35 protein-coding genes are annotated in these 43,232 nt (G+C 73.8%); 17 read left to right on the top strand and 18 right to left on the bottom strand.

The window, feature by feature from the left end; translation table 11 throughout:
- Nucleotides 1-62: 62 nt before the first annotated feature.
- Nucleotides 63-614 carry a TIGR03086 family metal-binding protein gene (locus ACWGL3_RS10230; protein ID WP_452461172.1) on the bottom strand — a complete coding sequence of 184 codons (552 nt, stop codon included), beginning with the start codon at nt 612-614 and terminating at the stop codon, nt 63-65.
- Between the two features lie 196 nt (nt 615-810).
- Here ACWGL3_RS10230 and ACWGL3_RS10225 point away from each other — a divergent pair, with 196 nt between their 5' ends.
- Entirely contained in the window at nt 811-1,614 is an 804-nt protein-coding gene (locus tag ACWGL3_RS10225; protein ID WP_452461171.1) for a DUF6597 domain-containing transcriptional factor, read from the top strand.
- Here the strand turns inward: ACWGL3_RS10225 and ACWGL3_RS10220 are convergent.
- Together ACWGL3_RS10220 and ACWGL3_RS10215 are read right to left on the bottom strand one after the other, a co-directional pair.
- A complete protein-coding gene (locus ACWGL3_RS10220) occupies nt 1,583-2,107 on the bottom strand; it encodes a TetR/AcrR family transcriptional regulator (RefSeq protein WP_267950555.1) in 525 nt (174 codons plus the stop codon). The two genes, ACWGL3_RS10225 and ACWGL3_RS10220, sit on opposite strands and share 32 nt — an antisense overlap.
- A gap of 65 nt (nt 2,108-2,172) precedes the next feature.
- On the bottom strand, nt 2,173-2,496 hold the full coding sequence (locus tag ACWGL3_RS10215; protein ID WP_267947058.1) for a DMT family transporter: 324 nt from the start codon (nt 2,494-2,496) through the stop codon (nt 2,173-2,175).
- A 308-nt stretch (nt 2,497-2,804) separates the two neighbouring features.
- Here ACWGL3_RS10215 and ACWGL3_RS10210 point away from each other — a divergent pair, with 308 nt between their 5' ends.
- On the top strand, nt 2,805-4,103 hold the full coding sequence (locus ACWGL3_RS10210; protein ID WP_452461170.1) for an Ig-like domain-containing protein: 1,299 nt from the start codon (nt 2,805-2,807) through the stop codon (nt 4,101-4,103).
- A gap of 81 nt (nt 4,104-4,184) precedes the next feature.
- Here the strand turns inward: ACWGL3_RS10210 and ACWGL3_RS10205 are convergent, their stop codons facing one another.
- The 3 genes from ACWGL3_RS10205 to ACWGL3_RS10195 form a co-directional block, all read right to left on the bottom strand.
- Entirely contained in the window at nt 4,185-4,835 is a 651-nt protein-coding gene (locus ACWGL3_RS10205; protein WP_267947056.1) for a TetR/AcrR family transcriptional regulator, read from the bottom strand.
- A 276-nt stretch (nt 4,836-5,111) separates the two neighbouring features.
- Nucleotides 5,112-6,515 carry a hypothetical protein gene (locus tag ACWGL3_RS10200; protein WP_452461169.1) on the bottom strand — a complete coding sequence of 468 codons (1,404 nt, stop codon included), beginning with the start codon at nt 6,513-6,515 and terminating at the stop codon, nt 5,112-5,114.
- 118 nt (nt 6,516-6,633) lie between these two features.
- Complete coding sequence (locus ACWGL3_RS10195) at nt 6,634-6,876, bottom strand: hypothetical protein (protein ID WP_267947054.1); 243 nt, start codon at nt 6,874-6,876, stop codon at nt 6,634-6,636.
- A gap of 487 nt (nt 6,877-7,363) precedes the next feature.
- Between ACWGL3_RS10195 and ACWGL3_RS10190 the strand changes: the two genes are divergently transcribed.
- Nucleotides 7,364-9,511, top strand: a complete 2,148-nt coding sequence (locus ACWGL3_RS10190) for a protein kinase domain-containing protein (protein WP_452461168.1) — start codon at nt 7,364-7,366, stop codon at nt 9,509-9,511.
- A 144-nt stretch (nt 9,512-9,655) separates the two neighbouring features.
- On the opposite strand, the gene ACWGL3_RS10185 is transcribed toward ACWGL3_RS10190, so the two are convergent.
- Nucleotides 9,656-10,222, bottom strand: coding sequence for an NADAR family protein (locus ACWGL3_RS10185; RefSeq protein WP_267947052.1), 567 nt, complete (start codon nt 10,220-10,222; stop codon nt 9,656-9,658).
- Nucleotides 10,223-10,412: 190 nt separating this feature from the next.
- Nucleotides 10,413-11,201 (bottom strand): dioxygenase family protein, encoded by a 789-nt coding sequence (locus ACWGL3_RS10180; RefSeq protein WP_267947051.1) that lies wholly within the window; start codon nt 11,199-11,201, stop codon nt 10,413-10,415.
- Between the two features lie 80 nt (nt 11,202-11,281).
- Between ACWGL3_RS10180 and ACWGL3_RS10175 the strand changes: the two genes are divergently transcribed.
- The 6 genes from ACWGL3_RS10175 to fxsT all read left to right on the top strand — a co-directional run bounded on the left by ACWGL3_RS10175 (nt 11,282) and on the right by fxsT (nt 20,831).
- Nucleotides 11,282-11,788 (top strand): MarR family winged helix-turn-helix transcriptional regulator, encoded by a 507-nt coding sequence (locus tag ACWGL3_RS10175; RefSeq protein WP_267947050.1) that lies wholly within the window; start codon nt 11,282-11,284, stop codon nt 11,786-11,788.
- Nucleotides 11,789-11,974: 186 nt separating this feature from the next.
- Nucleotides 11,975-12,418: a DoxX family protein gene (locus ACWGL3_RS10170; RefSeq protein WP_267947049.1), complete on the top strand. Its 444-nt coding sequence runs from the start codon at nt 11,975-11,977 to the stop codon at nt 12,416-12,418.
- 213 nt (nt 12,419-12,631) lie between these two features.
- Nucleotides 12,632-13,567: a trypsin-like serine peptidase gene (locus tag ACWGL3_RS10165; RefSeq protein WP_452461167.1), complete on the top strand. Its 936-nt coding sequence runs from the start codon at nt 12,632-12,634 to the stop codon at nt 13,565-13,567.
- Nucleotides 13,564-15,126: a hypothetical protein gene (locus tag ACWGL3_RS10160; RefSeq protein ID WP_452461166.1), complete on the top strand. Its 1,563-nt coding sequence runs from the start codon at nt 13,564-13,566 to the stop codon at nt 15,124-15,126. Before ACWGL3_RS10165 ends, ACWGL3_RS10160 begins: the two co-directional genes overlap by 4 nt.
- A 21-nt stretch (nt 15,127-15,147) precedes the next feature.
- On the top strand, nt 15,148-16,350 hold the full coding sequence (locus ACWGL3_RS10155; protein ID WP_267947046.1) for an AAA family ATPase: 1,203 nt from the start codon (nt 15,148-15,150) through the stop codon (nt 16,348-16,350).
- Between the two features lie 35 nt (nt 16,351-16,385).
- The gene (gene fxsT / locus ACWGL3_RS10150; RefSeq protein WP_267947045.1) at nt 16,386-20,831 is read left to right on the top strand and encodes an FxSxx-COOH system tetratricopeptide repeat protein; all 4,446 of its coding nucleotides are present in this window, start codon (nt 16,386-16,388) and stop codon (nt 20,829-20,831) included.
- Nucleotides 20,832-20,868: 37 nt separating this feature from the next.
- On the opposite strand, the gene ACWGL3_RS10145 is transcribed toward fxsT, so the two are convergent.
- Nucleotides 20,869-21,066 carry a DUF397 domain-containing protein gene (locus ACWGL3_RS10145; protein ID WP_267947044.1) on the bottom strand — a complete coding sequence of 66 codons (198 nt, stop codon included), beginning with the start codon at nt 21,064-21,066 and terminating at the stop codon, nt 20,869-20,871.
- Between the two features lie 678 nt (nt 21,067-21,744).
- On the opposite strand from ACWGL3_RS10145, the gene ACWGL3_RS10140 reads away from it, so the two are divergent.
- From ACWGL3_RS10140 to ACWGL3_RS10130, 3 genes are read left to right on the top strand one after another with little or no spacing between them, the layout of a single operon-like run.
- Complete coding sequence (locus ACWGL3_RS10140) at nt 21,745-21,963, top strand: hypothetical protein (protein ID WP_452461165.1); 219 nt, start codon at nt 21,745-21,747, stop codon at nt 21,961-21,963.
- A gap of 41 nt (nt 21,964-22,004) precedes the next feature.
- Entirely contained in the window at nt 22,005-22,682 is a 678-nt protein-coding gene (locus ACWGL3_RS10135) for a response regulator transcription factor (protein ID WP_267947042.1), read from the top strand.
- Nucleotides 22,683-22,685: 3 nt separating this feature from the next.
- The gene (locus ACWGL3_RS10130) at nt 22,686-24,086 is read left to right on the top strand and encodes a HAMP domain-containing sensor histidine kinase (protein ID WP_452461164.1); all 1,401 of its coding nucleotides are present in this window, start codon (nt 22,686-22,688) and stop codon (nt 24,084-24,086) included.
- A gap of 27 nt (nt 24,087-24,113) precedes the next feature.
- Here ACWGL3_RS10130 and ACWGL3_RS10125 read toward each other — a convergent pair whose 3' ends face one another.
- Nucleotides 24,114-25,067 carry a TAXI family TRAP transporter solute-binding subunit gene (locus ACWGL3_RS10125; protein ID WP_267947040.1) on the bottom strand — a complete coding sequence of 318 codons (954 nt, stop codon included), beginning with the start codon at nt 25,065-25,067 and terminating at the stop codon, nt 24,114-24,116.
- A 278-nt stretch (nt 25,068-25,345) separates the two neighbouring features.
- Between ACWGL3_RS10125 and ACWGL3_RS10120 the strand changes: the two genes are divergently transcribed.
- The 3 genes from ACWGL3_RS10120 to atzF all read left to right on the top strand — a co-directional run bounded on the left by ACWGL3_RS10120 (nt 25,346) and on the right by atzF (nt 31,487).
- Nucleotides 25,346-26,116: a GntR family transcriptional regulator gene (locus ACWGL3_RS10120; protein WP_267947039.1), complete on the top strand. Its 771-nt coding sequence runs from the start codon at nt 25,346-25,348 to the stop codon at nt 26,114-26,116.
- A gap of 68 nt (nt 26,117-26,184) precedes the next feature.
- A complete protein-coding gene (gene uca, locus ACWGL3_RS10115; protein WP_452461163.1) occupies nt 26,185-29,790 on the top strand; it encodes an urea carboxylase in 3,606 nt (1,201 codons plus the stop codon).
- Nucleotides 29,790-31,487, top strand: coding sequence for an allophanate hydrolase (atzF, locus tag ACWGL3_RS10110; protein WP_452461162.1), 1,698 nt, complete (start codon nt 29,790-29,792; stop codon nt 31,485-31,487). The genes uca and atzF overlap by 1 nt, the downstream gene beginning before the upstream one ends.
- Before the next feature lie 243 nt (nt 31,488-31,730).
- Here the strand turns inward: atzF and ACWGL3_RS10105 are convergent, their stop codons facing one another.
- The 3 genes from ACWGL3_RS10105 to nhaA all read right to left on the bottom strand — a co-directional run bounded on the left by ACWGL3_RS10105 (nt 31,731) and on the right by nhaA (nt 35,199).
- On the bottom strand, nt 31,731-33,167 hold the full coding sequence (locus ACWGL3_RS10105; RefSeq protein WP_267947036.1) for a DEAD/DEAH box helicase: 1,437 nt from the start codon (nt 33,165-33,167) through the stop codon (nt 31,731-31,733).
- 253 nt (nt 33,168-33,420) lie between these two features.
- Nucleotides 33,421-33,624 (bottom strand): cold-shock protein, encoded by a 204-nt coding sequence (locus tag ACWGL3_RS10100; RefSeq protein WP_267947035.1) that lies wholly within the window; start codon nt 33,622-33,624, stop codon nt 33,421-33,423.
- A 303-nt stretch (nt 33,625-33,927) separates the two neighbouring features.
- Nucleotides 33,928-35,199 (bottom strand): Na+/H+ antiporter NhaA, encoded by a 1,272-nt coding sequence (gene nhaA / locus ACWGL3_RS10095; protein ID WP_267947034.1) that lies wholly within the window; start codon nt 35,197-35,199, stop codon nt 33,928-33,930.
- A 229-nt stretch (nt 35,200-35,428) separates the two neighbouring features.
- Between nhaA and ACWGL3_RS10090 the strand changes: the two genes are divergently transcribed.
- The gene (locus ACWGL3_RS10090) at nt 35,429-36,307 is read left to right on the top strand and encodes an alpha/beta fold hydrolase (RefSeq protein WP_452461161.1); all 879 of its coding nucleotides are present in this window, start codon (nt 35,429-35,431) and stop codon (nt 36,305-36,307) included.
- Nucleotides 36,308-36,395: 88 nt separating this feature from the next.
- Here the strand turns inward: ACWGL3_RS10090 and ACWGL3_RS10085 are convergent, their stop codons facing one another.
- From ACWGL3_RS10085 to ACWGL3_RS10075, 3 genes are all read right to left on the bottom strand, one after another.
- Nucleotides 36,396-37,706, bottom strand: a complete 1,311-nt coding sequence (locus tag ACWGL3_RS10085; protein ID WP_452461160.1) for an MFS transporter — start codon at nt 37,704-37,706, stop codon at nt 36,396-36,398.
- 232 nt (nt 37,707-37,938) lie between these two features.
- Nucleotides 37,939-39,159 carry a PucR family transcriptional regulator gene (locus tag ACWGL3_RS10080; protein ID WP_452461159.1) on the bottom strand — a complete coding sequence of 407 codons (1,221 nt, stop codon included), beginning with the start codon at nt 39,157-39,159 and terminating at the stop codon, nt 37,939-37,941.
- 347 nt (nt 39,160-39,506) lie between these two features.
- Nucleotides 39,507-40,406 carry an aminoglycoside phosphotransferase family protein gene (locus tag ACWGL3_RS10075; RefSeq protein WP_267947029.1) on the bottom strand — a complete coding sequence of 300 codons (900 nt, stop codon included), beginning with the start codon at nt 40,404-40,406 and terminating at the stop codon, nt 39,507-39,509.
- A gap of 292 nt (nt 40,407-40,698) precedes the next feature.
- On the opposite strand from ACWGL3_RS10075, the gene ACWGL3_RS10070 reads away from it, so the two are divergent.
- Nucleotides 40,699-41,649: a fatty acid desaturase family protein gene (locus ACWGL3_RS10070; RefSeq protein WP_267950554.1), complete on the top strand. Its 951-nt coding sequence runs from the start codon at nt 40,699-40,701 to the stop codon at nt 41,647-41,649.
- A 4-nt stretch (nt 41,650-41,653) separates the two neighbouring features.
- Here ACWGL3_RS10070 and ACWGL3_RS10065 read toward each other — a convergent pair whose 3' ends face one another.
- Nucleotides 41,654-41,905, bottom strand: coding sequence for a DUF2795 domain-containing protein (locus tag ACWGL3_RS10065; RefSeq protein ID WP_352982345.1), 252 nt, complete (start codon nt 41,903-41,905; stop codon nt 41,654-41,656).
- A 213-nt stretch (nt 41,906-42,118) separates the two neighbouring features.
- A complete protein-coding gene (locus ACWGL3_RS10060) occupies nt 42,119-43,189 on the bottom strand; it encodes an LLM class flavin-dependent oxidoreductase (protein ID WP_267947027.1) in 1,071 nt (356 codons plus the stop codon).
- Between the last annotated feature and the right edge of the window lie 43 nt (nt 43,190-43,232).

The following is a 43,232-nucleotide window of genomic DNA, read 5'->3' as shown; positions in this document are numbered from 1 at the left end:
GGGCCACGGGTTCGCCCCCGTGGCCCTCGGCCGTTCCCGGACTCCGGTCCGCTCCCGTGCGCCTACCAGGTCCGGCGCCCGACGAAGGCGAGGAACCGCGTCTGGGCGTCCGCGCCCTCCGGCGGGGTGAGCTCGGGGCCGCAGACGCCGTTGCCCCGCATGCTGTCGCCGAACGCGGCGGTGTTCCCGTGTGCCCACCGCACGTCCTCCGGGTCCAGCCGGTCGTCCAGCCCCGCCGCGCGGGCCAGGTCCCAGCGGTGCACGACCAGGTCGAAGGAGAGGAACTGGTCGACGGAGCGCGCGAACGTCGTCGGTCCGAAGTACCCGTCGTACCCGGCGTCCGCGAGCTCCGGGTCGTCCAGGTCGGCCCGGACCACCGCGCGGGCCGCGTCCCAGGCCGCGGCCGGGTCCGCGTCCACCGACGGAATGTCCCCCAGGTCCCGGCCGACCAGGCGGAGGAACATGCCCTGGGTGTCCACGACGTGGCGGACCACGTCCCGGGCGGTCCATCCCTCGCAGGGGGACGGGGCCGTCCACCGGTCGTCGGGCACCGCGGCCACCGTCGAGGCGAAGGCGTCGGAGAGGCGGGCGTAGCGCTCGGAGATGTCGCTCATGGGCAGGTGTCCCCCTGGATCGGTCGAGTTCCGGCCCCATCCTCGTCCCGCGGTCCCGCCGGGGTCTTGAAGAAACGCGACAGGGCCGGGCGGCCCGCACGGCCGGGCCCCTCCGGGGGAGCGGAGCGGCGCCGGACCACCGTCCGGATCGCGGGCGCTCCGGGAACCGTCCGAGCGGGGACCTACCCTGGTGCGTGTGAGACCAGAGCCCGTCGAGCGGGACGCGCGGGGCATCATCGACCCGGGGACGGGGCTGACCCGGTTCCGGCTCGACAGGTACGCGCCCTCCGCGCCGGTCGCCCGCTTCGTGGACCGCTACTGGGTGGCCTCGTGGAACCTGTCCGGGCACGAGCCGTACACCCAGCGGGTCCTCGCCCACCCCGTGGTCAACGTGGTGTTCACCGCGGGTGGGGCCGCGGTGCACGGCCCCGCCACGAAGGTCACCGGGCGCCGCCTGGAGGGGGAGGGGTGGGCGCTCGGGGTCATGTTCCGTCCGGCCGGGTTCCGGCCCCTCCTCGGCCGCCCGATGAGCGGGATCGTCGACGCCTCCCTGCCCGTGTCGGAGGTGTTCGCCGGGGACGTGCTCCCCGGGGCCCCGCACCCCCTCATGGCCGAGGTGGACCGGATCCTGGCCGGGAGGCTGCCCGCGGGCCGGCACCCGGCGGAGGACACCCGCGACCTCGTCGAGCGGGTGGCCGCGGACCCGGCGGTGGTCGGCGTCTCCGCCCTGGCCGAGCGCGAGGGGGTCGGTGTGCGGCTGCTCCAGCGCAGGTTCGCCGACCACGTCGGACTCGGGCCCAAGGCGGTGATCCGCAGGTACCGGCTCTACGAGGCGGCGGAGCGGGCGAGGCGGGGGGCCGCCCCCGACTGGGGCGTGCTGGCCGCCGAACTGGGGTTCAGCGACCAGTCGCACCTGACCAGGGAGTTCACCTCGGTCATCGGGGTCCCGCCCGCCCGCTACGCGGCTCTCACGAGGAGCGGAGGGAGAGGAGCCGGGTGAGGACCCGGTGGACGGCGTCCGCGGTCAGCTCCGGGTCGGTGCAGGAGCGCATGAACAGGCCGTCCACGGTCGCGGAGGCGGTTGCGCGGTCGTCCGGATCGGGGAGGTACGGCGCGAGGAAGGAGTCCACCGCGCGGTTCCAGCGGTCGATCTGCGGGCGCAGGGCGGGACGCCGGGACGCGAGCAGGAACAGCTCGTACTCCGCGACGACCGAGGCCCGGTCGCCCCCCGCCCCCGCGCAGGAGATCAGCTCGGCGAACCCCCGCAGCGCCGCGTCCGCCTCGCGGGGGAGGGTCCCCAGGGCCTCCACGTAGGTGTCGTTGACCCTGGTGAGGGCGTCCACGAGCAGGTCGTCGACGGCCGCGTAGTAGTAGGTGACGGTGCTGGGCGGCACCCCCGCCTCCGCGGCGACGCGGCGCTGGCTGACGGCGCCCACGCCCTCGCGCTCCACGACCCGCATCGTGGCGTCGAGGAGCAGCCGACGGCGCTGCATCCCCTTGAGCCTGCGGCCGTCGGTGGTCCCCTCGTCCGCCGTACCGCCCACGGTGCTGCTCCCCGTCAATGCGCGCCGCCCATCTCCAGTGCCATCACTCCTCCGATGACCAGGGCGATGCCTCCCACCTGGACCCAGGTGAGGGACTCCCCGAGGAAGAGCGCTCCGATCACCGCCACCAGCGCGATGCCCGCCGCCGCCCACACACCGTAGGCCACCCCCAGGTCCATTCCCCGCGCGAGGGCCTGGCTGAGCATGGCGAAGGCGGCGACGTAGCCGACCACGACGACCACCGAGGGGATCAGTCGGCTGAACCCCTCGGAGAGCTTGAGCGAGGTGGTGGCGGTCACCTCGGCGGCGATGGCGCCGACCAACCAGAACCACGGCATGTCATCCTCCAGGAGAAAGTTGTTCGCTCGACCAGGTTTCGACTGAAGAGAAACCTGAGCGTTCGGCCAAGATGTTATCCCCGGGGGCATCCCGGTGTACAGGGCGGTTCGGAGATGGCCGTAATCTCATACATGGAGGGCTTCTGGTACGTACCCCCTGGGTGTATGGTCGGCCGTTCCGGTGTCTCGCCCCGCGCCGGTGGTAACCGCTCTATACCGATGTGCGGGTTTTCAGAACCTTTTCCCCGCTGGTGCGTCTTAGTGGCAGTAGGCACACGGCGTTCGAGGTACGACATGGAGGTCCAGACGTGACGGGCAAGACCCCTGCGGCGGTGACGCGTCGGTTCGGCATCGGACTGGCGGCGCTCGCGCTCGTCGCCACGGCCTGTACGTCCGGCGAGGCGGAGACGCAGGGCAACAGCCCCGACGCCGACGGCGCGGACGCGGCCGAACTGGTGATCACGCCGGAGGACGGCGCCCAGGAGGTCGCGCCCAACTCCCCCGTCACGGTGACCTCCGAGAACGGCGTCATCACCGACGTCGCGGTGGAGCAGGTCGTCATGAACGAGGCCGCCGCGGACGAGGGCGAGGAGGACCCCGACCTCTACGCCATGACCGGAACCCTCAACGAGGAGGGGACCGAGTGGGTCAGCGACTGGAACCTGCGCCCCGGCTCGGAGATCGTGGTCACGGCCACCGCCGAGAACGACGCCGGTGAGACGACCGAGCTGGTCCAGGAGTTCACCACCCTGGACGCGGTGGCCGGTCAGCGCCTGGAACTGGAGTCCAACTTCCCCAGCTCCGGTGACACCGTCGGGGTCGGCATGCCGATCGTCATCAACTTCGACCTGCCGGTGACCAACAAGGCCCAGGTCGAGAACTCCATGGAGGTCGTCTCCGAGCAGGAGGTCGCGGGCGCCTGGAACTGGGTCAACGACAAGACCGCGCAGTTCCGCCCCGAGGAGTACTGGGACCCCTACCAGCAGGTCAGCGTCGACCTCCGCCTCGCGGGCGTCGAGGCGTCCGAGGGCGTCTACGGGGTGCGCAACCACCGGATCGACTTCGAGATCGGCCGCGAGCTGATCGCCACCATGCACGTGCCCGACCACGAGATGGTCATCACCGTGGACGGCGAGCAGGAGCGCGTCATCGAGGTGAGCAACGGCAAGGAGAGCCGGCACTTCGACACCACGAGCAGCGGCACCCACGTGCTGATGGAGCGCTACGAGAGCCTGACGATGGACTCCGCGACCGTGGGCATCCCGGCGGACTCCCCGGGCTCCTACAAGGTCGACGTGCAGTACGCGGTCCGCACCTCGCACAGCGGCGAGTTCGTGCACGAGGCGTCCTACAACGGCAACATCGGCTCGGCCAACACCTCCAACGGCTGCACCAACCTGCGCATGGACGACGCGCTCTGGTTCTTCGAGAACACCCTGATGGGCGACGTCCTCGACACCACGGGCACCGACCGTGAGAAGGAGTGGGACAACGGCTGGGGCGTCTGGCAGAAGTCCTGGGACGAGTGGCTGGAGAGCAGCGCCACCGGCGAGGCCCAGATCACCGACGGCTCCGGCACCCCGGGCTCCGTGCACGGCGAGCAGTAGCCGCCGCACGTCCGAGGGGGCGTCGGGAACCACCTGGTTCCCGGCGCCCCCTCGTCGCGTTCCGGGCCGTCCCGGTGCGGGTCAGTCCTCCTGGGACAGCCGGGCGACGAGGGCGTCTATCACCAGCGCGGTCACGGAGGCCATGTCCACGGCCTCCGGGTCCAGGAGCCACTGCACCTGGAGGCCGTCCATGACGGCGATGACCGCGGCGGCGGCGGCTCCGGCCGGGGTGCGCCCGTCGGGGCCGGGGGTGGACGCGGCCTCCCGGTGCTCGGGCCCGAGCCTGTCCAGGACGGCGTCGCCGATCTCGCCGCGCAGCACCGTGTAGCGGTCCCGGAACCACTCCTGGGCGGGATGCCGGTCGGTGGCGCTCTCCGCCGAGAGGACGGCGTACAGCTGCGTGGTCCCCGGGCGGGCCGCGTTGCGCTCCGCGGTGGTCACCAGGTGGTCGAGCATCCGGCTGCCCCCGGGCGCCGGGTCGGAGTCGTCCCTCAGCTCCAGGACGGCGGTGAGCAGGTCGGTCTTGGAGCCGAAGTGGTGCAGGACCCCGGCCGGGGTGATGTCGAGCATCGCGGCGATGTCGGCGAGCGAGGTGTTGTTGAACCCCCGGGCCGCGAAGACGTCGGCGGCGGTGCGCAGGATCTGCTCCCGCCGGTTCACCCGCTTCCGCGGAGTCGGGGCCTCGGGGCCGCCGGGGGACCGGGTGTCCGGTGCGGGGGTCGTCTCGCTCATTCCTGCTCTCCACTTCGTTGTACCCGGCGGGTACTCCGGGCCCGTGGCCGGGGGCGGGCCCGTCGCCCACGGTATCGAGATCTCGTTTCCTCCCTTTGCTTAATAAACATTAAGTAAGGTTCCCGGCCAAGAGACGTACACCACAGGGTAGGACGGCCCCCACCGGGTCCGGCGGTACGGGAGCGGTGGGGGCAGGGGCTCCCACGTCACACCGGCAACGGTTTCGGACAGCCCCTCAACGCGCATCCCCGCCCGGACCGGAGCGGCCCCGGGCCCTCAGACGTTCGCGCCGCAGTCGGTCCCGGCGCCGGAGGGATCGCAGGCCAGCATGACCAGGCGAAGGGTCTCCGGTCCGCTGACCTCGACGGTGACGGCCCCGGCGCGGTGCGCGGACCGGACCGCCGCCGGGTCCGGCCGCTCGGGCCCGGGCGCCTTGTCCGCCCGGTCCGCGGCGTCGGCCGCGCACGGTTCGGCGCAGCCGAACACCCGCGCGCTCCCGTCCCGGAGCACCTCGGCGCGTGAGCCGGCCGGCGTCCCCGGGGCGGCGGCCGGTGTGGCGGCCTCCGCGTCGTCGGGGCACGGGCTCCCGGTGTCGCACACCCGCAGGTAGAGCGTGGAGGGGCCGTGGTCGGGGTCCGTGCGCCAGTAGGCGGCCACGACCCGGCCGCCGACCCGTGCGTGCGACCCGTCCGCGTCGACGTGCGCCTCGCGGCCCGGCTCGGCGGGACCGACGGTGCACCCGGGACCGCAGCCGGCCTCGCGCAGCCCCCCGGGACCGACCTCGAACAGGTGGGCGGTGCCGTCCTCGTCCTCGATCTGCACCGTCGTCCGGTTCTCCGCCGACGCCGTGAGGGCGGCGGAGGGCGCCGCCCCGGGGGGCGCCGGCTCCGGGCGGAGCAGCCCCGGGGCGGCGAGCGGGAGGAGGGCCAGCACGCAGACGAGGGCGGGCACCGCGGCCGGGATGCCGTGGGCGTCGCCGGGGCGGGGACGGGGGAGGGCGGCGCGGACCGGCGCGGTCAGCCGGGCGGTGCTCCGGGCGCGGACGGTCCGCCAGGTCTCGGCCAGGGCCCGTCCCGGGGGCAGGTCGGCCAGCACGTGGAGGGGGAGCGCCGCCAGGAGGAGGGCCGTCACGGCGATCCCGGCCGCCGTCGCGGCGGCGGCCGGCGCGGACCACACGCCTTCCGACGCGAGTCGGCGCAGACCCCAGAACGGCCCGGCCCAGGACGCGGCCGACGGAAGGAGGAGGGCCAGGGTCCCCGGGACGCGGCGCAGGGCGCGGGACCAGGACGCGGGCGCACCGACGTCCTGCCCGAGCACGGCGCCGCCGCCGACGAGCAGCCCCGCGTGCACGGACACCGGGAGGCCGACCACGAGGGCGGCCAGGGCGAGACCGGCGAGGACCACGAGGCCCGCGGACGGCTCCGCCGGCAGGGAGAGCGGCGGCGCGGCCCCTCCGTCCGGGGCCGGCGAGAGGAGTCCGTGGGCCGGGAAGGCCACCGAGGCGACGGCGAGGAGGAGCACGGCCGGGAGGAGGGGGAGCAGGACGGCCGTCAGCAGGGAGCCGCCGGGCGACGGGCGCCGCTCGCGGGAGCGTGCGGGAGGGGAACCGTCCGGGGCACGGTGGGGGAGTGCGGAATCCGCGGTCCGACGGATTCCGCCGGAGCCGGTCTGACCGTCCATCGCCGTCTCCCTCGCTGTGCCCCAACCGAGACTACACAGGCCTTCCGGGGCGTACCGGGCACTCCGGGGGTCGGGGGCGGCCGTGGCGCGACCGGGACGGAGGCGCCGCGGAGCGGTCCTACCAGGACCGGACGCCGCCGACGGGCGCGGGCAGGCGCTCGTTCAGCCACGTCCACGTGCCGTCGTTCTCGGTGAAGCGGCGCTGGATGCGCTCCACGTCCGTGAGGGGGTTCGCGAACACCTCGGTCCACGCCCCCGCGGTGCGCTCCTCCAGGTAGAGGCTGCGCGCGTCGGTGCGCATGCGCACCGCCTGGAGGGTGTGGGAGGAGCCGTTGCTCAACTGGATGCGGTAGTAGGCCATGGGAAGTCCCTGGGGTCTGGTTCGTCCTGGGAGGAAGGACGGTGCGTCCCCGGAACGTGCGTGCCGCCTCGGACGGCAGGGGGATCGGTCTCCCGGTGCGTGCGGCGGGACGAGAGTGGTCGTCGACCGCGAGGGTGTGCCTGAAGGGTGGCGGCGAGAGTGCCGAGACCCGGAGTGCTCCGGGGAACGGGTGCGGGTGCCGGTGCACCGTGCCTTCCGTGTCCTCGGACTCTACTCCTCCGGGTGGGGGCGGGAGCCGAAAACGGGGTGACGGCCGGTGAAATCCGGGTGATCCGCGGGTGAGCGGCGGAGGTGATTCGGAAACCACCGTGTATATCGGTCTATATTGCTGTGATTCGTGTGATTGACGCGACCAGAGGGAAACAGTAGCGAGCCGAGGCGAACGGTTCACGCTCTGCGGTCGTCCAACGGACAGGACCCCTCTCCCCAGGGTGCCCCGTGCAACGCTTCCGACCCGAGGACCGCCATGGCCCACCCGCCCCCGCCGCCGAACCTCACGCCCCTCCAGAGCTCCGACCCCCGCGTGATCCCGCCGTTCGCCGTGCACGGCAGGCTCGGTGCGGGAGGCATGGGCGTGGTCTACGGCGCCGTGGGCCCGGACGGGCGGTGGGCGGCGGTCAAGGTCGTACGCCCCGAGTACGCCGGAGAGCCCGAGTTCCGCTCCAGGTTCGCCAGCGAGGTCGCCCTGATGCACCGGGTGCGGGCCCGCTGCATCGCCCCCGTGCTCGCCCACGACACCCGCGCCGAACTCCCCTGGTACGCCACCCCCTACCTCCCCGGACCCACCCTGGGCGCGCGGGTGCGGCAGGGCGGGGCGCTCGCGCCGCACCAGGCGAGGGTGGTCGCGGCCGGGATGGCCGAGGCGATCGCCGCCATCCACGCGGCCGGGGTCGTGCACCGGGACCTCAAGCCCGCCAACGTCATCCTCGCCCCCGACGGTCCCAAGGTGCTGGACTTCGGCATCGCCAGGGCGGCCGACGCCACCGCCCTCACGCGGACCGGCGGGCTCGTGGGCTCGCCAGCCTGGATGAGCCCGGAGCGCTACCGGGGCACCAGCGGCCCCGAGGCCGACGTGTTCGCGTGGGGCGCGATGGTCGCCTACACGGCCACCGGGCGGCCTCCCTTCGGGGACGGCGGCGCCGAGACCCTGATGTACCGCATCCTGCGCGAGGACCCGGACCTGGAAGGGCTCCCCCCGGAGCTGGAGGAGCCGGTCACCCGCGCGCTCGACAAGGACCCCGCGTCCAGGCCGTCGGCCGGGGAACTGCTGCACCGCGTCGCGGCGGCGGACCCGGAGGCCGCGGCGGGGGCGGACGACACCACCATCGTGGACGGGCTGATCCGCGCCCACTGGGCCGGCGGCGCGGTCCGGGGAGCCCCGGCGCCCCGGACCGCGCCGACCGCCTTCGCCCCGCCTCCCCCCGCCGTCGGCCCCGGGGGCGGACCGGCGGGCGGCGGGCCCGGGCGCGCCGGAGCGGGAGCCGCCCCGCCACCGCGGAGGCGGTTCCGCCGGGCCCCCGTGGTGATCGCCGCCGGGGCGCTCGCGGTGGCGGCCGTGGGCGGCATCGGGCTGGTCAACGCCCTGGAGGGCGGCGATCCGGAGCCGCCCGCCCCCGACCCCGCCCCGTCGGTGGAGACCGCGGAACCGGGCACCCTGGCGGGCACGGTGAACGGCGCCGGCTCCACGTTCCTCTCCTCGGCGGTCGAGGCGTGGTCGGCCTCGTACACGGCTGAGCGGCAGCCCGACACGCGGATCTCCTACGAGGCGACCGGCTCCGGGGCGGGCGCCGACGCGTTCGTGCGCGGCGAGGTGGACTTCGGGGCCTCCGAGAACGCGCTCACCGAGAGCCAGGTCGCGGAGGCGGCGGAGGCCAGGGGCTGCCCCGTCGTGCAGTTCCCGGTGCTGGCGGGGGGCATCGCCCTGGTGTACGACGCCGAGGGCCTCGACGGCCTCGCGCTGCACCGGACGGAACTGGCGGACATCTACTCGGGCGCCGTGACCGCCTACTCCGACCTGGACGGGGCCGCGGAACTCGGGCTCCCGGACCTGGAGATCGTCCCCGTCCGCCACGAGAGCGAGGCCTCCACGGCGCACGTCTTCAGCCGCTACCTGGCCGCCGACGGGGGGTCCTGGGGAGCGGAGAACGTCGGGGACGACACCCGGTGGGGCCCCGGAGTGGTCGCCGCGTCCGGGGACGAGGGAGTGCACGCCGAGGTGGCGGCCACCCCGGGCGCGCTCGGGTTCGTCAACGCGTCCTACGCCGAGGAGCACGGCCTGGACGTGATGCCGCTGCGCAGCGACCGGGGCGTCGAGGTCGACCTCACCCCGGAGACGACCAGGGCCGCCACCGAGCAGATCGACCTGGACGGGACGGACTTCTCCCTCGACGCGGTCCAAGGGGACAGCGCCTACCCGATCATGCGGGTGAACCACGTGTTCGCCTACGAGTGCGGCCACCCGGAGGGAACCGGTTCCGTCCTGCGCGACTTCTGGGCCTACGCCCTCGGGGACGAGGGCGCGCGGATCGCCGAGGGGGCGGGGTACACGCCGCTGGCGGACTCCGTCGGCGCGCGGGTGGTCGCCGACCACGTCTCCCGGATCACCGAGGGGTGACCCCGCCGGTCCCGCCCGGGGCCCGGGTCAGGCGTTGACGCCCCCGTCCACGCCGATCACCGTGCCGGTGACGAACCGCCCGCCCGGTCCGGCCGGGGCACGCGCGGTCCCCGGGACGCCGCGGTCCCCGCGGGCGGGCGGGGCTCAGGCGGCGGCGAGGCGGGCGCGCGCCTCCATGAGCGCGAAGCCCAGCAGGTTGAGGCCCCGCCAGTGCTCGGGCTGCTCGGCGTGGTCGTGCCGGGCGCCGAGCCCGATGCCCCACACGCGGTCGCGGGGGCTGGCCTCCACCAGCACGCGGGAGCCCGTGCCGAGCAGGTAGGCCCCCAGGTCCGGGTTCTGGCCGAACTTGGCGAGGTTGCCCTCGACCACGATGCCGAACCGGGCCGCCTCCCACGCCTCCTGGTCGAAGCCGCGGACCTCGCGGCCGATCGCCTTGGCGTCGCGCGGGTGCCCCGCGGCGACGATCCGCGCCTCCGCCTCGGCGTCGCCGAACAGGCGCGCCTTCCCGGCCATCATGTGGTGCTCGGCGGTCGGGTGGAGGACCCCGTCCACCGTGAAGTCGGCGGCCCACCACTGGGAGAGGCAGCTCGCGGAGACGCCACCGCCGGCCGGAGGCCGGTGGCCCCAGAAGCAGAGGTACCGGGCCCGCCCCGTGGCGTCGATGAGCTCCCGCACGGACCGGGCGTCCGCGGGGCCGTGTGCGTCGGTCATGGGGGAAGTCTGCCAGGAGCCGCCGACGTTCGGCCGCCCGTTTCCCGGTCGGCGCCCGGAGCGGTCCGCGGCCCCGCCGCCTCCGCCGCGATCTCGTGCTCACGGCCCGTCGGGGCGCCGGAGCCGTCCATGAGCACGGGGCCGTCCGGGCCGGATCCCCGCCGCACCGGGAACGGGTGCGGTCGGCCCGCTAGTCGAACTGGAAGGAGCGCTTGGCCAGGCCGTGCCAGAAGCCGTCCACGGTGGACCGCGAGCTCCGGTGCCCGTCCAGGCCCGCGCCCAGGGCCACGAACAGCGGCGCGAAGTGGTCGCTGCGCGGGTGGGCGATCGCGGCGGCCGGGGCCTTGTGCCCGAAGTCGAGCAGGGAGTCGACGTCGTGGTCGGCCACCGCCCGGTTCACCCAGTCGTCGAACTCCACCGACCAGGAGGGGGCGTCGCCGTGCGCCTGCCGGGACATCTCGCGCAGGTTGTGCGTCGTGAACCCGCTGCCGACGATGAGGACGCCCTCGTCGCGCAGCGGGGCCAGGCGGCGCCCCAGGGCGAGGAGCCGTGCCGGGTCGAGGGTCGGCATGGACACCTGGAGGACCGGGACGTCCGCCTCGGGGTACATCTCCCGGAGGGGCACGTAGGCGCCGTGGTCGAGTCCGCGCCCCGGTTCCTGGTGGAGGGTCCCGACCGGACCGGTGACGAGGTCGCGCACCCTCGCGGCGAGGGTCGGCGCTCCCGGGGCGGGATAGGTGACACCGTAGTAGCGTTGCGGGAAGCCCCAGAAGTCGTAGGTCAGAGGGACTCCGTCCGCCGTCGCGCCGACGGTGAGCGGAGCGTCCTCCCAGTGCGCCGAGACCACGAGGATCGCCTCCGGCCGGGCGAGGCCACCGGACCAGTCGGCCAGCTCCCGGGTCCACCGGGCGTCGTCGGCCAGCGGCGGCGCCCCATGGCTGAGGTACAGGGTCGGCATGCGTGTGGGCCGCGGTGCCATGGGGTCCTCCTGTGACTGGGAGATCGGATTTTGACCAGAACACAATTGAACTCTCAAGTATTCCGGGGGGCACGGGCCTGATGGCCGACACGAGGTGGCTAGACGAGGGCGAGCAGCGGACCTGGCGGACCTTCCTGGCCGCCGTCCACCTGTTGGAGGGCTCCCTGGACCGGCAGCTCAGAAGGGACTCGGGGCTCCCCCACGCGTACTACCAGGCCCTGGCGATGCTGTCCGAGGCCCCGGGGGGCGCGCTGACGATGACCGAGCTGGCCGGGCTGCTGAGGTCGTCGCCCAGCCGGCTCTCGCACGCCGCCGCCCGGCTGGAGGAGGACGGCCTGATCCACCGGTTCAAGCGGCTGGGGGACAGGCGGACCACGATCGCCGAGCTCACGCCGCGCGGGCTCAAGGTACTGCGGGAGGCGGCGCCCGGCCACGTGCGCGAGGTGCGCCGGGTCCTGTTCGACTCCCTGACGAGGGAGCAGGTCGACCAGCTCCGCGAGATCTCCGAGGTGATGCTCGGCGAGCTGGACCCCGAGGGGCGGGAGCCGCGGTGCCCGGGGTCCGGAGGGGCCGGGGACCGGGACTGAACCGGGTTCTGTGACCTGTCCTGACCGGGGGTTACGGCGCGGGAGGGAAAAACGCGGGGAGACACTCTATGTGTTCGGGCGGATGCGTACTATCATCTGGCTTCCCAGAAAAAGGTTGCGATCTCAAGTGTTGGACTCGGGCCGCGATCTCCTCTGGGATACCCGCTCACAGAACAGGAATCACCCGTGAACGAGAAAACAGTCGTCTCCAGAATCAGCGACACCACCACCCTCCTCGCCAGAGCGGTCGTCGGTGTCGTCTTCATCGCCCACGGCTGGCCGAAGGCCGCCGACCTCGAGGGCACCGCCCAGGGGTTCGCCTCCCTGGGAATTCCCTTTCCCCAGTTCTCCGCCCTTCTGGGCGCGGGAATCGAGATGGGCGCCGGGCTGGCGCTCGCCGTCGGGTTCGCCCTGCCCCTCGCCGGACTCCTCCTGGCCTTCATGATGGGAAGCGCCTACTACTTCGCCCACCTCGGTGACGCGTTCATCGGCGGCTACGAGTACCTGGTGGTCCTCGCCGTCACCGCCGTCGCCCTCGGGTTCGCGGGCGGGCGCTACTCCCTGGACCGCGTCATGCCGTGGGGCCGCGCCCCGCGCCGACGGACATCGGAATCACTGCCGGCCTCCTGACCGGGGTGCCCGGTCGCCCGCTGCCGGAGGCGGGCGGCCCGGCCGCCAGAAAATACTTTTAACTTACTTAACACCTTTCACAAAACAGACATTAGTTCGCACAATATCGAGTTTCTGTCCCATCCTCGTGGCGTTTCGGGTTCGATCGGTAGAATAAAAAAACCAAACACAATCCACGTTGACAGCGGGGTCGCGTCACCGGGTCCGTCCTCCGTGACCCGACCCCCTGTGCCGAACGGGAGCACCGTGTCCCTCCTGTCCAACCGACCCGACACCCCTGACTGGCAGCTCCGCGTCACCGACCGGGACGGCACCGCCCTCCACGGAGCGGCGGTACTGGTCGCGCCGGAGTACGCCCTCACCTGTGCCCACGTCGTCGTCGAGGCCGTCGGGCCCTCGGCGGGCCCCGGCAGCGAGGTGCGCCTGGACGCGCCGCGCGGACTCCCCGGATGGGAGTCCGTCGGCACCGTCCTCTCCGGCGGGTGGTGGTGGGAGGGGGAGGCGCCCTGGGACGCGGCCGTGCTCCGCCTCGACCGCACCGCCCCGGGGCCGCCCGCCGCGACCGCCCGCCACCGCGTCGGGGACCGGGTGCGCGTCCTGGGCTTCCCCAACGCCGAGACCGGACGTTGGGTGACCGGACGGATCACCGGCGACAGCGGCAGCCGTTTCGGCTACACGCAGGTCGACGTCGACTCCGCCACGGGCTTCACCGTCCTGCCGGGCTTCAGCGGCAGCGGTGTCCGGGAGGGGACGGGCGACGGGCTCCTGGGCATCGTCTGCGAGGCGGCCGCCAACGGCAGGGCCGGCTGGATGATCCCCCTCGACCGGGTCCCCCGGGTCTGGGGGGCGGGACCGGACACCGCGACCGCCGTCGCGCGCACCGCGCGCGCCATGACCGACCTGCGCACCCTGCTCTCCCCCGACCTGAGGTTCGACCTCTACACGGCCCTCGACCCGAGGCTGCGCCGCAGACTCCGCGCGGACCAGGACCTGACGGTCTTCGCCTCCCAGCTGGTCTCCCTCGCCCACGAGGAGTACCGACTCCTCGGCGCCGTGCTCGACCTCCTCGACGAGAGGGAGGAGGGGAGCGCCGGCATGCTCCGCGTCCGCGAGGCCGCGGCGCCGCTCCTGACGGGGCGGGACGGGTGAGCCGTGCGGCCGGGATAGAGGACCAGCCGCTGGAGGGCCCCGTCCCTCCCCGGGTGGACGAGGCCGACTACGCCCGGCTGGCCAAGGCCCTGTGCTCGGTCACCTGCGTCACGTCCCCCGAGTACCACGAGCTGCTGCTGGGCAAGCTCCCCCGGGTCCGCTCCGGGATCAACCGGAACGCCGTGCCCGTGGTCTTCACCGACGCCCTGGTCGGCCGCTGCCGCGAGAGCCGGCTGCTCGGCGTCCTCATGCGGTGGATCGGCTACTGGTCCGACGACAGCCGGAGCTGGCGGACGGCGGCCCTGATCGCCGAGCCCCTGGTGAGGGAGGAGGAGTGGGCCCAGGTCAGCCAGGCCATACCCGAGGCCACCCGGCAGCAGGTCGACACCGTTCGGGAGGAGCTGGTCCTGTACGACGCCGCGGACTTCCGGGAGATCGCCGACCGCGTCCGGGGGGCGCGGCCCATCGACCGCACGCCGTCCGACCGTGCGTGGCACACGTTCGTGGCCCTGGCCGAGATCCCCGGCAGGGAGGGGGAGTCCGCGCTGGTCGAGTTCTGCGCGATCCTGGGCGCCCGGGGCGCGCTGCGCTGCTCGGCGCTGCTGGAGGGCTGGGGCGGGGGGAGCAGTGCCCCCGAGGCCCCCGGGGCGCCGCCGGGGCCGGACGCCGGGGAGGACGTGCCGGCCCGCCTCGTCGTCCACGTCGAGAGGGGCGAGGAGCGCGACCGCCACGACCTGCGGTACTGGACGGTGCTCAGGGAGCACGGCGGGGACCGGCCCGACTTCTGCGACTCGGGCACCCGCAAGGGCGTCACCCCGGACAGGATCGCCGACAGCGTCGGCGTCCTGCTCGGCCTCGTGGAGGTGGACCACCGCAGGGAGCACCACCGGGGGAGGATGCGGGTGGAGCTGGTCGCGGAGCTGGACCTGCTGCGGGAGCTGGAGGCCGACCGGTGGCAGGAGGCGGGGGGAGCGGCCGGGGCGCCGCCGCTCGGGGCCCGCGCGGAGGTGGTCTACCGGGCGGCGGAGCTGGAGGACCCCTCGCGGCGCGACTACGACGCGGGGAGGAGGGCCCTGGGCCGGCGGTGGGCGGCCCTGCTGAGGTGCGGTTCGGGGGTGCACCTGGACACGGCCCACGAGGCGCAGACCAAGGAGCGGCTGAGCGGTCGGACCTACCGGGAACCATTGGAGGATCGGCTCCCGGACGATAGAATAGCCATTCTCTCGGTACCCTCCCATTTGGACGACTGCCACCAGTCGGTCCGGTCCGCGCTCAGGTTCGGAGTTCCGGTTGTGGTGTGGCGTTCCGCCGACAACGGTCGGGGAATCGGTCCGTGGCTGAATCTGGGAAAGACGGGACGAGAGGTGACGGTGTCATCAGAGAAACTCCAGTCGATCCCCCAGGTGCTCCACAAGTCCCGCTCAGGGGGCGTTTCGCCGGACGATAGCGGGTACATCGAAGAAAGCTTCGAGGTCGCCGTCTTCTACCACGATTCCCTGCCGGTCCTCCCGGACCCCCCTCCGCTGACCGCCAGCAGTATCCGCACCACCCCCCGTTGACCGAGGCTCGAAGGGCTCGCCATGACCGCACACGCCGGACCCGGGCCGACCGACTCCGTACCGGAGTGGTGGGTCTTCCACGGCACTGGTCAGCCGCGCGCGCATCTGGACCTCGCGACGCGGTTACCCCCGCCTCCGCAGTGGCGTACCTACGGCGGGGCGTTGAACTCCGGTTCGACGTCCCCCTTCTACGAACCGTCGGCTCCCCCGGGGGAGCCCGGTGAGCCGGCGGAGCCGGGGGAGGACGCCGTCGCGACGGCGGAGAGCGCGCGGCACCTCGGCCCGCAGCACCCGCGCCCCGGCACGGTCCCGCTCGGCCCCCACCGCAAGCACCTCCTGGACAAGGTCAACGCGGCGATCCACCTGCGCAGGCCGCTCCTGGTCACGGGGCCGCCCGGGGTGGGCAAGTCCAGCCTGGCCCACCAGATCGCCCGCGAGCTCAACCTGGGCAGGACGCTGCGCTGGGCGGTGACCAGCAGGAGCACCGTCGGGGACGGCCTGTACTCCTACGACCCGCTCACCCAGATCCACGACCTCAACCTGGAGAACGCCCACCGGCGGGCCACCGGGCAGGCCCCGGACCGGCGCTACGCGGGGGACGGCGACGCGCACCTGCGCAGCAGCGCGGAGTCGATCAGCCGCTACCTCGCCCTGGGCCCCCTGGGCACCGCGTTCCTGCCGACGAGGGCGCCCCGCGTCCTGCTGATCGACGACTTCGACCTGGGCGACTTCGACCTCCCCGGAGACCTGCTCGACCTGTTCGAGAACGGCGGCTACCGCATCCCCGAGCTGGCCAGGCTGGCGGGGGTGGCGCCGACGATCGAGGTGGCCACCGACGACCCCGGACGCACCGTGCCGGTCGCGCACGGAGAGGTGCTCTGCTCCGCCTTCCCCATCACCGTGCTCACCTGCAACAGCGGACGCGACCTCTCCCCCGCCTTCATGCGGCGGTGCATCCCGGTCCGGATGGGCCTCCCGGACGAGCAGGAGCTGCTGGCCGCCGTGGCGGGGCACTTCGGGGGCGACCTGCCCTCCGGGGCGCGCCCGCTGGTGACGGAGTTCCTGGAGAGGAGCGGCAGCGGGCACGAACTCGCCATCGACCAGCTGCTCAACGCCGTGCACCTGGTGGGCGCGCTCGGCCCCGACCAGGCCGGACCCGGGGGGGATCAGGTGCGGGAGCTCTCGGAGCTCCTCTGGCACCGGCTCACGGAAAGCCCGGGATGAGTTCGGGGCGTGGACCGGGGAGCGACCGACCCCGGGTGACAGGCGACGCGGAAGGGTCCACGCGCCGGGGGCCGGGGCTCACCGCGACCGACCTGGCGGACGCGATCCACCTGGCGGCCCTGTGGGACGCGAGCGCCCGCCGGGCCCGGCGGGCGCACCGCCTCGGGGAGGGCCGGGAGGAGCTCGTGGCCGACACGGGCCACGACTTCGGGCCGGCGCCGTCCCCGTGGCCTCCCGGCACGGTCCCGGAGCAGGTCGGGAACCCCGTCGCGGGCCGGCCCCGGGAGCCCGCACCCGCGACCGGCGCGGACCGCCCGGCGGCCCCGGACGGGCGCGTGCCGACACCGGACGCCCCTTCCGGGCGGGAGCAGGCCCCCTCCGAGGAGGGGGCCGAGTCGCCCGGGTTCGTCCAGCCCGTCCTGGAACGGCGGCAGGAGTTCGTCGCGGCCCTGTCCCCGTTCAACCTCAAGGCGCCCCGGGGCGAGCCCGACCGGGTCGACCCGGAGGGCACCGCGCGCGCGTACGCCCGCGCGCTGCTGGACAGCCTCCACTGGACGGACGGCGAGCGCGCGAGCGCCGGCGTCCCCGTCGTGCCCGTGCTCCGTGCACGCGACGAGAGGGCGGTGGACCTGACCCTCCTGCTCGACGAGGGCGTCACCATGCTCTTCCAGCGTGGTCCGGCGGGCGAGTTCGCCGGGCTCCTCCGGGACAGCGGGGTCTTCCGGACGGTGCGCGCGCTGCACTTCGACTCCGAGCGGGCCGGGCCGCCGGAGCTGAGGGACGCGAACGGGCGGGGCCGCGGGCTCGGCGGACGCCGGGCGACCGGCGCGCACGTCACCCTGATCCTCACCGACGGACTCGGCGGGGCCTGGCGGGACCGGGAATTCCAGGAGTGGGTGGCGCGCGCGGCCGGAGAGGGCGCACTGGCGATCCTGCACCTCCTGAGCCCCCGCCTGTGGAGGCGCGGCGCCATCGCCACCGCCCCCGCGGAGCTGGGCACGTCCTGGCCCGCCGCCGCCGGGGCGCCGAACACCCGGTACGTGCGCGAGCGGACGCTCGCCGACCTGGTCGCGGACGAGGACGAGCCCGCGGCCGGGACGCTGGTCCCGGTGCTCCCGCTGAAGCCGTCCGCGCTCCACGACTGGGCGTCGTTCGTGATGGCCCGCGGTCGCGCGCGGCTGTGGACGCAGACCGCGGAGTTCCCGGGGCGGCCGGGACCGGTGCTGGCGCCCGACGCCGGGGCCGACGGGGAGTTCGACCCCGACCGGGAGGTGGGCCGCTTCCAGCGGGCGGCGACCCCCGAGGCGTTCGACCTCGCCGTGGCCCTGGCCGCCGTCCCTCTGGACCCGGGCCTCGTGGAGGCCGTGTGCGAGGACGTGATGGGCCGGGCGTCGCCGTCCGAGCTGACCGAGGTCTTCTTCAGCGGGCTCGTCCGGATGGGGGACGCGGCCGAGCGCGGGGCGGTCCGGTGGGACTTCCGCGACGGGGTCCGCAAGGCCCTCCTCGCCCGGGGAGGGCGGGTGTCCGACATCCGCCGGATGCTGGGCCTGGCGGCGGAGCGCCTGCTGAGGGTGGACCCCTGGTTCGGCGACCTCGCGAGGATGCTCCGCGGCGAGCACGTGGTCTCCCCGACGAACACGGGGGCGTCGCGCTCGTGGGTGCGGTCCATGCTCCCCGCGGTGGAGAGCGCGGCCCTCGTACGCCGTTATTCGGCACCGATCAGGGAATATGCCGAAGCGGCCGGGCGAAACGGATACCGGGATCATTCTGTGCCGGAAAACTGGCCCCCGTCCTCGTCTGGTTTAGGATTGACCAAGGTTCCCGGATCTGCGCAAACGAGTAAGAGCGATAACCGGAAGACACGGAATACCGCACCCTTTTCTGATCGGTCGGGTGAAAAGCCGCTTATGTCTACAAACCCGTCAATTGGGGATAGAATGAACGATTCTGGCGACATTCACAGCGGCCGCGCGGGCAGATCGTCCACCAGCGGTCGGCCGCTGAGTGCTGTCTGGGTGCAGGTCCCCCGTAAGAACAGCGCCTTCACGGGGCGCGAGGAGCTGCTCTCCGCGCTGAGGGCACAGCTCCTCACGGGGCAGCGCCAGGTCATCACCGCGCTGAACGGGATGTCCGGGGTGGGCAAGACCGAGCTCGCGAAGGAGTACCTGCACAGGTACGCCTCCGAATACGATCTCATCGTCTGGATCCCCTCCGCCCACGGCAACCAGCTGCGCGAGAGCTTCTCCGTGCTGGCGTCCCGCCTGAGGCTGGACAGCGTCGGCGCCGGCAGCGGGCACGTCGTGGAGGACGTGCTCGCGGCGCTCCACCAGGGCGGGCTCTTCCAGCGCTGGCTTCTCGTCTACGACAACGCGCAGGCCCGGGCCGAACTGGAACAGTATCTTCCTGTCGGGGGCGAGGGGCACGTGATCATCACTTCTCGGGACAACAGCTGGACCGTGGCGGGGGGTGACGCCTTCCTCTCCGTCCGGGAGTTCGAGCGCAAGGAGAGCATCGAACTCCTCAAACGGCGCGGTCCGGCGACGCTCACCGACGACGAGGCGGACGCCCTGGCGCGCGAGCTGGGCGACCTGCCCCTGGCGCTCAACCAGGCGGCGGTGTGGCTGCACGAGAGCGGCATGGCCACCGAGGAGTACCTGCGCCAGTTCGCGGACAAGAGCGAGGAGATGCTCGCGCTGCTGCGCCCGGACGGGACGTACCCGGTGGCGGTCGCCGCCGCGTGGAACGTGTCCCTGGACCGGCTGGCCATGACCAACCCGGCCGCGCTCCAGCTGCTCCAGCTCTGCTCGTTCATGGCGACGGCGCCCATCCCCCGCACCCTCTTCAACCACGCGCGGGGCATCGAGGGCCCGGCGGAGCTGAGGACGGCGCTGGAGGACCCGGCCAAACTCGGCATGGCCATCCGGGACATCGGGCGCAACAGCCTCGCCCACATCGACCACCAGCGCAACACGATCTCCCTGCACCGGCTCGTGCAGCGGGCGGTCCAGGCGCCCATGGACGAGGCGGAGCGGGAGGAGATGCGCCACTGCGCCCACCAGCTGCTGGGCCGCAGCGACCTCCAGGACGTCACGAACGACTCCAGCCGCTTCACCGACCTGCTGCCGCACGTGTGGGCGTCCGAGGCCTGGGACTGCGCGGACCCGTGGGTCCGCGCAGTCGTGGTCCAGATGTGCCGGATCGCCCTGCTGCGCCAGGAGTTCGAGGACGCCCGCCGCCTGGGCGACACCGCGTGGGCGTGGTGGAAGCAGCACCTGGGGGAGGAGCACCCCTCCACCCTCGGGATGGCGGTCCAGGTCGCCGTGGCGATGCGGGGCCAGGGCCACCTGGCGGAGGCCCTCGAACTGGGGGAGACCACCCTGGCCACGCTGCGCGAGCAGCAGAACCCGGAGGACCCGGAGACCCTGGAGGCGGAGATCGAGCACATCCGCAGCCTGCGGTTCGTCGGCAGGTTCCGGGACTCGCTCGCCGCCGCCGCCGACGCCTACCACCGCCGGGTACGCCTCTTCGGGGAGGACGATCCGCACACCCTGCTCACCGCCCACTTCCGCGCCTTCAACCTGCTCCTCAGCGGTGACCCGGCGGCTTCGGCCGAGCAGTACCGCGACACCCTGACCCGGCTGGAGATCGTCTTCGGCCCCGACCACGGGCGCACCCTCGGCACCAACAACGGGTACGCGGAGGCCCTGATGGAGCGGGGCCTGTACCGGGAGGCGGAGGCGATCCAGACCAACCAGGTCGAGCGGGTCACCAGCCTGCTCGGCGAGGACGACCCCGGGGTCCTGAGCAACGTGCGGACGCTGGCCGTCATGCGGCGGCGGATCGGCAGGCACAGGGAGGCGTTCGCCCTCTCGGAGCAGGCCTGGCAGCGCTTCCGGATCAAGCAGGGCGCGGACAGCAACGACACCATGTACGCGGCGCTCGTGCACTCGATGTCCCTGAGCGCGGTCGACCAGCACGACGAGGCACTGGAGCTGGCGCAGACCACCGGTGAGCGCTACGTCAAGCTGCTGGGCGACCAGCACCCCTACGTCGGGGCCGCGAACATCAACCAGGCGATCATCCTGCGCCGCCTCGGAAGGGTCGCCGAGGCGCGCGAGCTGGACGAGGGGGCCCTGGCACTGTTCCGGGAGCGGATCGGCGGGCACCACCCCAGCGCCCTCTCCTGCCTGGTCAACCTGGCCAACGACCACTTCCTCACCGGGGACGTGGCGGGGGCCCGGGAGCTGGACGAGGAGGCCCTGGCCGCGTGCACCAGGGAACTGGGGGCGAGGCACCCGCTGACCCTCCTGGCCCGGCGCAACCTGCTCGTGGACCGCAGGGCCCAGGGCGAGGACGTCGACCCGGAGTTCATCGAGGTGGAGGACATGTACCGGGAGGCCATGGGCGCGGACCACCCCGCGACGCTGAGCATCCGCAAGAGCGTGCGCGGGGACGCGGACATCTACCTCGCACAGATGTGACCGCGGTGGTCCGGGGCCGGCCCCGGACCACGCCCGCTCAGGCGCGGTCCGCGAGTCGGAGCAGCGCGACCCACTGGTGCGCGGGCAGGGCGAGCTCCGCGTGGTCGCGGTGCGTGGAGTCGCGGATCCCGACCGCGGCGGGCGCGCTCATGACCGCCTCGACGCACGAGTTGGTACCGCCGCCGCTGTAACTCGACGTGCGCCATCGCCCGGGCCCCCGTCCCAAGCCCTTCACGAGAGCTCCTGTCCGGGCTGTCTTTCCTGGTTGTTTCTACGCACGCGGCGGCCTCGATTCTTCCGGTTCCACCATTGGTCGCTCCTGTTTCCCGTGCGGCCCTGTAAGTCCGGTCGGGTCCGACTTCGGCTCTCCCATATATTCTGCTGACTTTCGAACCCACTTGTACATGCCCACTGGGGTACTGATCATGTTGTCCGGATGCAGTCATCCTCGGACTGTTCATAAACTGATGCTTGCGGCATGTTTCCCGTTCGCCCGGGGGAACGCCGCCGGGGGATCTGTGGAGAGGATCGGGGAAGTCCGCTGCTCAGTCCGGGTGCGTCTTTCCCCGGAGTCCCCTGTGTCCCGGCGTCATCGGCGATGGCGAGTGCCGGACGGTAAAGCGTTTTCGGTGGATCCGACCCGAAACGCACCAGCTCCCAGCAGCCCCAAAGTGACCTTGGGAGCGAAAGAGCCGGGACGGCGGTCCGGCGATGGCGAAGCCCTTGACCGCTGGAAAGCGGAGGGACGTACCAGGACCTATAGGGAGAACTTCGCGAAGGCGGACCGAAGGGAGGTTTCCGCAGGTAATCCATTGTGGTCGCGGTCGTACCGCGGACTGTTCCCGACTTCTCCGGAGAAGCGACGGCCTTTGCGCTCTCCTAGGCTGTCCCCAGGGCGAGGGAGGGGATCGACGTGAATCAGGGCGAAACGCACAATTCCATCGGCGGTGGCGTCCACGGCGGTGTGGCCGTGAGCGCCGGTCGCATCGGGAGCGTCACCGTCCACCACCACGCCGCCGGGCCCGGCCCCGCGCGCCCGCCCGCGGACCCCTGGCCGGAGAGGGTGGACCGGTCACCCGTCTGGGACCGCGTCCGGGAGGGGAGCGACTCCGGGCCCTTCCGGGAGGTCTGACCGTGCGCCGTCGTCAGCGGGGGTCCGCAACACTGCCTACCATGCTGGACATGCGCATTCTCGTGGTGGAGGACGACGACCGGGTCGCCCGTGGCCTGGTGACGGCCCTGCGGTCCGCGTCCTTCGACGTCCAGCGGGTCGCCACCGCGGAGCGCGCGCTCACCGCCCCGCCCGCCGACGTCGTCCTGCTCGACCTCGGCCTTCCCGACGCCGACGGCATCGACCTGCTGCGCAAGCTCCGCGAGCGGCCCCAGACCGCCGTCATCGCCGTCACCGCGCGGAGCGAGGAACGCGACCGGGTACGCGGGCTGCGCGCCGGCGCCGACGACTACGTGGTCAAGCCCTTCGGCGTGGCCGAACTCCTCGCCCGGATCGACGCCGTCCTCCGGCGCACCCGCCCGGCGCGGGCCGAGGCCGCCGAGGCCGAGCCCCCGCTCACGGTCGGCGCGCTCACGGTCGACCCCGACTCCCGCGAGGCCAGCGCCGGCGGGCGGACGCTCCGGCTGACCCGCAAGGAGTTCGACCTGCTCTCCCTGCTGGCCTCCCGCTCCCCCTCGGTCGTCGCCCGCGACCAGATCCTCGACCAGGTGTGGGGCGACGCCTGGGAGACCTCCTCCAGGACCCTCGACACCCACATCGCCTCCCTGCGTGCCAAGGTCGGCCGCGCCGTGCGCATCCGCACCGTGCGCGGCGTCGGCTACCTCCTCGACGGGGCCTGACCGTTGCTGCGGCGCCTGCTGGCCCTCCTGCTCCCGGTCGCGTTCGTGATCGTCGCCGCGGTGTTCGTCCCCCTGGGCACGGTCATCGCCCAGCAGCGGACACAGGAGGTGTACGTCGACCGGCTGGGCGACGCGGGGCGGTTCGCCGCCCTGGCCCGCACCGCCCTGGAGACCGACCGGCTCGACCCCCTCGCCCAGGAGATGGCCCACTACGAGGAGCTGTACGCCATCCCGGCCCTCGTGGTCGCGCCCGACGGGCAGATCGTCGTCGGCTCCGGGGACCGGCACCGCATGCGCGACGTCCTCGACGGGGTCCCCGACCCGGGGGCCGTCGACGCCGCGATGGCCGGCGAGCGCCCCGCACCGCCGACCACCGCGTGGCCGTGGAACCCCGATCCGCTGGTGGTCGCCGAGCCCATCGGCCGCGACAGCGAGGTCGCGGGCGCCGTGGTGGTGGTCGCCCCGACCCGGGAGCTCGGCGCCGACATCCTCCAGGTCTGGGGCCTGCTCGGCCTGCTCAGCGTCGTGCCGCTGACGGTGCTGGCGACCGCGTCGCTGCCGCTGTCCCGCTGGGTGCTGCGGCCCATCCGCAGGCTGGACGCCGCCACGACCTCGGTCGCCTCGGGCGACCTCGACGTGCACGTGGACGCCGAGCGCGGCCCCCCGGAGCTGCGCCGCCTCACGGAGTCGTTCAACACGATGGTGGACGTCGTGCGCAGGGCCCTGGAGCGCCAGCGCGCGTTCGTCTCCGAGGCCTCACACCAGCTGCGCAACCCCCTGGCCAGCCTGCGGCTGGCCGTGGAGAACCTCGCACCGCACCTGGAGACCCCCGAGGCCAGGGAGGCCCACGAGATCGCCGTCGACGAGGCGGCCGTCATGCACAGGATGCTCAACTCCCTGCTGGCCGCGACCCGCCTGGAGAGCGTCACCGGGACGGAGGCGGTGGAGGTCGCCGAGGTCCTGGAGAGCCGGGTGGAGCGCTGGAGGGCGCTGGGCGAGGCCCGGGGCGTCTCCGTCACCACCCGTGTCCCCGCCGGGGTCCGGGCGTACGCCCCGGCGGGCGGGCTGGGCAGCATCCTCGACGAACTGGTCAGCAACGCCCTGCGCCTGTCGGGCGGCACCCGCGTGGTGGTGGAGGCCGACGGGGGGGATCCGGTGCGCATCAGCGTCCTGGACGACGGCGAGGGCCTGCCGGAGGAGCAGTACACGGCGGCCCTGGACCGGTTCTGGCGCTCGCCGCGGCACCAGAACACCGAGGGCACCGGCCTGGGCCTGGCGATCGCCGCCGACCTGGTACGGGAGGCCGGGGGGCGGCTCACCCTGGGGACGGGCCTGCCCGGAGGGGAGCGCCGCGGGTTCGGCGTGGTGATCACGCTGCCGCCGGTGCGCGGCTCCGGGGACTGACCGGCCCGGCGAAGGCCCGGCGCCGCCTCAGGCGGGCTTGTTGTCCCGGTACCAGCGCTCGGAACCGGGGTGCAGGGGGACGACGCCGGTGGAGATGCCCGTGCGCACGTTGATCTGCGCGGCCTCCGGGCGCTGGGCCGCCAGCCGCGCCTGGCCGCGGTAGACGGTGTCGGTGACCCGGTAGGCCAGGGCTTCGTCCAGGTCGGCCCGGCACAGGAGCAGGTTGGGGATGGACATGGTCGGGCAGGCCGGGACCCCGGAGTAGGTGGTCGCGGGCAGCGTCGCCGGGAAGTAGGCCTCCGGGTAGGCGTCGGCCATCACGTCGGCCGTGTCCGCCAGGTCGATCAGCCGTACCGCGTGTTTCTCGGCGAGTTCGGCGACGGCCGGGGTCGGCAGCCCGGTCAGCGAGAACATGGCGTCGATCTCCCCCGACGCCAGGGCGTCGGCGGAGGCGGCCTGGTCGAGCCGGACGGTCTCCACGGCCAGGCCGGTCTCCTCCAGGATCTCCGCGACCGTGAATTCGGTGCCGGAGTTGACCGAGCCCACGGACACGCGCAGGCCGTCCAGGTCGGAGAGCTCGCGCACGGGCGAGTCGTCGAGGACGACCAGGTGGACGAAGCTGTCGTAGAGGCGTCCGACGGCGTCGAGCCGGGTGCCCTCGCCGGTGTCGGCCTCGTACGACAGCACCGCGTCGAGGCTGGCGAAACCGAGGTCGGCCGCGCCCTCGTCCAGGAGGTACAGGTTGTCGAGGGAGGCGCCGGTCTGCACCGTCCTCACCTCCAGCTCCGTCAGGACCTCCTGGAGCAGGACGGCGAGCTTCGCGCCGATCTCCCGGAAGACCGCGCCGGGCGGCCCCGTGGCGACGACCAGCTCGGAGAGCCCGTACTCGGGGCCGCGGGAGCAGCCGCCCACGGCCGCGGCGACGGCGGCCCCCGCCGCGCCGAGCAGCACCGTGCGCCGGTTCGGTCCCATCGAATGCATGGATGCAGCTTAGACAGCCCGGGCGGCGTCCGGGGCCGGGGCGCCGGCGCGGGACGCGGGTGTGCCTGCGGGAACGCCGTCCGGTCCGGGGCTCGGGGCCGGGGACGGCCCACCGGTCCGGAACGGCTCCCGCGCCCGCTCCGGACGCCGTCCGCCCCGCACTGCCCCGACCGCGGCGCCCCGTGCATACCGGTGCGAAACACGCGGAAACACGGTGAAACCCAGGCTTCACGGGGAGGCAGGGCCGCCGAAACACGCCCTTCCTAGCGTCGGGCCCCATGGACACACCGATGTATACAGAGGCGGTGCCCGCCCCGGAGGCGCCGCCCGGGGACGGCGTGCGGCGGGCGGGGGATCCGGAGGCCGCCACCGCCACCTCGCGCCGGGACCGCGTCTACGCCCTGTTGCGCGAGGAGGTCCTGAGCGGGCGGATCGCGCCCCGCGTCCGGCTGGGCGAGGTACGGCTCGCCGAGCTCTTCGGCGTCTCCCGCACCCCCGTACGCGAGGCGCTGGCCCGCCTGCACTCCGACGGCCTGGTGGAGCGGCGCGAGAACGGCTTCTACGCCACCGTCCCCAACCTCGCCGAGCTCCGCGACCTCTACGAGCTCCGGGTCACCCTCGAACTCCGCGGCATCTCCCGCGCGATGGAGGACCCCTCCGTCCGGCACGACCCCGGCGTCCTCCGCGCCGAACTGGAGCGGTGGGAGAAGCTCCGCGCCGACGTCCCCGGGCCCGACCCCTCCTTCGTCCTCCTCGACGAGGAGTTCCACGCCGCCGTCTCCCGCGCCTCCGGCAACCGCGCCCTCACCGACTCCCTCGTCTCCGTCAACCGGCGCATCCGCCGGGTCCGCATGTACGACTTCCTCACCGCCGACCGGATCACCTCCACCGTCACCGAGCACATCGGGATCACCGAACACCTCCTCGCGGGCGAACTCGACTCCGCCTACCGCGCCATGCACGAGCACGTCGGCGCGTCCATGGAGGTCGTCCTGGAGCGCGCCCGCCGCGCGCTGACACAGATGGCGCTCCACTCCGACGCCCTCTGACCCGGCGTCCGCGCGCCCGGACGCGCCCGCCCACCGCCGCACAGACCACCGGACCAAGGAGAGCCAGCGTGTTCGACTCCGTGCTCGTCGCCAACCGGGGCGAGATCGCCTGCCGTATCATCCGCTCCGCCCGCGAACTCGGCCTGCGCACCGTCGCGGTGTACTCCGACGCCGACGCGGGCGCCCCGCACACCCGGCTCGCCGACGAGGCCGTGCGGCTCGGGCCGGCCCAGGCCGCCGAGAGCTACCTCGACGCCGGACGCGTCCTGGCGGCGGCCGCGGCGACCGGGGCCGGGGCCGTCCACCCCGGCTACGGCTTCCTGTCCGAGAGCGCCGCGTTCGCCCACGCCGTCGAGGCCGCCGGGCTGGTGTTCGTCGGTCCCGAGCCCCGCCACCTGGAGGAGTTCGGGGACAAGCACACCGCCCGCAAGGCCGCGGCCGCCGCCGGCCTGCCCATGGTCGCCGGCAGCGAGACCCTGCCCGACGTGGAGCAGGCGGCCGCGGCGGCGGAGCGCATCGGCTACCCGGTCATCCTCAAGTCCACCTCGGGCGGCGGCGGGATCGGCCTGCGTCCCTGCGCCGACGAGGAGGCCCTGCGCGCCGCCTTCGACGAGGTCGGCCGGACGGCCGCCACCCACTTCGGCGGCGGCGGCGTGTTCGTGGAGCGGTTCGTGTCCCGCGCCCGCCACGTCGAGGTCCAGGTGTTCGGCGACGGCCGCGGCAACGTCGTCACCCTGGGGGACCGCGACTGCTCCCTCCAGCGCCGCAACCAGAAGGTCGTGGAGGAGGCCCCCGCGCCGGACCTCCCCGACGCCCTGCGCGCCGAGCTCCACCGCACCGCCCGCGAGCTGTGCGCGGGGATCTCCTACCGCAGCGCCGGGACGGTGGAGTTCGTCTACGACACCGAGCGGGGCGAGGCCTCCTTCCTGGAGGTCAACACCCGGCTCCAGGTCGAGCACCCCGTGACCGAGGAGATCACCGGCGTCGACCTGGTCGCGTGGATGCTGCGCCTGGCCCGGGGCGAGGACGTCCTCGCGGACGTGCCCCCGGAGGGGCCGCCGCGCACCGGGCACGCCGTCGAGGCCCGCGTCTACGCGGAGGACCCCGCCCACGGCTTCCGGCCCAGCTCCGGGCTCGTCACCCGCTTCGAGACCCCTCCCGGGGTGCGGGTGGACGGCTGGATCGAGCCGGGCCAGCGCGTCACCAGCGACTACGACCCCCTGCTCGCCAAGGTCGTCGTGCGCGGCTCCGACCGAGCCGACGCCCTCGCCCGGCTCGGCCGTGCCCTCGCGGAGGTGCGCGTCGACGGGCTCCAGACCAACCTGGGCCTGCTGCGCGCCCTGGCCGGGCACGCCGGCGTCCGCGCGGTCGCGCACACCACCGCCACCTGTGCGGAGGTCGGCGACCCGGAGCCCCGTATCGAGGTGGAGCGGGCCGGAACCCTCACCACCGTCCAGGACTTCCCCGGCCGCACGGGCTACTGGCAGGTCGGCGTCCCGCCCTCGGGGGCCATGGACGACCTGTCGCTGAGACTGGGCAACCGCGCCCTGGGCAACCCGGAGGGGGCGCCCGGCCTGGAGTGCACCATCGAGGGCCCGACCCTGCGGTTCTCCGCCCCGGCCACCGTGTGCGTCACCGGGGCGCCCGCCGACGTCACCGTGGACGGGGAGCCGGTCGCCCGGTGGGAGCCGGTGGCGGTCCCCGCCGGAGGCGTGCTCGCGGTGGGCCCCGCCCGCGGCCCCGGCATGCGCACGTACGTGCTGTTCAGAGGGGGGCTGGACGTGCCCGAGTACCTGGGCAGCACGTCCACGTTCACCGCGGGGGAGTACGGCGGCCACAGCGGACGCGCCCTGCTCCCGGGCGACGTCCTGCGCCCCGCGCCCGTCCCGGCGGGGGCGCAGGAGGCCCGTCCGGTCCCGGAGGCCGACCGTCCCGACTTCGGGGTCCGGAGGGGAGGGAACGCGCACTGGGACGTGGAGGTGTCAGAGGGGCCGCACGCCGCCCCCGAGTTCCTGACCCGTGAGGGCCTGGACGCCTTCTACGCCACCGACTGGAAGGTGCACCCCCAGTCCGCCCGCAACGGCGTCCGGCTCTCCGGCCCCAAGCAGTCCTGGGCCCGACCGGACGGCGGCCAGGCGGGCCTGCACCCCTCCAACGTCCACGACACCGCCTACTCCGTCGGCGCCGTCAACCTCTCCGGCGACACCCCCGTGCTCCTCGGCCCCGACGGGCCCAGCCTGGGCGGGTTCGTCTGCCCGGTCACGGTGGTCTCCGGCTCCCGCTGGAAGGTCGGACAGCTCCGCCCCGGCGACACCGTCCGGTTCCACCCGGTCACCGAGGCCGCGGCCGAGCGGCTGCACTTCGAGCCCGCCGCCGCCCCGCTCCTGCGCGCCACCGGCTCCGACGGCGACGACGGCGTCCTCGCCCGCGTCCCGGAGGGCGACGGCCGGCCCGGGGTCACCTACCGGCGCGGCGGCCACGACAACGTCCTGGTCGAGTACGGGCCCATGGAGCTCGACCTGGGCCTGCGCCTGCGCGTCCACGCCCTCATGGCCGCCCTGGACCTGGCCGCGCCCGCCGGGATCGTGGACGTCACGCCCGGGGTGCGCTCCCTGCACCTGCACACCGACCCGGCGGTGCTCCCGCTGCGCACCCTCCTCGGCCTCCTCCGGGAGATCGAGGACGGGCTGCCGCCCACCTCCCGGCTGAGGGTGCCCAGCCGGACCCTGCGCCTGCCCCTGTCCTTCGACGACCCGTCCGTCCACGAGGCCGTCGCCCGCTACCGCACGGGGGTGCGCGACGACGCGCCCTGGAACCCCGACAACATCGAGTTCATCCGGCGCGTCAACGGCCTCGACTCGGTCGACCAGGTCCGCGACATCGTCTTCGACGCCTCCTACCTGGTCCTGGGACTGGGCGACGTGTACCTGGGCGCGCCGGCCGCCACCCCGCTCGACCCCAGGCACCGGCTCGTCACCACCAAGTACAGCCCCGCGCGCACGTGGACCCCCGAGGCGGGGGTCGGCATCGGCGGCGCCTACCTGTGCGTGTACGGCATGGAGAGCCCGGGCGGCTACCAGCTCATCGGCCGCACCGTCCCCATCTGGTCGGGTCTGCGCCAGTACGGGCCGTTCGAGCCGGGGACGCCCTGGCTCCTGCGCTTCTTCGACCGGATCAGCTGGTACCCGGTCGGCCACGAGGAGCTCCTCGACGTCCGCGCCGACCTGCTCGCCGGGCGCCACGCGCTCGACATCGACGAGGGCGAGTTCGTCCTCGCCGACCACGAGCGGTTCCTCGACGAGAACGCCGGATCCATCCGGGCGTTCGAGCGCCGCCAGGCGGCGGCGTTCGAGGCCGAGCGCCGGGCCTGGGAGGCCGCGGGGGAGTTCGAGGACCGGCCCGAACCCGACCCCGTCGTCCCCGCCGCGCCCGACCTGCCGCCCGGCGCGGTCCTGGTCGAGGCGCCCCTGGCCGCCTCCGTCTGGAAGGTCGACGCCGCCCCGGGCGACACGGTGGAGGAGGGCCAGCCCGTGGTCCGCCTCGAAGCCATGAAGCTGGAGGTCGTGGTCCGCGCTCCCCGCGCGGGAAGGATCTCGGACATCCTCGTCACACCGGGCCAGCACCTCGACCCGGGGAGTGCCCTGGCCGTCATCGCACAAGGAGAGCCCGCCTGATGCCCCACCCCACCGACCGCGTCCGCTCCGCCTACCGGAGGATCGCCGGGGCCGACCGGCCCGAGGTATGGATCACCCTGCGCCCCGAGCGGGAGACGGCCGCCGAGGCCGAGGCGCTGGAGGGACGCCTCGCGTCGGGTGAGGACCTGCCGCTGGCGGGGACGCTCCTCGCGGTCAAGGACAACATCGACGTGGCCGGCCTGCCCACCACCGCCGGCCACCCCGGCTACGCCTACACGCCGGAGGCGAGCGCGCCGGCCGTGCGCAGGCTCGTGGACGCCGGCGCGATCGTGCTCGGCAAGACCAACCTCGACCAGTTCGCCACCGGGCTGGTCGGCACGCGCAGCCCCTACGGCGCGGTCCGCAACGCCTTCGACCCCGAACGGGTCTCCGGCGGGTCCAGCTCCGGGTCCGCCGTGGCCGTGGCCCTCGGGATCGCCGACATCGCCCTGGGCACCGACACGGCCGGCTCGGGGCGCGTGCCCGCCGCCCTGCACGGCCTGGTCGGCCTCAAGCCCACGCTCGGCCTGGTGCCGTCGACGGGGGTGGTCCCGGCCGCGCGCCCCTACGACTGCGTCACCGTGTTCTCCCGCGGCCTGGCCCCGGCGCGCGCGGCCCTGGCCGTGATGGCCGGACCCGACGCCGGGGACCCCTTCAGCAGGGACTGGCCCGCCGACGTGCGGCTCGCCCCGCGCGGGGCCGGGCGGGTGGCGGTGCCGACGGCCGAGGGGCTCGCTCCGCTCGGAGGGGCGGAGCGCGCCGCCTTCCGCGCCGCCGCGGACGTCCTGGGCGCGGCCGGGACGGAGGTCGTGGAGGTGGACGTGGCCCCGCTGCTGGAGGCCGCGCGCCTGCTCTACGAGGGCGCGCTCGTCGCGGAGCGCCACGCCGCCGTCGGCGGGTTCCTGGCCGGGCACCCGGAGGGCGCCGACCCCACCGTCGCCGGGATCATCCTGGCCGCGGGGAACCTCCCCGCCCACGCCCTCGCCGCCGACCAGCACCGACTGGCCGCCTACAGGGCGACCGCCCGTGCGCTCCTGGCCGGCTTCGACGCCCTGCTCCTGCCCACCACGGTCGGCCACCCCACGCTCGCGGAGGTCGCCGCGGACCCGGTCGGCGCGAACTCGCGCCTGGGCACCTACACGAACTTCGTGAACCTGCTCGACATGGCGGCGGTGGCGGTCCCGGCGGGGACCGCCGACGGGCGCCCGTTCGGGGTCAGCGTCGTCACCCGGGCGTTCGAGGACCAGGTGGCCCTGGACCTGGCGGCCGACATCACCGGGGAGGAGCGGGGAGAGGCCCTTCCGGGCCCCGGGGCGGAACTGGCGGTGTTCGGCGCCCACCTGCGCGGGCAGCCGCTCCACCACCAGCTCACGGACGCGGGCGCGCGGTTCGTCGCGGAGGACGCGACCAGCGCCGACTACAGGATGGTCGCCCTGCCCACCTCGCCCCCCAAGCCCGGGCTGCTCCGCGTGGCGGAGGGAGGGGGGTCGGTGCGCTGCGAGGTCTGGCGGATCTCGCCGGCGGGCCTCGGGGCGTTCCTGGCCGGGCTTCCCGCTCCCATGTCCCTGGGCTCCGTCACGCTGGCCGACGGGCGTGCGGTGGTCGGCTTCGGGTGCGACCCGGCGGCGGCCGAGGGGGCGGAGGACATCAGCCGCCACGGGGGCTGGCTCGCCTACCTGGAGACACTGGAGGGCTGAACGCCCCGGCCGAGGGACGCTCGCGGACCTCCCGGGAGCGGACGGGGCCGACGCCGGGGTCCCGGGTTCGGGGCCCGGGACCGGGGGAGACCGGTGGGCGCCGCGCCCGGGACGGGCGCGCCACCGCCCGGCGGCCACGTGCCCGGACGTCCCCCGGACACGGGAGCGGCCCCCCTCCGCGCACGGAAGGGGGCCGCTCCTCGTTCAGCCGGTTCGGTGCCCCGGGGACACCGGGGCGCCGGATCAGCGGCGCGGGCGCCGCCTGCCCCGCGACGGGGGCCTGTTGGACCGGGAGGCCTCCTGGCGGGGCTCCGCCGGGAGCGTCACCGGCACGCCCGAGGGCGTGCGGGCGCCGGTCACCCGGGCCAGCTCCGGGTCCTGCGAGCTGACCTGCGCGGTCGTCGCCTCGATCTGCGCCCGGCTCATCAGCCGCGCCATCTCGCGGCGCTGGCTGGGCAGGACGAGCGTGACCACGTTGCCGGACTCGCCCGCGCGGGCGGTACGGCCGCCGCGGTGCAGGTAGTCCTTGTGGTCGGTCGGCGGGTCGATGTTGACGACCAGGTCCAGGCCGTCGATGTGGATGCCCCGGGCCGCCACGTTGGTCGCGATCAGCGCGGTCACCGTGCCCTCCTTGAACTGCTTGAGGGTCCGGGTGCGCTGCGGCTGCGACCGGCCGCCGTGCAGGGCCGCCGCACGCACGCCGTTGGCGAGCAGGTGCTTGGCCATCTTGTCCACGGCGTGCTTGGTGTCGAGGAACATGATCACCTGGCCGTCGCGGGCGGCGATGTGCGTCGCCGTGGCCTGCTTGTCGGTGTTGGACACGTGCAGGACGTGGTGCTCCATGGTGGTGACCGCGCCCGCGGTCGGGTCCACCGAGTGGACGACCGGGTCGTTCAGGAAGCGGCGGACCAGCGTGTCGACGTTGCGGTCCAGCGTCGCGGAGAACAGCATCCGCTGCCCGCCGGACGGCACCTGCTGGAGGATCGCGGTGACCTGGGGCATGAACCCCATGTCGGTCATCTGGTCGGCCTCGTCCAGGACCGCCACGTCCACCTGGTCCAGGGCGCAGTCGCCCCGCTCGACCAGGTCGCGCAGGCGGCCGGGGGTGGCCACGACCAGTTCCACGCCCTGGCGCAGGGCCCGGGCCTGGCGGGAGATCGGCATCCCGCCCACGACGGTGGTCAGGTTCAGCTTGAGCGAGCGCGCGTAGGGCGCCAGCGAGTCGGCCACCTGCTGGGCCAGCTCCCGGGTGGGGGCCAGGACCAGCGCCAGCGGGCGGTGGGGCTGCGCGGTCCGTCCCTCCAGGCGGGCGAGCAGGGCGAGCCCGAAGGCCAGCGTCTTGCCGGAGCCGGTCTGGCTGCGGCCCAGGACGTCGCGCCCGACCAGCGAGTTGGGCAGGGTCGCGGCCTGGATGGCCGACGGGGTCGTCAGGCCCTGGCGGGCCAGGGTCGACTTCAGCGGCGCGGGCATGTCCAGTTCCTGGAACGTGGACACGGGGTCGAGCGCCGGGGTGGTGGAGACGGGGAGGGCGAACTCACCGGCCGGACGGCCGGAGGGGCCCCTGCCGCCGCCCGGGGGGCGGCCGGAGGACCTGGGGGGCCGGGAGCGTCCGAAGGAGCCGCCGTGGCCGCCGCCTGTGGAGGAGCGCCGTTGTCCGTTCACGCGGGACGGATGGTTCATACGAGCCTTTCGTCGACGGCGCGTGCCGGTCGAGGAAGCCTCTGGGAGCTTCGACGTGGAGCATCGGTGGTGCGCCGGAAGATTCTGCGGTTTCCACGGCCCACGCGGAGAACACGCTGTGGGGTGGGGTGGTGCGGACCGGTGCCTGTCGGAAGTCGACGGCCAGAAGACCGGTCCAGAAAAACATGAAAAAGGGACAGAGGCCCAGCACCCGTAGGGCGGGCCTCTGTCACGACTGCAGCGCGGGGCTCAGTCAGAGCAGGGTGATGTTCTCAGCCTGGAGACCCTTGGGGCCCTGGGTGGCGTCGAACTGCACGGCCTGACCTTCCTGGAGCTCGCGGAAGCCGGTGGCCTGGATGTTGCTGTAGTGGGCGAAGACGTCGGGGCCGCCGCCGTCCTGCTCGATGAAGCCGAAGCCCTTGTCACCGTTGAACCACTTGACGGTACCGGTAGCCATGTTTTCTCCTTCGTTCTGGGCAAGGAAAACCGCAATCTGACGGTTTCCCCGTCACCGTGATGACCACCCGAATAACGAACCCTGAAGAAGACCCAGCCTGAAGGCCGAACAACGCAAAATCCAACGGGAATCACAACTGCAACTTCCATGAACTTAGCACACCCCGGTTTCGGTGTCGCGGGAATTGTCGTGTGTGTCAAGGCACGGTGGCAGCTGGTATCGATCGGCCCGCCGCGGGCGTTGGACGGTGTCCGCGCGATGTGGCAGGTGGGGCGCCGGCCCCGCCGGGACCGGCGCCCGGGCTCACTCCCCGGCCGTCTCCGTGGGGGCCGTGGCGCGCATGAGCCGCCTGTAGTGCCGGGACCGGGCGCCCAGGACGACCGCGGCCAGCACGGTCGCGACCAGGGACGCGAGGAGCACGCCCGTCTTCGCGTGCGCCAGGTGCTCCGGGGAGTCGGCGAACGACAGCTCGGTGATCAGCAGGGACACGGTGAACCCGATGCCCGCCAGCTGGGACATGCCGACGATGTCGATCCACTTCAGGCTCGGGTTGAGCTCGGCCCGGGTGAGCTTCGTGGTCAGCCAGGAGCCGCCCGCGATACCGACGACCTTGCCCACGACGAGCCCGGCGATGATGCCCATCGCGGCGGTGTCGGTGAGGACCTCCCCGACGCCGTCGAACACCACGCCCGCGGAGAAGAACGCGAAGATCGGCAGCGCCAGCCCGGCGGACCAGGGGCGCAGCACGTGCTCCACGCCGTGGCTGGGGTCGTGCGCCTCCCCGGGCAGCTTCGTGGTCCGCATCAGCAGGCCCATCGCCACACCGGCGATCGTGGCGTGCACACCGCTCTCGTGCACCAGGCCCCAGACGACGAGGGCCAGGGGGACGTAGACGATCCAGTTGGGCAGAGCGGAGGCGTTGAGCTTCGCGGCCAGGCCCTTGCCGCGCTGGAGGTACCAGAACAGCACCAGGCCCGCGGCGGCGGCGAGCAGCGCGAGGAAGTTGATGCCGGAGGTGTAGAACACCGCGATGACGACGACCGCGCCGAGGTCGTCCACGATCGCCAGGGTCAGCAGGAACGTGCGCAGGGCCGGCGGGAGGCCGCGGCCGACGACCGCGAGGATCGCGACCGCGAAGGCGATGTCGGTCGCCATCGGGATGCCCCATCCCTGGACGGTGTCCGGGGAGGTGGCGTTGATCGCCGCGTAGATCGCGGCCGGCACGACCATGCCGCAGACCGCGGCGACGATCGGCAGCATCGCCCTCCGCGGGTTGCGCAGCTCGCCGTGCACGAATTCCTGCTTGAGCTCGTTGCCGACGACGAAGAAGAACACGGCCAGCAGGCCGTCGGCCGCCCAGGTCTCCAGGGACAGGTCGAGGTGCAGCGACGCGGGACCGAAGGTGATCGCGCGCAGGTCCTCGTAGGCCCCGCCGAAGGGCGAGTTGATCCACACGAGGGCGAGGACCGCCGCGCCGATCAGGAGGAAACCGCCGACGGTGTCGCTGCGCAGGGTGTCCGCGAAGCGGGAGAGCGGTCCTCCGGTCGGGATGGACTGGTTCGGGTCGAGGCTCATGGGCAGCTTTCCGGGACATGGGTCGGGGACTGCCGACCAGTCTTCCCGGCACACCTAGGCGCCGTCGCGCCGCGCCCATGCTCGCCGAAGATGGGGCGAATGTCCACTCCAGAGGCCTGTGTCCGTTCCTGGAGGGCGCGCCGGGACGCGTCGAGTACAGTGCTTCGGAGGTGTGCCGGGAAGACTGGTCGGCGGTTGCTGTCGCCTATCCGGAAACAACAGGTGTCCGATGTCCGAGTCCAGCCCTCACGGCGCCCACATCTACCGATCCCCCGCCGGCGCCCGCGCGATCCGCGCCTGGTGCGAACAGCGGATCTCGGGTTGGCCCTCCCTCCGGTCGCTGCCCGAGCTCGCCACCGCACTGGGCCCGACACGGGCCTTCCGGGCGCCGGGGGGCGACGCGACCCCCGTGCTCGTCCTCAGCGGGACCAACTTCAACTCGGCGACGTCCGTGGACACCGCGAGGATCATCGCCCGCGACCGTCCGGTCATCCTCGTCGACCTGCCCGGCCAGCCGGGCCTCAGCGTCGGGGTCCGGCCGAGGTCGGACCGCGCGGCGGCCTACGGCGCGTGGTTCGACGAGGTGCTGCCCCTGCTGACCGCGCGGCCGGTCACCGTGCTCACGCACTCGCTCGGCTCCGCCGTGGCCCTGGCGGCGAAGCCCTCCCCGTTGGTCCACGCCGTGGTGATGGTCGGGCCCGCGGGTCTGACCTCGGCGGCGAAGACGTCCGAGCTGATGCGCGCCACCCTGCCGTGGATGATCGGTCCGCGGGACGACAAGAGCACCCGCCTGCTCAACTTCATGAGCGGTCCCTCCTACGCCGCGTCGGGGACGCACCCCTTCGCCCCGTGGATGACGCTGGTCGGGCGCCACTGCCGCACCAGCCTGGCCCCGGGGCCGCTGCCGCTGGAGTGCCTGCGCCCCTGGGAGAACACCCCGGTCGTGGTGGCCACCGGGTCCGACGACGCCTTCTACTCCCCGGCGCGCCTGCACGGACCGGCCCGGCGCTTCCTGGACGCCGACGTGGTCGTCATGGAGGGCGCGGGCCACCTCGCCATGAACGAGCAGCCCGAGCGGGTCGCGGAGCTGCTGCGGTCGGTGGACTGAGGGCGCGAACGGGCGCCCCGGCCCGACACGGCGGAGGGGCGGCCCCGCGCAGTGCGCGGAACCGCCCCTCCGCCGGTGCGGGGCCGGATCAGACCGCCTCGCCGGCGCGCTCCAGCTCGGCCTTGGAGGCGCGGTGGGCCAGCGACACGGCGACGATGGAGATCAGGGCCGTGAACACCAGGTAGACGGCGATCGGCACCCACGAGTCGTCGAACCGGGACAGGAGCCAGGTCGCGATCAGCGGGGCCGTGCCGCCCGCGAGGGCTGCGCCGATCTGGTAGCCCAGGGTGACGCCCGTGTACCGGACCCGGGTGGAGAAGATCTCCGAGCTCAGGGTGCCGATGGTCGCGGTCACCGGCGCCCAGAACACGCCCAGGCCGATCACGGTGGCCAGGACCAGCACGGCCACGCTGCCGGTGCCCAGCATGAGGAAGTACGGGACGGCGAACAGCGCCAGGAGGACCGCGCCGACCAGGTAGACCTTCTGGCGGCCGAAGGTGTCCGAGAGGCGGCCCGACAGCGGGATGCGCACCGTCGCGACGATCGCGCCGACGGTCACGGCGTTGAGCGCGGCCGTGTTGTCGAAGGACAGGGTGCCCGTGGCGTAGCTGACGACGAACGTGCCGAAGATGTAGAACGGCGCGGTCTCCACGACCTTGGCGCCGACGGCGACCAGCACGGCGCGCCAGTGGAAGCGGAAGGTCTCCACGACGGGCAGCTTGGCGACGTTCCCCTCCTCCTTGGCCTTCCGGAAGGACGGGGTCTCGTCGATGCCGGAGCGGATCCACAGGCCCAGGAGCACCAGCAGGACGCTGCCGACGAACGGCACCCGCCACCCCCACGCCTCGAACTGGGCCTCGGGCAGCAGGGACATGAGGGTGAGGGCGAGGCTGGCCAGCAGCATGCCCAGGGTGATGCCCATCTGCGGGACGCTGCCGAAGAAGCCGCGGCGCCCCTTGGGCGTGTACTCGTAGGCGAGCAGCAGGGCGCCGCCCCACTCGCCGCCGATGCCCATGCCCTGGACGATCCGCAGCACGACGAGGAGGACCGGGGCGAGGACGCCGATGCTGTCGTAGGTGGGCGGCAGGCCGAGGCCCATCGTCGCGCCGCCCATGAGGGAGAGCGTGATGATCAGGGTCTTCTTGCGGCCGATCCGGTCGCCGATGTGCGAGAAGACCACGGCGCCCAGCGGACGGATGAAGAACGTCAGCGAGAAGGTCAGGTACGACAGCATCAGCGAGACGAGCGGGTCGTCCGAGGGGAAGAACAGCTTGTCGAAGACCAGGGCCGCTGCGGTGCCGTAGAGGAAGAAGTCGAACCACTCGATCGTGCTGCCGGTGAGGCTCGCGACGAGGACCTTGGCCCTCGGTGGCCGTGCCTGCGTGGTGTCCGCGCTCATGTCCAGAGCTCATGCCGGGGTCGGGGATTTCGCGGGCCGACGAGGGGAGGGTCCGCGAGTATGGCCGGGATCCTAGGTCCGGGTGGCGTGCGCCACCGTTGTCAGAACGGACGACATGGGCGGGGCAGCGGTGTCGGTTCCGACAATCCGGTCCCCGGGGAGCGCCGGAGGGCGGCTCCCGTGACCGGGCGGAGACCGCACGGGAGCCGTACCGCGATGCGCCGCGCCGCGTTCAGGCCCTGAGCGTGATCGCCGCGAGGAGCCGCTGGTCGGCGTCGTCCAGGTCGAGCCCGGTCAGGGCGCAGATCCGCCGGACCCGGTGCCGGAGCGTGTTGGGGTGGACGTGCAGCCTCCCGGCCGCCGCCGTCACGTCGCCGAAGGCGTCCAGGTACGCGGACAGCGAGCGGCGCTGCTCACCGTCCAGTACGTCGAGCCGGTCGTCGCGCAGCCGGGGCATGTCGGCGAGGGTGTCGAACAGGTCGCGCAGCACCACGGAGGAGCGGACCTCATCGAACGCGGTCACGCGCCGCTCGGGGCGGTCCGCGACGACGTCGAGGGTCCGGCTGGCGACCTTCTTCAGGGAGGGCACCGCGCGCATCCTCGGGGCGGTCCCCGCCACGGCGGCCTGCACCGGCGTGCCCAGGTTGTCCCGCAGGACCGACACCAGCTCGCCGGCCCACGCGGCCGGGCTCCGGCCGGTGGTCGCGGGGAGCAGGACGTACAGCAGCCCGCAGGCGGGGACGACCAGCGCGTCCCTGCGGTAGGCGGACGCGTACACGGAGGTGATCTCCGCGGCCTGGTCCAGCAGCCAGGGGAGGTCGGCCTCCGGGCCGCGCAGGGCGAGGGCGACCACCGCGACCGGGGTGGAGGGGTCGGCCCCCAGGTGGCGGGCGAGCGCGTCGGTGTCGAAGGCGCCGGTCAGCAGGCCCACGGACAGCTCCCCGGTGTCGCGCCCCGTGCTGCGCGCCCCGCTGTTGGCGCGCATGACGTGCACCGCGGCCAGCCGTGCCGCGCCGTGCAGCACCTGGACGCTGGCGGGTGCGAGCGGGCGGTCGCCGACCTGGACCCATATGGTGCCGAGCGCGCGCTCCCCGGCCCGTACGCCCACGACGAGGCGCCGGGCGGCGCCGAGGTCGGGGCGCTCGGCGACCTGGACGACCTCTCCCGCCCAGAGGCGCTCGTTGACGCCCCACTCGCGCATGTGCGCCAGGAACGACTCGGGGCAGCCCCGGCCGAGGATGGTCTGCCTGCGCAGCTCGTCCGCGCCCTCGTCGGACGCGGAGTAGGCGAGGAACTGTCCCCCGGCGTCCTCGATGCTGACGAGGCCCCCGGTCAGTGTCGCGACCGTCCGCGCGAGCGAGAACAGGTCGCCGTGGCGGGACTCGGTCTCCTCGGCCTCCAGGACGGACCGGGCCAGGACGGCGAACTCCTCGGGGCCGACGGAGGGCTCCACGGAGAGGACGGGCAGGCCGAGGTCCGGAGGCCGGCGGCGTCGTCCCCGAGGGCGGCCACGGCGCTCGCGCCCTGGAGCCCGGCCCGCGCGGCGGGGGCGGACCCGCCGGCGGGGACGACGACCGGGGACGCGGCGGGCACGGGGACGCCCTCGCCCGCCACGACGACCGTCCGCACGAGCGCGCCGAGCCCCCGGGGAGCGGCGACGAGCCCGTGGACGGCCCCGTCGAGTGCCTCCATCAGCGCTTTGACGGTCAGGCCGGTCTTGCTCACGTTCCGCTCCGGGGGTCGATCCGCACTGGTCGGAACCATTGTGCGCCTTCGGCCGGTAAGCCCGCCGACGGGCGGTCAGGGGCGGTCGGGGCCCAGGACCTGGTCGACGGTGTGCGCGCCCACCGCGGCCAGGAGCGGGTCCTCGTTCGTGGAGGCGGCCAGGAGCGAGCCGAAGGAGACCGCCCAGGCGCGGGCGCGGTCCCAGGTGGCGGGGTCCACGGGGGAGAGGCGCTCGCGCTCGGCGCGGAACTCCGCGCGCCCGGGGGCGTCGAACATCATCCACGCCGCGGCCAGGTCCGTGGCGGGGTCTCCGGAGGCCAGGTCGCCGAAGTCCAGGACCGCGGCCAGGCCGGGCGCGCCGTCGGCGGGCGCGAGGACGTTGGCGGGGTGCAGGTCGCCGTGGATCCACACGGGCGGCCCCTGCCAGGCCGGGGCGGCCGACAGGCGCTCCCACAGGCGCAGGAGCTCGTCGGCACGGGGGACGATCCCTCCGGCCAGCCGTTCGCGGACCCGCGCGTCGCGGGAGGCCAGGGGGACGCCGCGAACCGGGTTGGCCGGTGCGTCCCCGGGGGCCGGGACGTGCATCCGGGCCGTGAAGGCGGCCAGCGGCCCGGCGAGGCGCCCCCGCTCGGCGGAGGGCAGGGAGGCGGCGACGCGGCCCTCGAACCACGGGACGACCGACCAGGGCCACGGGTACCCGCGGCCGGGCCGCCCCATCCGGACGGGCGCGGGGACGGGGAAGCCGACGCGCGCGGCGACCGTGCCGAGCCAGCGCTGCTCGTTGGCGGCCAGGACCGCCGCGCTCCCGCGCCGCGGGAGCCGCACGGCCAGGTCGTCCCCCAGGCGGAGGACCACGTTGTCCCAGCCGTGTGAGCACGGGACCAGGGGCAGGCCGGCCAGGTCCGGGTGCTGGTCCCGGAGCAGGCCGGCGACGAGTCCGGCGGTGACGGCGACCTCGGCGGGGGGAGTGCGCATGGACCCATCATCCACCGGCCCCGGCGGGGCGGGCACCCGGCGAGGGCGCCGCGGCCCGGAGGATGGTAAGCACTTCCGCCGCAGGGCGCAGGGGTGCACGCACCCCGAAAAGTCAGCGTGGCCGTGCCATGGTCCGAGCCGTCCGCTGCGCCTAGTGTTATATAGGACACATGAGTGATTCGTTCACCTTTGCAGGGGAGAGAGCATGCTCGACGCCGAGGCGACGACCCTAGGCCGACGTCGGGGCAGTGACTTCGCCCAGCTGTCCCGCCGTGTCCAGGAAGCCGGTCTGATGGAGCGGACGCCGGTGTACTTCGCCGTCCGGCTCTCCCTGATCGGGCTGTCCTTCGCCGGCGTGTGGGCGGCCTTCTTCCTCCTCGGCGACTCCTGGTGGCAGATGCTCACCGCCGTCGCCATGGCCGCCGTCTTCGGACAGGTCGGACTGGTCTCCCACGAGCTGGCCCACCTCCAGATCTTCCGCGGGCGCCGCGTCAGCGAGGCGTTCGGCAGGGTCGTGGGCAACCTCGGCATCGGGCTCGGCTACGGGTGGTGGCAGGACAAGCACACCCGGCACCACGCCAACCCCAACCACGAGGAGCTCGACCCCGACGTCCAGCCGGACATCTTCGTGTGGTCCGAGGAGCAGGCCCACGCCGCCAGGGGCGTGCCCGCCTTCCTCGGCCGCCGGCAGGCGTTCCTGTTCTACCCGCTCCTGCTCCTGGAGGGCCTCAACCTGCACGTGGGCAGCGTGCGCGCCCTGTTCCGGCCGAGCACCAAGCAGCGGGTCCTGGAGGGCGTGCTCCTCGCGGGGCACTTCGCGCTCTACCTCGGCGCGGTGTTCACGGTCCTCCAGCCCCTCCAGGCCCTCGCGTTCATCGCGGTCCAGCAGGGGCTGTTCGGGGTCTACCTCGGCTGCATCTTCGCCCCCAACCACAAGGGCATGCCCACGCTGAAGAAGGGCGAGAAGCTCGACTTCCTCCGCAAGCAGGTGCTGACCTCGCGGAACGTGCGGGGCGGCTGGTTCACCGACCTCGCCCTCGGGGGCCTCAACTACCAGATCGAGCACCACCTGTTCCCGAACATGCCCAGCCCGAACCTGCGCCGGGTCCAGCCGCTGGTGCGCGACTACTGCGCGGAGATCGGCATCCCGTACCACGAGACCGGTTTCGTGCGCTCGCACATCGAGGCGCTCACCCACATGCACAGGGCCGGGGCCCCGCTGCGCGCCGCCGCGCGGGCCTGACCGCTCAGGGGCGCTCCCCGCGCTCCCGCGCCCGGGCCGACTCGGTCCGGGCGCGCTCGGTCTCGGGCAGCGGGACCGCCCGCAGGACCTCCCCGGCCTCGTAGAAGTCGGCGGACGGCATCGCGCGCAGGGCGCTCAGGATCTCCTCGTCGCCGCCCTCGTCCAGGGCGCGGGCGACGATCCGGTCCTTGTCCGCCGGGAACTCCATCCGGTCCAGGATCTGCCGCAGCCCGCTGATACCGCGTTTGACGCCCATGTCGGTCCCCCCGGAGAGCGAGAGGGTCCGCCCGCGCCGCGCCCCGGAGGGGGCGGGGCGCGGGCGGACCCGCTGATGCACGTACTGGTGACTACCCGGCGGCGGAGCGCCCCAACCCCGGGGCCCGCCGGCCGCGACCGGCCGGGGAGCCGGGACGGCGCCCCGCCAGGGGCGCCGCGTGTCCCCGCGGACCGGCGCGGGGCCCGGCGCCGCTCAGCCCTGACGGAGCCGGGGCATGACCTGCTCCCCGAACGCGGCCAGGTCGGCGTGGTAGTCCGGGAAGATGAGCATGAGGCCGTCCAGTTCGGCGTACTCGACCATCTCGCGGATCCGGCCGGCCACCGTCTCCGGCGACCCGGTCACGAACGGGGTCTGGAACGCCTCGTCCTCCGGGCGCTCGGAGGTCAGCGACAGGGCCCTGTCCAGGGGCAGGCCCCAGGAGAGCTTCATGTTGACGATCGCGTCCACGTCCGCGCCCCGGCCGTACCTCAGCCGGCGCTCCTCGGCCGCGGCGTCGGTCTCGTCCATGATGACGGTGAGCATCGAGTAGGTCCGGATGCTCCGGCCCCGCTTGTCGGCCCGCGCCTTCACGTCGAGGCTGGCCTCGCGCAGGCCGGGCAGGTCCTGCGCGGTCAGGAACGAGCCGTCGCAGTGCCGGGCCTGGAAGTCGAGCCCCGTGTCGGAGCGCCCCGCGCTGATGAGCGTGGGCGCGGGGTCGGGGTGCGGCCTGGAGCGGCAGTCGTCGAGCTGGAAGAACTCGCCGTCGTGGGTGACGGAGTCCTCCGTCCACAGGCGTCTGAGGACGGTGGCCCACTCCTCCGTGTACCGGTACCGGTCGGCGTGGCCGAGGTCGTCCCGCCACAGGCCCATCTGCGCGAACTCGTCGGCGTAGGACCCCACGACGATGTTCATCCCGGCCCGCCCCCCGCTCACCTGCTGGAGGGTGGTGTACATCTTCGCGGCCAGGGCCGGGTGGAACAGGTTCGTGTGGACGGTCGCCCACACCTTGACGCGCTCGGTCGCCTCGGCGAGTCCCGACATCATCGTCATGGACTCCAGGGTGCGCCCCCAGTGGTCGGTGGCCCCGTCGTACCCGCGCCACTTGCCCATGGACATGACGAAGTCGAGCCCGTGGGCCTCGGCGAGGATCGCGGCCTTCTTGTTGTACTCGTACGTGGCCTGCGGATGCGGTGCCGTCTCCGACACGATCCAGCCTCCGTTACCGATGGGCAGGAAGATCCCGTACTCGGTGTCGGCGGTCGGGGCGCCGCCTGGTGCTGCCATCCTGTGGGCTCCTAGTTCTCTGGCGGCGCGTCGTCGCGCCGCC

The organism is Nocardiopsis sp. NPDC055824, from assembly GCF_053616335.1.
Note: the sequence above shows the minus strand (reverse complement) of the source record. Positions and strands in the feature narration are given on the sequence as shown.

Bases quoted from the DNA above. Each gene is read 5' to 3' on its own strand.
- ACWGL3_RS10060 (WP_267947027.1), bottom strand. From the start codon at position 43,189: ATGGCAGCACCAGGCGGCGCCCCGACCGCCGACACCGAGTACGGGATC.
- ACWGL3_RS10190 (WP_452461168.1), top strand. From the start codon at position 7,364: ATGGCCCACCCGCCCCCGCCGCCGAACCTCACGCCCCTCCAGAGCTCC.
- ACWGL3_RS10205 (WP_267947056.1), bottom strand. From the start codon at position 4,835: ATGAGCGAGACGACCCCCGCACCGGACACCCGGTCCCCCGGCGGCCCC.
- ACWGL3_RS10220 (WP_267950555.1), bottom strand. From the start codon at position 2,107: ATGCAGCGCCGTCGGCTGCTCCTCGACGCCACGATGCGGGTCGTGGAG.
- ACWGL3_RS10230 (WP_452461172.1), bottom strand. From the start codon at position 614: ATGAGCGACATCTCCGAGCGCTACGCCCGCCTCTCCGACGCCTTCGCC.
- ACWGL3_RS10125 (WP_267947040.1), bottom strand. From the start codon at position 25,067: ATGCATTCGATGGGACCGAACCGGCGCACGGTGCTGCTCGGCGCGGCG.
- atzF (WP_452461162.1), top strand. From the start codon at position 29,790: ATGCCCCACCCCACCGACCGCGTCCGCTCCGCCTACCGGAGGATCGCC.
- ACWGL3_RS10085 (WP_452461160.1), bottom strand. From the start codon at position 37,706: ATGAGCGCGGACACCACGCAGGCACGGCCACCGAGGGCCAAGGTCCTC.
- ACWGL3_RS10175 (WP_267947050.1), top strand. From the start codon at position 11,282: ATGGCCGACACGAGGTGGCTAGACGAGGGCGAGCAGCGGACCTGGCGG.
- ACWGL3_RS10090 (WP_452461161.1), top strand. From the start codon at position 35,429: ATGTCCGAGTCCAGCCCTCACGGCGCCCACATCTACCGATCCCCCGCC.
- ACWGL3_RS10215 (WP_267947058.1), bottom strand. From the start codon at position 2,496: ATGCCGTGGTTCTGGTTGGTCGGCGCCATCGCCGCCGAGGTGACCGCC.
- ACWGL3_RS10070 (WP_267950554.1), top strand. From the start codon at position 40,699: ATGGAGCGGACGCCGGTGTACTTCGCCGTCCGGCTCTCCCTGATCGGG.
- ACWGL3_RS10155 (WP_267947046.1), top strand. From the start codon at position 15,148: ATGACCGCACACGCCGGACCCGGGCCGACCGACTCCGTACCGGAGTGG.
- ACWGL3_RS10120 (WP_267947039.1), top strand. From the start codon at position 25,346: ATGGACACACCGATGTATACAGAGGCGGTGCCCGCCCCGGAGGCGCCG.
- ACWGL3_RS10200 (WP_452461169.1), bottom strand. From the start codon at position 6,515: ATGGACGGTCAGACCGGCTCCGGCGGAATCCGTCGGACCGCGGATTCC.
- ACWGL3_RS10105 (WP_267947036.1), bottom strand. From the start codon at position 33,167: ATGAACCATCCGTCCCGCGTGAACGGACAACGGCGCTCCTCCACAGGC.
- ACWGL3_RS10075 (WP_267947029.1), bottom strand. From the start codon at position 40,406: ATGCGCACTCCCCCCGCCGAGGTCGCCGTCACCGCCGGACTCGTCGCC.
- ACWGL3_RS10065 (WP_352982345.1), bottom strand. From the start codon at position 41,905: ATGGGCGTCAAACGCGGTATCAGCGGGCTGCGGCAGATCCTGGACCGG.
- ACWGL3_RS10195 (WP_267947054.1), bottom strand. From the start codon at position 6,876: ATGGCCTACTACCGCATCCAGTTGAGCAACGGCTCCTCCCACACCCTC.
- ACWGL3_RS10100 (WP_267947035.1), bottom strand. From the start codon at position 33,624: ATGGCTACCGGTACCGTCAAGTGGTTCAACGGTGACAAGGGCTTCGGC.
- nhaA (WP_267947034.1), bottom strand. From the start codon at position 35,199: ATGAGCCTCGACCCGAACCAGTCCATCCCGACCGGAGGACCGCTCTCC.
- ACWGL3_RS10135 (WP_267947042.1), top strand. From the start codon at position 22,005: ATGCTGGACATGCGCATTCTCGTGGTGGAGGACGACGACCGGGTCGCC.
- ACWGL3_RS10185 (WP_267947052.1), bottom strand. From the start codon at position 10,222: ATGACCGACGCACACGGCCCCGCGGACGCCCGGTCCGTGCGGGAGCTC.
- ACWGL3_RS10180 (WP_267947051.1), bottom strand. From the start codon at position 11,201: ATGGCACCGCGGCCCACACGCATGCCGACCCTGTACCTCAGCCATGGG.